Here is a 57671-nt window from a genome sequence, read left to right as displayed (position 1 = left end):
GCAAGCATTAAATGCTCAATTGGTTCGCTAGGCTTAACCGGTAAATATTGGGCTATTAGGATAACTAATCCAAACTGAACTACAATGACTGGAATTAAAATTAGCATATTTCCGAAGAATATAAAGTTTGCCAACGGTAGCAACATTAAGGTCAGAAAATTTGCCAAACGCATTCTTAATGAATATTTGAAGAGATGACCACATCCTATGCATTTCATAACCTGATGAAATGCAAATATTTTCCAATACAACTCTTGTTTTCTACAAGCCGGGCAAGTTCTTTTCATATTACACTCGAGATCAAAACGCTTTCGTCCATGGAGGTGCTTTTTGTTTGTATCCTACTTAAAACTAACTTGATTTTTCCCGTTAGCTTTTGATTGATATAAAGCTTCATCAGCTCTATCTACTAAGCTAATAATTGAATCATTAGGCTGTACTAAAGTCGCCCCTAAACTTATCGTAATAGATTTTTCTAAACCGAGTTTGTTTTCACTAATAATGGTACGAACTTTCTCAGCCAATATTATAAGCGACTTTTTATCGGTATCGGTACAAACAATGATAAATTCCTCCCCTCCCCAGCGACCAAATAAGTCAGCATGGCGTACATGCACTTTGATTAACTGGCTAAGCGAAACTAACACTTTATCGCCTTCGGTATGTCCATATTCGTCATTAATTCTTTTAAAGTTATCGATGTCTAACATGATGATCCCAAAAGGTCTGCCGCTGCGAGAAAAACGTGATAGCTCAACTTCTACAAACTCGGTGATTCGATATCTATTCCAAATATTGGTTAACTGATCAAGTCGAAATAAATTTTCTAACTCAACTTGTTTGTTCTTTAATTGTAACGAGGTCAGTTTTTGACGATAAACAATAATGGCGATTGAAAACATGACTAATGAAAATAATGCGATAAATAACTGTAAATCCAGTAACGCCTTTAAACCACTTGCTTCAGCAAAGGGCCCATGCCCAAGAGAAGTCGCATAAACCGCAAGCGAAGCAACCATTGTTTGAATCGTAAAAACTGCTCTTTGTCCGCTATACATTACGGTAAAAAGTGCTACCGGTATAAGCAATACCATTAAAATTAAGAGCCATTTAGGTAATGACACTAAGCCGAAAATCATCGCTGTGAAGCTCACGCAGTAAATGCTTAGCAATATAACAATGGGAACCTGATAGGCGACTCGGTAAGGCGAACGTACAAGCCAAGCTAATAATAATGGCCCAAAGATCATAGCACCAGTCGCGTCACCGATAAACCAAGTGATAAAAGTTGTAGCAAAGTTACTCAAATCAATAAAATTAAATAGAGTTAAACCACTAACACCGAATACGGCACTAATCAACGGGCCTAAAATAACAGCTAATATAAGATAAACCAAAAAATCATAAATAGTTAAAAAGGGATAATGGCTGCCTATTTTCTTTTGAATTAAATAGGCCATAACGACACAACAAATAACGTCGCCAATACCGTTAAGGGAAGCCGCTAGAACAGCTGCGAGTATAGAATAAAACGAATCAAATTTTAGATAAGCCCAAATATTGCCAATAAACGCGCCTAAAAATACGCCAGGCCAAAGGTAATACCCTTTATAAAGCACCAACGCTATCATCAACCCAGAAGGAATCCAAACTGGCGTGACATTACCAGGCTCGATAGAGAAAAGCTGACCAATCCGCGCTGCAACTACATAGATAATAGCGGTTAATAATATCTCAAATAACTGTTTGGTTTGTGGCATAAATTGATACATTAAACCTTATCTATAGCTATATGCTAATCCCTGAAGTGACAACCTACTCTTTCAGTCTAGACTAACTATTGACGAGTATCACTCACTTTTGGACTTCAATTGGTATTGGCGAACTCGCGCTTTTAAGCGTTGAAAATAATTTTCTCTAATTAGTCGATAAAAATTTACATCGTCAGCAGCAAACGAATCAGCTTGAATAAGTGCGGCTTCTCTTATTATTTTTAATGAATATTCATTTTCAATCAACCCGTACTGATAGGCTATTTTATCTGAGTAGCCTGATAAAACGATTCGAGGATCTAAGTAATATTGCCAAGCGGATAAATTGGTATGTTTCATAATACTGTTAGTACAGTTTGAGGTAAAAGTATTGTAAAATTCTGGCGTCTGGTTAAGCTTGTTAGCCGTTTTAAGCATGTCTAAAAACATCTTTTGGGCGCGTTTTTTAGTTACTTTCAATGGCATAAAGTAAACAGATTCGAGTCTTTTATGAGTCCTAACGCCGATAATATCTTGCTCATCTGCTATGACATAAGCTAAATGATACTGATCGAGAGCGCCTTTTGTCGGACTATATGTCTGTTCCGGTCTCATTCTAGCTTCTATTGATATAACGACAGGGTCTTTATCACCAAAATCAAAAGAAAGAAAGGTATGCGCTAAGCCCGGTGAAGCGAAAACTGAAATGCCAAACCAAACACTTTCTAGCTGGTTGATATCCACACTACGCTGGCTCCAATTGATAGTAGCGGGCTGGCCATTGGTGTCGTATCGCGCTCGTCTAAAATTATGAATTACTGCTGTTGACTCTGCAAACTCTATTTTTGGAATATGTTCATATTGACTCTGCCAAAGCCCAGCGTTGCTCGGCGTGTTAAAATAATAGAAAGCATTTAGCAATGCTAAACACAAAACGAATATTAGCACTATCTTCCAAAGAAGATTTAGTGGTCTCCAATAACTCAACAATTTAGAAAACTTGATTTTTATATTCCACCGATGAAAGTACAGAAAAGTTAATAAAATAACACGCGCAACACTCAACAGTTTATCAGACTAGTCTAAAGTCTTAATAATGCTTTATTCGGTTTTAGCTTAGTTATTTGATTTTTGAAATTTAACTTATGAAATTTAGCATTAAAATCAAATAAAAAATCATTTAGCCCTAAAACCAAACAATTGCTGCTGCATAATTTCATCGGCAACCCCTTCGGGTAACTTAGACGTCCAATCTCCAGGCCCCATATCAATTTCTTTTAATACTTCTCTTGAGTATATTTCAAACAGCTTATGGTCGCTCGAGTCAATCCCTTTAATAAAACCATTCTCTAGTAAATGTAAATACAAATGGTGCAAGTTATCGGGCACTTTTACCTTGGTTATATCATTAAGATCACCATTGGTATCAAGTTCAGGGTAAACAAAGAGCCGGGTGTGATCGGGAAATAGCTTGCCAAAACCTTCTAATATGCCGCCTTCTAGACTTTGGTAAAACTCTTCGTTAAAAATTTGCTTAATATTCAGCATTCCAACCACAATTCCGATTTGTAGTTTAGTAAACTGTCTAAAATAGGCGCGCAATGAGAAGTATCGTGTATAGTCAGAAACCATGACATTATAGCCTAGCAAATTGAGCAGTTTTACTCGCTCTATTAGATCTTCTTCAGTAACGTTGGCATCGTTTCCATGAATATCATTAATTGAAATCTCTGCAATTAACACGGTATTGTCTTTCTGTACGCCATCCATTTTTAAGAAGGATTTCTTACCTTGCTCTATCATATCGACATTAAGCTTAGTTACAGGCTTAAATGACCCTCGAGTGGTCAACACATTCTTTTTGTAAAAAAGCTCAGCGGGAATTGCTACATTGCCGTCAGGTGTAAATATAACGGCTCTGGTTTTCCAACTACGAATTAAATGAATATTCTTTGCTCGGTTGTCTATATCTTCGAAATAAGGCCCGCGAAATTCGATAGAATCAATTTCTATTCTATCAGCCTTTAAATTATCAGTGAGTGAATCAATAATTCGTTTAGGGTTTTCAAAGTAGTAATAGGCGGCGTAAATTAGGTTGACTCCAACCACGCCTAGCGCTTGCTGTTGTGCTTCAGCATTATCATCAAACATGCGCACGTGAATAACAATATCTGATGGTTCTGCGCCAGGATACATTTGCAGCCTTACTCCGCACCAAGCATGACACTCGTTATTGCGGTTAAAGCTTTTAGCGGCAACTGTCGCAGCATAGGTAAAAAAGCGAGACGACTTAGAGCGCACATCGCCGACTCGTTCTAAAACCAAGTCGAACTCTTGTTCCATCATCGCTTTAACCCGAGCTTTACTAACGTAGCGACCGTCTTCTTGAACACCATAAATGGCATTTGAAAACTTCATATCATAAGCAGAAATGGTTTTTGCCACCGTTCCTGCAGCGGCTCCGGCGACAAAGAAATTTCGTGCGACTTCTTGGCCTGCGCCAATTTCTGCAATAGTTCCGTATTTTTTCTCGTCTAAATTAAGTCGTAATGCCTTATCTCTAGTACTTCGAGAGCTCACCTGCTTATCCATTGATTCTCCAACTGTTTGTTATTGCTAACATAATTAGCCCCATTATGTCGCTGTTATTAGTTATAAGCATAGACGGTAATCTCATGATTTCTATAATAATTAAAATTAGTTAGACTACTGTCAATTGGACAACAGGCAGATTTTGCATGCTAGGTTAGGTACTTATAACTCGATCTAGGTCGACAAATCTATGCAAAAAACTAGGTGACGAGATATAAGGATGGATAGAATAAACCCAAAAATAAGATGACCTATTTACTTCAAACCATCTGCACAAAGCCCGCAAGGCTGCTCAATCAGGCATTGAAATAAGGTATTACAGTAAGGCATTAGAATAAGAGATTACAGTAAGGCATAAAAACCTATCCTTATGCCCTCTTTTAGACATTAGACATTAGACATTAGACATTAGACATTAGGCATTAGACATTTAATTGTCGCGATAAGCCTTCACTTTTGCGGTATATAAAACTGATGGTAATTATTTAACATTTGCAAAGTTGCTTAACTTTTCTGCTCTGCAAACGTCTTAAAACTTTGCATAAATTTAAGTGATTCTTTCTTAAACGCAAATGGCATAAAAAACATTAGAAACTTCATCACTAATTTATCGCTTTTAAATTCAGACTCTGCAATCCACTTGGTGGTGTTTTCGTCTACAACAACAAACTGGTTTTTTACCTGATTCCACATACCATCAGTTTCATAAGTGCCTTCAAACCTTTCCGGTAATTCACGTAGTGTTATGGTTTCGATTAATTCACATTGTTTTTTGCCATGACTCACTACAAATTTGGATTTTGCTCCTACCTGACCTGGCTCGCCGCTAATAGGCTGAAAACTTAGGAGGTTAGGCATCCACTTGGTCAAATTATCAGGATCATCAAATAGCTCAATCATTCTATCTCTAGCAACATTGACTTCAATTTCGTTTATGTATTTCATATTATTTCTTCTTATTGTGAGTTTAAGTAAACCTAAATTAAATGACGTGCAGTGTCAATTGCTGCTTAAAACTCATTTTTTTAAATTCAAACCGCGCTAAAAACAGATTTTCTAGTAATTTTTAGTATTTACAATCCTATAGTCATTTTTTAATCGCGAAATCTTAAACCGGTATGTAGAAATTTTTTATGTAGAGTATTATAATTTTTCTTTCACTACTGCCGTGTAGATGAACAAGTCTTGCTGTAATCGGCGCTCAATTGCGCTTTCCATTGCCAATTGAATCACTGGAGATTGGCATGCAGACAAAATCGATTCCTTCTAAAAGCCTTTTGGCTAGCGCTTGTTTAGTTTTTTTAAGCCTAGGCTGTGGAAGTTCAGATACCAAAATAGAAACAATAACCGATATCGTTATTCAAGAACCGCCTCCTCCCATTAGCCATCCGATTACGGTCAATGTTAATGCAAGTCTTGTCTCTGGAGACTTTCTATTTGACGATCAACCGGCACCCAATAGCGTCTATGTGCGAGCTAGCTACAGTTTCAGTCCACCATCCCTCGGAATACAAACAATCTTAGGCGAAACTCATGATTTAAGTTATGAAGCGATGGTAGTTAACGGTATTTATGAACTGTCTTACAATTATATACAAGGCGATACCTTACCTGTTAATAGCAGCGCTTTTATACCCCAAGTTTATTCGATTACAGAGAACCAAGTTAAAAATATTAATGTAGAAACAGCCACCTTACGAAGTACTTTTACGCTTAACGGTTCACCTTTTCCCGCATCTCCCTACGACAAAGGTGTTTTTTATTTACAGTCGGTTGATGGCGGAGAGCTAATTGAGTTAGCGCACAGTAATACTTCTCCCGAAATCATAAATCTATTGCCCGGCACCTACCATGTGTTATGGGACTACTGGCAAGGCGAAATAGTCCCGCGCAATAAAATGACAAGAGTTCAAAGTAATTTAGTCATTTCAGGAGCTAGCGTCTTATCCCTTGACCTTGTAACGCAAAGCATCCGCGTTGGTTATACGCTTAACGGAGCAGCCTTTCCAAATACTCCCTATCAAGTGGGAGAATTTTATTTAACTAAGAGTAGTGGCGCGGAAGTCTTTTTAGGCAAAACTTACGAGTCCGGAAATATCGTGAACCTTATTCCTGGCGTATATGATATAGAATATCGGGTATTCCAATCTGGTCCACAGGTACCGATTAACAAACGAGCAACACTATTTAATGACTTTAATGTTGATGGACCTTTATCTTTTGATGTGGAGACTTCAAACTTAACAATTAACTTAACTTTAAATGGCCAAGCATTTTTTAATAGCGCCTATGAAGATGGCATTATAGAGCTGTATGATAGTCAGTCTGAAAGTTATACTTGGCTCGGCCGTACCCACCAGAGCTTTAATGAAATTCAAGTAATTAATGGGGTTTACGATTTATATTACAGCTATGAAGATGGCAATTTAGTACCTAAAAACTATCGAGCACCAATTGCCAGTGATATTGATATTAACCTAGATAGACAAGTGGACGTTGATGTCTTAGGCCTCAATATTAGCGGAGCTATCACTCTTGATGGTGAAGATTTCCCTAACAACCAATATGACGCTGCTCATATTTTGCTGCGCGGTGAAAATACTCAGCAAGATATATTTTTGTTTGAAACCTTTGCGCAAGACGAAAATGTAGTCGTAATGCCGGGTACTTATGATGTTATTTATTCGTGTCAGACCTGTAACAACATTCCGGCTAATACTGATGCAATCATCATAGAAGATCTTGCTTTATCTGCCGATCAGCAAATTGCAATTGATTTAGAATCGGTTCGCATTGAAGTGTTTAAAACTTTAAACGAGAGTAGCTTTTCTGGTTCAATCTATGCAGCCGGTCAAATATATGGTGGCCTAACAGAACAAGATCGCGTTTTAATGGGCTATACAAATACTTCTCTTGCAGACATTGTAGTATTACCAGGCGATTATAATTTTTGGTACAAAGCAGTCAACACGACTGCGAATTTAGTGCCCATTAATGCTTGGGCTTTGGTCGACCAACAGAGTATTAATAACCCTTAAAATGTCACTTAGGTTGCTCTGTTAAAAACAGAGCTCTTAAGTTAAAGCCGTAACACCAAACTAAAAAAACTAAGACTAATAGAACTGACAACAATGATTAATCGCCTCACGCTGCTCACTAGACACATTGATATAATGCATTCCATATTGAAAATGCCCAGGTAGCTCTTTGTCTGCCTTTACCCACACAACTTTAGCTTGTAATTTAATGGGTAGCTTGTGTAAATATTCGTCTAGCGCATCAGCTGGCGGCTTAATATTTAAAGTTAAAGTTTCATCTTTAGCAAACTGTGAGTTTACAATAAATTTAATCCCCGTTTGACTAATGTCTAAACTCAAGCCTTCCCACTGCTTACCTGATTTAGAAACCACCACTAATAACGAGCCAACTTTGCGCCCATTGTTACGCCGATCGCCAGCAACTTTTTCTTCTATTTTAATCGTATGATGAAATTCTAAACCAGCAAATTGCGCTCGCAAGCGCTCGGTTAAATTAAATAGCGCCCGACTAATGTTCGCCGTATTACTAATTTTTGCGCTATTTTCTTTTAACGTGGTAAATAAGTGTTGCAGGGTATTTTCTAATTCCCCAAATTGTTCTAACTGCTGCGAAACTCCGTCGTAAATTTCATCTGCATGCCCCACAAAGTTACGCGTTCTCGATTCCATTTCACCTAAAATGATTTGGGTTCTTTCAGACTTTTCTTGGTTATCTTGCACGCGGCTAACTAATTGCACCATCATTTCACTGCTTTTAGCCATATTTGTACTTAGGCCATCAATAATCGCTGTAATGTGAGTAGCAGATTCTGAGGTACGTTTAGACAATGAACGCACTTCATCTGCCACCACCGCAAACCCACGCCCTTGCTCTCCCGCTCTTGCGGCTTCAATAGCAGCGTTTAAAGCCAACAAGTTAGTTTGATCGGCAATTCCAGTAATATTTTTTAACGCATCGACAATGCTTTCAACTGACGACTGTAAATCAATCACAATGCTAGAGGCCGATTCAATATCTTCGGTGATAACTCGCATTTCACCAATGGAGTCTTGTACTAACTGAATTCCCTCACTAGAAGCATTTTCTGAGGCTTCAGCTTGTTGCTTTGTGGTTTCACTAAGGGATTTAACTTTTTCAGAGATAGCATGGAGCTGCGCGGTAGCTGCTGAAACGTCATCGGATCGGGTTTGCTCAACGGCGCTAATCGACTCTATATCTTTAGCCACTGCTGCGATTTGATGGGCAGATTGGCTAATATGCGTAGAGCCATCGTGTACACTCGCTATAATTTCATTAAGCCGCATGAGTATTTTATTTAAATGGCGCTCAATGTCACCTAACTCATCCTTGGCATGCTCTTCAATCTTTTGGGTTAAGTCGCCTTCTTCGACCAAAATGAGCGATTCATTTAACTCTAATAGCGGTTTCACATAATACTGCGCTAAGCTCCAATACACAGCACCAGTGCCAGCCAAGATAAGTAGAGACTGCCAAACCGCGCCCCACCAATACTGACTCACCAAGGTAAGTAGTTGCGGTGACGCCTTATCGGGTGCTGCCTTTAAAACCGACACTAAATCCATATAAGCTATGTAGCGATGCACAACAATCATGGCAAACGTCATTAAAAATAACGCCCAAAACATTTTCCAACGCAGGCTTAAATCTCTTAGTTTTTCGAACAATTTTAAATGTCCTTAAAATCAATACTTTACCTAAATAAAGCCTATAAATTCAGATTACGCCAGTATTTCAATTAATATAATGAAAATTATCAGTTTTCTGTGAAAATTTACGCTTCAAGAAAAACCCATAGGCTAAAAAACCTGTTCTATACTTATTTGAACGCTTTCGCTAATAAACTAGATAATTCTTCGTAATATTCAACAGGAGCAATCAATGAGTAAACAAAAATTCCGCCTTATCACTCGGAGCGACTTCGACGGTTTAGTGTGTGCGGTTTTACTGAAGCATCTCGAAATGATTGACGATATTAAGTTTGTTCACCCTAAAGATATGCAAGACGGGAAAATTGAGGTTGATGGTAATGACATTTCAACTAATTTACCTTACGTACCTGGAATTCATATTGCTTTCGACCATCATTTATCTGAAACCATACGTAATGAAAAAGTCGATAACCATATTATTGATCCTACTGCACCTTCTGCTGCTCGAGTAGTTTGGAGCCATTATGGTGGACACAAAGCATTTCCAAAAGAATGGGATGAAATGATGGAAGCGGTTGACCGTGGTGACGCCGCGCAATTTAATAAAGAGCAAGTGCTTAACCCAAAAGACTGGGATCTGCTTAATTTTTTAATGGATGCTCGTACCGGACTAGGCCGCTTTAGAGAGTTTAGGATTTCTAACTACAATTTAATGATGGATTTAATAGACTACTGCCGCAACCACCCGATTGAAGAGATTATGCAGCTGCCCGATGTGGTTGAGCGAGTAGAGCTTTATAACGAACAAGATAAGCTGTTTAAACAGCAACTTAAAGACTGCTCTACCGTATATAAAAACTTAGTAGTGCTCGACTTACGCGACCAAGAAGTGATTCATGCAGGAAACCGATTTGTAATTTATGCCCTGTTCCCCGAGTGTAATATCTCAATTCATGTAATGTGGGGCTTTCAAAAGCAAAATACGGTGTTTGCTACGGGTAAATCAATTTTTGACCGCTCCTCTAAAACCAACGTCGGTGAATTAATGCTTAAATACGGCGGCGGCGGACATCAAGCGGCTGGAACCTGCCAAGTTCCCCACGAACAGTCGGAAGAGACCTTAAAAGCACTGATTGCTCAAATCAATGAAGACGGTTAATTCTTAGATAATTAATAAGACTCAATCGATCATCTAAGTAGGCTGGCGATGCATTTTAGCCAGTCTCCTTTAGTTTTGACTCATATGTTAGTCTTTGCACTTTTTCCGAAAAACTATATTAAACCTATGGCCAGCACAAACCGGCTGCGCATAAGTCTTCAAAGCCGGTTATAAGTAACTTCTCTTAAGGTCTATTTCGTGTTTAAACCAAACTATTTCACTAGATATCGCTGCCCGCTATTTTCAATAGCGCTTTAACTGGGCGTATAGCGTATGGTCGCTTTAAAAATGAAACACCACGAATTAGCAAAGTCGATTTAGCTTCAGTAAGGCAAAAACCCTAATTGTTCATAGACAAACTTGAGATAACCATGCACAATGCGCTCGTTTTTTGCCTGTAGTCTGATCTAAATAATCAATGGGCAACTTCAATAATTAAATATAAAACAGTAAGTTATAGCGTGAAGTTAAGAGAGTTTATAAGCATGTTAAAAGTCATTCGTTTAATATTAGGTAGTTTGATTGCCCTTGGTAATTTGCTTACCCGCGGCAGAAAATTAAAACGCTCGAAAACTGAACAGGCACAGGTAGAAAATAGTTTAACTCAGTATGCGCTCTATCAATTTAAGCTTTGCCCTTTTTGTATCAAAGTGCGCCGTAAGATGCATCAACTTAATTTACCTATCGAATTGCGTGATGCTAAGAACGACCCAGTTTATCGTAAAGAGCTGCTTGAAAAAGGTGGCAAGATTAAAGTTCCTTGCCTTAGAATTGAAAGCAACGGAAAAGTCGAATGGTTATACGAATCTAGTGTAATTAATGCCTATTTGCAAACGCGCTACTCAAGCTAATTCCTAGTATTATTGTCCAAACAAAAACTACCAGCTAAAAACGACATGGCTGGTACGCTCCTTACAGCTCAGTCATTTTGGTTAGAGTTTTCGTCATCTGCATCGTCTTGAGGTTCATCAGGTAATTCAATAACACTTTCGGCTTCTTCATCATAATTAAATGCGCCTACAAAAGTTAGAGTGTCGTCGCTATTAATGTCGGCTAACTTAGCACTAAATTCAAAGTCATACAGTAAAACGACCCAAGTCACTTGCAATAAGTTAAGTTTCTTTGCCTTGCTCATTAAATTTGCAATAAAAGAGCTAGAAAAAGAGCACTCGCCCACGGCATTTTCAATTTCTACCATGCCCTCCATTGCACCATTAGTTTCCATATTTTCTGGATAGAAAAAACGCAGTTTAAAGTTATCAGACCATTGGTTATTGGCGCGGGTTTGGTTTTTAGAAAAACGCTCTTCAAAGTATTCATCGGGAATGCTTGCATAAGGTAGTTGCGATGCCCACACCGACACTTTACCTGATTTAGTAAAGTCGAAACCTTTCGCATTTTGCAGCTCTTTTTTACTCATTATTTATTGATAACCTTTTTGTTATTAACTTCCACAATCGTTACTCAAGTATACGCTGATCAATTTAAAGTCTTGCCTCGATGTTCGCACTAGATTGTCATTCAACTCGCTAAGAATAAGTCGCTAACTCAATTTTAAGGGTAGCACGGCACCAACTCATTGCTTTTTTTAACTCTCGCGGACATTCTGCACTTAAAACAAGCTCACCAACCGATGAGCCAGTACCTGCTCGTGGTTTAACTTTATCGCCAACGTGTAATTTTAACTTAAATGACTGCGTAGAGGGATGGTTTTTTACTGCCCGCTTGCCACTAATGTTGAGTACGGTACCCTCGCCTGGATGGATAATCCAATTAGCCATATACTTTGTTGGTTTTGGTTTTGGTTTTGGCTCAGCATTTGGCTGACTAGCTTGATCCCCCACTTGCGCATTAATTAAAAACTGCCAACTATTAATACCGTAAGCCTGTGAAATCAAATTCATTAACCCCCCACCGGGCGCTCTTGCATTAACTTCGCCAATAAGAATTTGATCGTGCGTATAATAAAATTCAATATGTAAAATTCCGCTATCAAATTCAAACGCTGCTATTACTTTGTTTACTAAATCGCTTAAGCTTTGGCAAAATGCGGGACGAAAATCTGCCGGTAATAAATTAGTATGCCCTGGCTCTAAATAGTCGGTTATATTTTCAAAGACGACTTGTCCGTTTTGAACAATCACTTCTACGCTGCACTCCCTAGCATCAATAAAGGGCTCTAGCGCAACTCCGCCCAGCTCTGGCATTGCTAAGGTTTGTTTTACTGCTTGCTCTAGTGCTGCCATACTGGTGACTTTAAATACGCCACGACTACCCGACGAAGCGAGCCCTTTTACAATTAATGGCCAACCAATTTTGCTAGCAACGGATTTAGCCATTGTTAAACTGCTGATTGGTAAAGTAACAACGCAGGGTAAATTAAATTGTTCAAAGCGCGCTTTCATTTTAGATTTAAACAAAGCGTCGGTTGCGCTGGCAACACTTTGACCACTCAAATGAAATTCATGCCGTAACTTCGCTGCTGGTAAAACGCCTTGTTCAGTTACGGCAATAATTGCAATGGGAGGCACAGTTAAAAGATTGGTTACGGCCGATTTAATTTGCTGATAATCTAATGCTAAATTGGCGTTTATTAGTTCGACTTGTGAATTACGATAAGCGCTTTTCTTGTCGGCAACTACCAACACCTTAAAGCCTAACTCAAGAGCAGCATCAATAGCCGCAGCACGTGCACCAACAATAACAACTAGATTTACGCAATTGCCCAAAGGAGTATTTTTGGAAGACACAGGTATGCCCTCAAACGCAGTCACTAAAACGCCTAAGTTGCCCTAATCTTTACTTAATGTCCATTTATTTTTAACACTGCGATTAGCACGCGGTTGGCTAGGATATTACCCAAATAAAACCTTAATGCTCGTTTAATTTGCTCAATTAAGTAACGCGTTCCAAATAGACTGCAAATCATACCATCACTGGGGCATCAATCTACTGACTTTGGCGTATTGTCTGTAATTTAAATAAATTACCACAAAATCTTGTTTTCAAGCTTATACTATAAGTAGGTATTTTAGTATCAGTAAAATAAAACTAATAATTTAACTTGGGCTGTTACTAAACTCAGAAAATGCGTTTTAAAGCAATAGAATTGTTGTAATAAAACTAACCGCTATATAACTCTAAAGATGCCGCGCTTCATGCAAATACGGGAAAGCAATAAAATTAACAACAGCTTTGGTAAATTATTCTGTATAGCCGCTCTAACGACGTTAGGCCTTGCACCTATGGTCAAAAGCATGGAGGTCCAAGACATTTCTGGACTGTCTTTACGCCAATTACTGAATATTAAAGTAAGTGTTGCCACACTAAAGCCACAAAACTTATCAAAAACGCCCGGTTCGGTAACTTTATTTACGCGTCAACAACTGAATGACTTAGGCGTAGAAACGCTAGCTGACTTGCTGTCAAATGTGCCAGGCTTTTATTCTATGCTAAATGCCGCTGAAGGCAATCAATCATATTTAGTCATGCGCGGACACCCTCAAAAATACGCAAATACGCTGCTGATTTTACATAATGGCAAAAGGCTTAACGATGACTATACCGGTGGTATTAATTACTTAAATCGATATATGAGTTTGCACAACGCAGACCGAGTAGAAATTATTCGCGGTGCAGGTTCGGCATTATATGGCTCTAATGCATTTAGTGGTGTGGTAAATATAGTAACTAAAAACACACCGCACGTAAGATTAAGTGCAGGAGAAAATAGCGGTTTTCAAACTGATGTTGGCGCGACAACGCAAGTGGGTGCCTCAGAACTTGGTTTAAGCTTTACTCACTATAGCGACAAAGGTGAAACTTATTCACCAATATTTGATCGGTTTGGGATCCAGAACGCTACCAATGACCCTAAAGACATGCTGCAACTTGAGCTAAATCTAGACTTAGACAAAACCCAATTATCAGCGTTTCATTTGGAGTCAGATCGACATAACTATTATTTATTCAGACGGGTGCGAGATGGTCAAACTCATATACATTTAAAACAATCCGTTTTTGGCGTATCTCACGATCTTTATAGTACCGACTACTGGCAGATAGATATAGGCGCAGATAGTCAAAACGCTAAACGCCGCACGATCACCGCTCTTATTCCACAAGGACGCGATGGCTTCAACGACGCAGACTTTTTATTTGGTGAACATTTAATTTACCAATCTAATCGCGTGTATGGGAATGCTGTTTACCATTTCGAAGAGCACGGTGATTTGTCTTTTGGTACTGAAATTGTTCAAAGTGAAGTACCGCAAAGTTTTTTACGCTCTAACTACAATTTATTTGGCAACCTTGAATATTTGGGCGAAATAGTAAAATTTGATGATGACGAGCAACGCGTCGTATTAGACAAAAAAAGAAAGATATACAGCATTTATGGGCAATGGCAAAAACCCATTAATAAGCAATGGGAAATAACCTTTGGGCTTCGCTATGATCATTACAATGATATTGACAGCGCATTAATGCCGCGATTGGCCTTGGTATACCAACAAAGCAGTAACCATATTTTTAAATGGATGTATGCCGAAGCTTACCGAGCGCCTTCACTTGGTGACTTATACGATGAAGAAAGCGGATTAACCGTTGGCAATCAAAGCTTAGCGGCAACCGAGTTAACCTCTTTGGAATTTAAGTACCAATGGATCAGTGACCACACCACCATCATTGCAAGCCTGTTTCAAAATGAAATGAGAGACTTAATCGGCTTTAGGAGTGATGCAAATAACAATGTATTTTTAGGGAACATAGCAGAAAACGAATCCTTGGGCATCGAGCTAGAGTGGCGCTGGAACTTTAACCAATCGCTTAACTTTAACTCTTCGTTAACTCATTTATTTGATAATAAAACCGAGCAAACTATGGCTGGTGAGTTTACAAGCTCCAAAATACTGGCCCCTAAAACGATTGCTAAATCCCATATGAATTGGTCTATTAATGAAGAATTGAAATGGAGCTTATTAGCTTCTTGGAGAAGCGAAGTAGAAATTCTCAGTGACTCTTCTAGTTTGTTGTTACTGAATAGCAATTTGGGTTACCAGATCTCAGAAAAGTTAAAACTTAACTTTGCGGTGAAAAACCTACTCGATAAAGAGTATCAAACGGGATCAGCAGTGGCCTTAGGTAATTTTAGTGGAAATACGGTTCAACAATATCCCGCACGTGGAAGAGAAATATGGTTAAGGGCAAGTTATGTTTTTTAATCTAGTTCGCTTTGCAAATTGAAATTAGTCCGCTAAAAAATTATGCTTTAACCAAACCATCATCATTAATCTAAAATCAAAAAGTCAAAAAGTCAAAAAGTCAAAAAGTCAAAAAGTCAAAAAGTCAAAAAGTCAAAAAGTCAAAAACCCAAAAAACAACACTTACGCCCCTTGTCTTTAGAATGATTTTAAAACGCCACTAGACTATTTACTACCTTTGGGCTTAGTTGAAAAACTCAAATAAAGACCCAGTACCGCCAATAATACCACGAGCCCTAATCCCACTATTCCTAAAATGTCATCAAACCATCTTATGCCGGTCCAGCGAAGATAGTGAATATCGTATATTTGATTGATAAAACGGGTATCTGCCCCCTTCTGCCGTAATGATAAATTGTCCCAATTCAATGCGATAGTCACGTTGGTGGAAGTCGTCGCATTAAACTGATTTTCTGCGTTTTCCACTGATTGAATTTTAACAAGGCTGCCATACCTAAGTGGGTTCTGCTTAATTGCATCAACAATGATCTTTTTTGCTTGTTCTAGCTTAGGGCGATTGGTTTCAATTAATTCGCCATTTTGCTCTTGAAATAGCCAGTTGCTCCAGCCGTCTTTAGTTTTGTATAAATGGTGTATACCAAGTAGCGTTTCAACTTGTCGAAACTCGAATACATCTTGCTTAAGTGTTAGCTTGGGTATGTTTTTTAAAGGGTAAAATTTTACGCTTAGACTTTGGTATGCTTCACTATAGCCAGGCTTAATAAAGAAAAATACGCCTGTGACCGCCCATCCTAAAAATGGAAGAAGCATAACAATACCCAAGATTTTATGGTATTTAGAAATGTTTTTTTTCACCTAACGCTCTCTTAAGCTGTTTTACTGATAAGTTTTTAGATTAATAGACTGTTTAATGCATAGCTCATTAACCAGTAATACTGGTGGCTTTCTTTGTAGCTAGGCCTTGCCACTAGAACTTAGCAATCAATTAATTTAACTAATGAAACAGTAATTTATTGGTTATTTTCGTGGTGAGACTTTACACTAGTTTTTAGATCAGTAAAATCCATTCGCATCATAACCAATGTTATTATCACTAAACTCTTGGTTAAAATATCAAAGTGTAGGAATACTATGAGCGAAGAAACGAGTGAGTCTAGCAGTTGCACAAAAATCAACCAAGTACAGTCTTTGTTAGGGGCTGATTGGAACGAATACTTAAGTGCAATTGAGTTACTAGCAGACAGCTATCAAGTCAATGAGTGCCTAAAATTACTTAATCAAGCCGATATCATTCTTAATCAAGACAAAGATGTGGCCACTTCGAGCGAAACTGAAAGGCTACTTATTGGCGGTATTGCGGATAAGGCAGCACAAAAAGCCTATCCCTTTGTTTTCACTATGCTTGGTGATATGACGGGATTGACGAGCTTTAAAAAAGTCTTAAAGAAAGATCCTGCAGGCCTGTCTAAACTACTTAAAATAATTCCAAAAACAGGGCCAATTGATGGTTGGCATTTTATGCAGTTTAGCGATGGCTACAAAGAGTGGCTAAATAACAATGGAATTAAACAAGCATTGCTCTACCCCGCTACTCGACTATTAAGCATGAAACGGCCTGATATTTTTGTTTCACTTAATGACGAATCAAGCCCTTATATTTGCCAAGCACTAGGTATTAAACCGCTTAAAAAGAATGACTTACAAGCTTACTGGGATACCGTACTCAATAAAATCCATCAAGCTAAGTGGTTTAAAATAGACCAACCTATGCAACCAGAACAAATTCCATTTTATCGTGGCAGAGTCGCGCTACTTGAAAGGTTTGCGGTGGCTCCTGCCGCCTCAACCTTAGTTGAGCAAGCCCTTAACTCTACTTCCGTTGCAGCTGAAACAGCTGATGGCTCAATCGACCACGCACACCAAACTACAGCCAACAATAGTCCTTTAACTAATCCGCAAGATGCTGTCTCAAACCTTGGTTATACCTCACCGTTAAAAGAAGTATCACCGCCCAAAAAAGCTGCAGCTAAACAGCCTAAAAAGCTAAAAATCGCCAAGTTAAAAACAGAGAAAGGCAGCATTGCTGCAGCAACTAAGTTAATGTCACAATATTATTTTGCCAACAAAGCGCAGTTTGCCAAAGTCGACGTTAAAAAACACCGTGATGAAATCATTGAACGTATTGCCGCCGGTGAAGCCGCTGATGAGGTGTTTAACTCTTATTGTTAGCAATAAAGCTAAGCCTTAATATCTAGTGCTCAATCACCAATATCAGCCCTGGTGATTGAAGCGCTAGCCAGAATCGCTTAAGATTCAGCTCAAATGGTCTGACTTAACCAATAATACGGTGGCTAAGCGACTTAAACTTTATATAACAGGAATTAAAATGGGTAGAGCATTTCAGAACAGAAAAGAATCTATGGCTAAAACTTCTGACGCAAATGCTAAAGTTTATAGCAAGTACAGCCGTGAGATATATGTTTGTGCCAAATCTGGTGGCCCAGATCCAGATGCAAACCTCGCATTACGAAGCTTACTAGAGCGCGCCAAAAGAGATCAAGTCCCTAGCCATGTTATTGAAAAAGCTATTGATAAGTCACAAGGCGCAGGCGGCGAAGATTTTGATATTGCCCGCTATGAGGGTTTTGGGCCAGGTAACTGTATGGTCATTGTAGATTGCCTTACCGACAATCCTAATAGAACATTTGGCGATGTAAGGCTGTGCTTTACTAAAACTAAATCAAAAATTGGCGCACAAGGTGCCGTAAGCCATATGTTTGATCACAGTGCTATTTTCGTGTTTTCTGGCACCGACGAAGAGGCTATTTTAGAAGCTTTAATGGAAGCCGATGTCGATGTCACCGATATAGAATGTGAAGACGGTAAAATTAGTGTTTTCACGCCCAACACCGAATACTTTAAAGCCAAACAGGCGCTCACCAACGTACTAGGTGAAGTCGAGTTTGAAATTGATGAAATACAGTTTTTACCTCAAACTACCATGCAAATAGCTGAAGAAGATCAAGAAATGTTTGATAAGTTCATCGACATGCTGAATGATTTAGACGATGTGCAAAACATTTACCACAATGTAGAAGGTTAAGATTAATTAGGGGTTGATAAAAGCCTCTAGCAGTTGGCTAGAGGCTTTGTTTGTTACCGACCAGAAACCAGTATTACCGGCTTAACTAGTGCATTCTTGTCTAAAGGAGCTTGCTCGGCCAAATCACGTTTAACCGAAACGCTTCTTTCTAAAAATTGCGACATAAATCGAGAGGTTTCACCCGCTTGGTACATTCTAGAAAAGCGAACAATATTAATATCATTACACTTCTGTTTGTTAGCTACAACGCGATGCGCACGGCTTTCAAGTCGAGTACCCTTTTCAAATTCATTGACTAAACTGCGATATTTGGCCAAGTCATTGGTCACTGCAGCAATACAAAGTTGAGTTCCGTGACTATTGTCGGCAGCGGCAAATTCATAACTACCAGCATTAGCACTAAGTGCAATCGAACTAGCAGCTAGCGCACTGATTACCATTGATAATTTTTTCATGTGAATCTCCTTAAGCATTAATTAAAATTTTGTTCAATGCCCCAAGTTAATAAAAGTGCTTTCAATCACTTTTCTATTATTCACTTTATCGTCATTATTACTTAACTTTAAGTTACAACCCGTTGTCTTTCTCCTAATTCAATTTTAGATTAGCAACTGCATTACTAAATTTCATGTTGAATTTTATTAAATGCTGTATCAGGCTAAAGCCTCTAGGTTTTATGCAAATTTAAGCTAGAAAATTAAAACCTTGTAACAACAATTACGCAAACTTGCTAGACTTTTAACAACTTGAATTATTCGTGACATATGTTTGCGCGCGCAATTTAACAGTATGCTTTACAAGGCTCCGGATGTTCCTTTGCTGTAGTTTTTAATTGACCTTTAACTGATAAAAAACGGCTTCTGAATCGCCTAACGGATCTTTGTGAATCGCTGTTTTAAGATATTTCATACCAAGTTTCTTCATGATATTAATGGAAGCTGCATTATGCTTATCGGCAAGTGCGGTAAAATAGCTTACCTCTTGTTGTTGAGTTAAGCCTTTCAATAAACAGTCAGCTGCTTCGGTGGCATATCCATGCCCCCAAGATTTGCGCATAAAACGCCACCCTATTTCTAAATTATCAAACTGCGGGGTATCACTAAAAAATTCCATAGGGCGGATTAGGATCCATCCAATAAATTGATTATCACTGAGTGTAACGGCTTTCCAAAGCCCCCAGCCTTTATCTGGGTTTCTGTATTGCTCCATTCGGGGCAGCATGACTTGGCTGAACTTTTGGCGTGAAGTAACAACGCCACCAGTGATAAACCGCATAACTTCAGGATCTTGATCTAACTCAAATAAAAGCTCATTGTCGCTTTCATTGTCTTCCATTAACGTTAGCATGAGTCTAGCGCTTCTTAATTGTGGCATGGGCTTGTTTCCTTGGTTAGGCTGTTTATATTGTCTTTTTACAAGCCTGTCTTTTAAATAGTCGGCTTTTAAATCGTTAGCTTTTAAATTGCTGGTATGCGAGAAAACTAAAAGCCTGTTTATTCTCGCAATTATCATTATACCAAATCAACAAGGTATAAACCTCTAGCCCTATATAAGCATTTAGACCTAAGTCAAAACAGCTTCGACTGGCGTCATTTGCGTATCGACTAATAAACAAGACGAAGCCCGACCTCTTTAAAAAGCCTTTAAATCCAATGAAATGCGCGTTAACATGCGCGGTGATTTATAGTAACGGTTTATGTTATTGAAAATAATAACCCAGAGGAATGACTAAATTATGGTTATCAAACCCAAAATTAGAGGTTTTATTTGTACCAACGCACATCCTATCGGATGCCAAGCTGGGGTAAATGAGCAAATTGATTTCGTTAAACAGCAAGGCAAATTAGCTAACGCACCTAAAAACGTCTTGGTCATAGGTTGCTCTACAGGCTATGGTCTAGCTTCACGAATTACATCGGCTTTTGCTGGCGGCGCAAAGACTTTAGGAATTTGTTTCGAAAAAGAGCCTAGTGAGCGCAAAACAGGCACAGCAGGCTGGTACAATACTGCGGCTTTTCATCAGGCGGCAAAAGATGAAGGCTTATATTGCAAAACCATTAATGGCGACGCTTTTTCCCATGAGATTAAAAATCAAACAATTAAAACTATTCAAGAAGACTTAGGCAAAATCGATTTAGTCATCTATAGTTTAGCCTCACCACGACGCACAGATCCAGACAGCGGTGAAACCTACAACTCAACGCTTAAGCCAGTTGGCGAACGCTATACCACTAAAACTTTTGACACCAACAAACACCTTGTTCACGAAATAGAGTTGGAACCCGCTAACCAAGAAGAAATTGATAACACCATTAAAGTTATGGGCGGCGAAGATTGGGAACTTTGGATTAAGGCGCTAAATGACGCAGGTGTACTTGCAGACAATTGTAAAACTACCGCTTATACCTACATTGGTAAGGAGCTCACTTGGCCAATTTATGGTCATGCAACCATTGGTAAAGCTAAAGAAGACTTAGATCGTGCTTCTAGTGCGCTCAACCAAACTTACTCAAATTTAAACTTAAAAGCTTACGTGACTTCACTAAAAGCAGTAGTTACCCAAGCAAGTTCTGCGATACCGGTTATGCCACTTTACATTTCCTTAATGTATCAAGTAATGAAAGATGAAGGCTGTCATGAAGGCGTTATTCAACAAATTTACGGACTGTTTAACCAACTATTGCTAGCCGATAATCCGCAAACTGACGAGATGAATCGTTTGCGTATGGATACAGTTGAAACTAACGACGAAATCCAAGCTAAAATTAAAGCGATTTGGCCTAAAGTTACCACTGAAAACTTCCCTGAACTAGGCGACTACGCAGGTTATCACCAAGACTTTTTAAAACTGTTTGGTTTTGGTTTTAGTGGCGTAGACTATGATGCAGATATTAGCCCTCAAGCTGATTGGGTATAGTTAAATAGAAGCATACGCAAAACTAAAAAAGGCTGTTAATACAGCCTTTTTTAATTGGTTTAATGATTGCGCAGATTAATATCAATAACTCAATTTGCGTTGCAATATTAAAAGCTTGTTAAGTTAATTGTAAAACCTTTTTTAGCCAAGTAGCGATTGCTTGAATCTGCTGTGGACATACCGCATGCTCCATAGGGTAGCGCAAAAATTCAACCCTGTAGTTTTTCGCTTTTAAAGTCTCGGCAATCCCTGCGCCTAGTTGCACCGGTACCACAGGATCGTAATCCCCATGACACACTAAAATGGGAGTATCTTGATTTTCGTTAGTTAGCTCAATACTGTCTTGTGTTGCAAAATAAGTAGACAAAGCCATTAGCCCTGCTAGACGTTGCGGGTAACTTAGAGCAACTTCTAGTGCCACAGCGCCACCTTGTGAAAAACCCGCAATCAGTATTTTGTTTGCAGGTATGCCACGTTCAATTTCATGATTGATAAACTTTACGATTTGCTGTGCAGATTGGCGTAGTTGGGTAGCGTCAACTTTTCTATCAATTGACATATCTAAAATATCATACCAAGCAGGCATCACGTAGCCGTTATTTATGGTAACCGGAATCGATGGCGCATGTGGGAATATAAAACGCACCCCTGGGCTATTTTCTAGGCCTAACTCTTTTACAATAGGCTCAAAATCATGTCCATTAGCGCCTAGCCCATGCAGCCAAATAACCGAAGCAGTTGGCTCTGGTTTGGTTTCAATTTCTATATGCGGTAGTAAATTCATTTAATCTTAAGGTCCTAAAGAATGGTTTTAATAATTGTCAATTTTTTCGTCAAATTCAAAAATAAAGGGAGCTATAGCTCCCCTTATTACTGTGCCTTTTGGTGTGTATTTATTTAACCAACAAACGATTAAGTCGCTGTGAAAAAGTCGCTGGATCATCAAGTTGGCCGCTATCTGATAATACCGCTTGATCAAACAGCACTGAAACCCAATCTTCAAAATCTTGCTCTGACATTTCAGTTTCTAGTTGCTTAACTAATTGATGGCTAGGGTTAATTTCGAAAATGGGTTTTGCGTCTGGCGCAAATTGCCCTGCCGCTTTCATCATTCTCGCCATTTGCAAACTCATTCCCCCATCGCTGGCCACAACACAAGCTGGCGACTGGTCTAAACGTCCTGAAATTTTAACATCTGAAACCTTGTTATCCAGAACCTTTTTAATTTTATCGATTAAGTCAGACTTCTCTTTAGTTGCCTCTTCTACTGCTTTCTTATCTGCTTCGTCTTCAAGACCACCTAAATCTAACTCTCCATGGGTAACTGCTTGTAGTTTTTTACCGTCGAACTCAGTCAAGTGCCCCATTGCCCACTCATCGATGCGATCAGTTAGTAACAGCACCTCTACCCCTTTCTTACGGTAGATTTCTAAATGAGGGCTATTTTTTGCTGTCGCGTAGTTATCTGCCACCAAGAAGTAAATCTTATCTTGCTCTGGCTTCATGCGCTCAGTATAGTCTTTTAAAGAAACGCTTTGTGCTTCGCTATCTTGAGTGGTTGATGCAAACCGTAACAACCCAGCAACAGTTTCTCTATTAGCATGATCTTCTGCTAAGCCTTCTTTTAATACACTGCCAAATTCATCCCAGAAACCTTGATAATCTTCTTTATTAGATTTAGCAAGTTTTTCAAGCATATTTAAAACGCGTTTTACACAAGCATTTTTCAAAGATTGAGTTGCAGCACTATCTTGTAGAATTTCTCGTGAAACGTTGAGTGGCAAATCGTTAGAATCTAAAACACCACGCACCATTCTTAAATAAACGGGTAAAAACTGCTCAGCATCGTCCATAATGAAAACCCGCTGTACGTATAGTTTTACGCCGCGTGGCTTTTCTCTGTTCCAAAGATCGAAAGGTGCTTTTTTGGGTAGATAAAGTAAGCTAGTGTATTCTTGCTTACCTTCTACTTTATTGTGTGACCATACCAATGGCTCATTAAAGTCATGAGAAATGTGCTTATAAAACTCTTTGTACTCTTCTTCTTTAACATCAGATTTAGGACGAGTCCAAAGGGCAGTTGCTTTGTTGACCACTTCAAATTCAGGCACCACCACTTCATCGTCTTCTTTGTCCTCGGCCTTTTCACCCATATCAATTTTTTCCATTTCCACTGGTAATGAAATATGATCGGAGTACTTGCTAATCACAGAACGTAATCGCCATGGCTCTAAAAACTCTTTCTCGTCATCTTTTAGATGTAAAATAATATCTGTACCGCGGCTATCTTTTTGGATTGACTCAACACTAAACTCGCCCTCACCTCTAGAAACCCAGCTAACGGCTTCTTCAGCTGAAGCGCCAGCGTGGCGAGTTCTCACTTCTACTTCATCAGCGACAATAAACGCTGAATAGAACCCAACCCCAAATTGGCCAATTAAGTTGCTGTCTTCCTTTTGCTCTTTGCTTAAGTTCTTCAAAAACTCTGAAGTGCCAGAACGCGCAATGGTACCTAAGTTGTTCATTACATCGTCTTTGGTCATACCAATGCCGTTGTCACTAATCGTTAAGGTACCTGCGTCTTTATCTGTAGTAATTCGAATTTTAAGATCAGAATCGTTACCAAAGTAATCGTCATGGCTTAATGCTTCAAACCTAAGTTTATCTGCGGCATCTGCTGCATTTGAGACAAGTTCCCGCAAGAAGATTTCTTTATTACTGTATAAAGAATGAATCATAAGATTCAAAAGCTGTTTAACTTCTGTTTGAAAACTATGTGTTTCTTTTGCAATTGTTTCAGACATTTAACTATACCTTTAGAAAGTAATTTTATTAGTAAATAATAGATGGATAAACAATTGGGTTACATGTTTTGCTTTTCAAGAGTAGAATTAGAAAAAATGCTATTTTTTTAAGATTAAACACTTATTTTTTATAATTTACGCCGCATTTACTACAATAGTGAATATAATTCGTACATTTCCTTGGTAGCCTTGTATTAAAAGGCACTAAAAAATTATTCGCTTAGTTATATAGAAAATAAATGACATCAGCATTTCAACTAGCCCATTAGACCAATAAAATTAAGGCAAAGCCGCAACAGGCTTTTAACGGAGCAAACATTGATACGTAGAACCAAAATAGTCACTACCTTAGGGCCTTCAACTGACAATGAAGAATCATTGACCGCACTTTTTAAAGCCGGCGCCAACGTTGTCAGAATGAACTTCTCTCACGGTAGTGCAGAGGATCATATAAGAAGAAGTAAACTAGTACGAAAAATAGCCAAAGAACTTGACCTTAATATTGCCATTTTAGGCGACTTACAAGGCCCTAAAATTAGAATCGCAAAATTTAAGAACCAGAAAGTCACTATTAAAGCTGGCGACGAGTTTACCTTAGATGCAGACTTAGCGACTAACGATGGTAACCAAGAAGCCGTAGGCATTGACTACAAAGAACTCCCTAAAGACTGCAAAATTGGCGACACATTGCTACTTGACGATGGCCGCATAGAGCTTGAAGTCACGAATATTCAGGGGAATAAGGTAGCTACTAAAGTGGTGATTGGTGGACAGCTATCAAATAATAAAGGCATAAACTTAAAAGGCGGTGGTCTCTCAGCGACAGCCTTAACCAATAAAGATATGCAAGATATTAAAACCGCAGCGGATATGCAAGTTGACTATTTAGCGGTTTCTTTCCCTAGAACAGCGGAAGATATTCGTTTTGCCGAAAAGCTTGCCCGCGCAGCCGGCTCGCAAGCAGGCATAGTGGCCAAAATAGAGCGTGCTGAAACGGTCGCTAACGATGAAACGTTAGACGAAATTATAAAAGCATCTGCTGCCGTAATGGTAGCTCGTGGTGATTTAGGCGTAGAAATTGGCGATGCTGAGTTAATCGGTGTGCAAAAGAAAATCATTCAAAGGGCAAGAAGTTTAGACCGCGCGGTAATAACCGCGACTCAAATGATGGAGTCGATGATTACCAACGCAATCCCCACTAGAGCTGAAGTGTTTGATGTTGCCAATGCAGTCTTAGATGGCACCGATGCAGTGATGCTATCTGGCGAAACCGCTATGGGTGAGCACCCTATTCGTGTGGTAGAAGCAATGTCACGGGTTTGTATTGGCGCAGAGAAAGAAAAATCGACTCAAGTTTCTGGTCATAGGGTTGAATTACAATGGAAAAACATCGACGAAGCGATTGCTATGGCGACTATGTATATGGCTAACCACTTAAAAGATATAAAAGCAATTTTATGTCTAACCGAGTCAGGCTCAACCCCATTGTTAATGTCGAGAATACGTAGCGGAATGCCAATTTTCGCCCTGACTCGATTGGAAACAACCAAACGTAAAATGGCACTATACCGCGGCGTAGAAGCAATATCATTTGATCCAACGGTATTGGCGCGCCACGATGTAAACCGCTTAGCCGCTGATGAATTAGTTAAGCGCGGTTATGTTAAAGAAGGCGACCTAATTGCACTAACGAAAGGCGATCATATGGGGATCCTTGGTGGCACCAACGCCGTTAAAATTTTAAAGATAGGCGAAATCGTTTAAATTTTAACCGCCCAGTTAGTTTCTTTAGCTAAAAAAGTTTAGTCTAAAAAAGTTTAGATAGTTAAACCACTCAAACTTTCTGCAACTAGCTGGGTATTCCCTTCCTAAATCAGGCACAGGCTGCGATGCTTGAATTGCAACCTCAGATTCACTAACTAAACTTATCTAAACAAACAGCTTACCAAGCAAAGCAAGGTAATAAAGCTTTAGCAATATTAAGTAAACAACAAGGTTACGATTTAAAAGTCTAATGGGTTTATTCTAAGTAAAAATAGTCATATACTAAAACCCTAGTTTACTTTGCGATAGTCAATTTAAACTGCTAACCGCTCATAATAATTTAATCGATAACAGCACATTATTAAGGCGTTTCAACCCAAATTTAATCAATAGCATTAGTTCAGCCAGACGTTTAAAGGAAACCTATGCAAAACTATTTAGTCATTTCTGCCATAGCCCCAAACCGGCCAGGTATCGCGAATGACATTACCTCAATCGTTACTTATTGCGGCTGCAATATTGTAGAAAGCAAAATGAAAGCCATGGGAAGCACTTTTAGCTTAGTCTTAATGGCTGCTGGAGAGTGGAATTCCATTGCAAAGTTAGAGCATGTTTTACCCACTAAAGCACCCGGTTTACAAATGACCACCATGCTACAAAGAACTGAGCTTGAAAAACCCAGTTCAGAACTGCCCTATCGAGTAAAAATTATCGCTTTAGATAATCCTGGTCTCTCAGAACAAATTACCACCTTTTTTACGGACATCGATATAAATATTAAAGAAATGAGCTGTAATACTTACCCAGCCCAACATACTGGTGCAATGATAGGAGCGTTAAGAATTACCATAGGCATACCGACTCATTTGTCAGTCTCAAAAATTCGCGAAAGCTTTAATGAGTTTTGTGCCAAAACCAATCTAGATGGCGAAATGAAGCCAATTGGTCAATAATACAAAAGTAGAAATAAAGATTTACTCACTAACTAAGGAAATCTCTCTATGAAAATTGGTGATAAAGCACCGAAAATTGAACTATCTGCAACAAACGATCAAACTATCGACTTTTCAAAGATAAAAAATAAAAACTTTGTGGTTTATTTTTACCCTAAAGATAATACCCCAGGATGCACCACAGAAGGCCAAAACTTTAGAGACTTAATGCCAGAATTTGACAAGCACAACTGTTTAGTTTTTGGTGTATCACGAGACTCACTCCGCACACATGAAAACTTTAAGAAAAAGCAGTCCTTTAATTTTGAGTTGATCTCGGATCCAGAGGAAGCACTGTGTAAAGCATTTGATGTGATTAAGCTAAAAAAAATGTACGGTAAAGAGTATTTAGGTATTGAACGTAGCACCTTTTTATTTAATGCTAAAGGCGTTTTAGTCCATGAATGGCGTAAGGTAAAGGTGAAAGGACACGTTGACGAAGTCTTAGAAAAACTCAGTTCAATTTAAGCATTAATGCCCATACTAAAAGCCAATATCTCTTCATGCTACCGGATCTTTCCGGTAGTTAGTCCCTCCGCTAATTTAGGATACGTTTATGCCTAGACTCAAGTTTACTGGTTCACGGTTATTTGTTTTAGATACTAATGTGTTAATGCATGATCCCACTTCGATCTTTCGCTTTGCCGAACATAACGTTTTTATTCCATTAGTTGTATTAGAAGAGCTCGACAATGGGAAAAAAGGCTTATCTGAGGTCGCCAGAAATGTGCGTCAGGTGAGTCGCTATTTTGATGAATTAATGCAAGATGCGACTGATAAAGACATTAAACAAGGGCTTCCATTAGGAAACTCACCCTACTTACCGGCTGAAGAGCGCACTAACGGCTTGTTATTTTTTCAAACCACAGAAATAAGCGACAATATGCCAACCGCTCTCGCTAGCAATAAAGTAGACAACACCATTGTTAACATTGCATTAGATTTACAAAATGAAAATCAAGATAAATTAGTGACGCTAGTTTCTAAAGACATTAATTTAAGAATCAAGGCAAAGATTTTAGGCGTTCATGCCGAAGACTATTTTAACGACCAAATTGTCGGAGATATTGAGTCACTTTATACAGGCCATTCTATTTTGCCCAATGATTTTTGGGCTACTCATGATAAAGAAATGAAGTCTTGGCAAGAAGATGGCCGTACGTTTTACGAGCTTTCTGGGCCGTTAGTCTCTTCCTGGGTGGTTAACCAATTTATTCACTTGAAAGACGGTTCTAACTTTAGTGCCATTGTAAGAAAAATAGAAGGTCCACTTGCCACTATTGAGTTATGCATTGATCACACCTCGCCGGCTCATGATATATGGGGCATAACCGCACGCAATTTAGAGCAAAGTTTTGCACTAAACCTACTACTTGATCCTGACATTGATTTTGTTACTTTGCAGGGCCAAGCGGGAACTGGTAAAACTTTACTGGCGTTGGCTGCTGCCTTAGAGCAAACCGTAGAGCTAAAGCGCTATAACGAAATTATTGTTACTCGAGTGACTGTACCCGTAGGCGAAGATATCGGATTTTTACCTGGAACTGAAGAAGAAAAAATGAATCCTTGGATGGGCGCTTTCACTGATAACTTAGAAGTTCTGTCGCCTTCACAATCAAATGACGACTGGGGTAGACAAGCGACTCAAGATATTTTACAAAAGTGGTTAAAAATTCGCTCACTTAACTTTATGCGTGGACGAACATTTATCAATAAATTTGTGATTGTTGATGAAGCGCAAAACCTAACGCCAAAGCAAATGAAAACCTTAATCACACGCGCAGGCCCGGGAACTAAAATGGTTTGCTTAGGGAATGTAGCGCAAATAGATACCCCTTATTTAACCGAAGCAAGTTCGGGATTGACTTATGTGGTTGATCATTTTAAAAATTGGCAATTCGGTGGCCATATGAAACTACAACGTGGAGAACGCTCAAGGCTGGCAGACTTTGCTTCTGACAACCTTTAGCTAAAAACCCCTCTAACAAAAAAGGAGCATTAACTTGCTCCTTTTTTATTTCATTTAAATAAACTTACCCAGTCACCTAGTTTAAGTTATATCTGAATCAACTTCTAAAAGCGTGCTAGATTTTGCTTCATCTAATGCACTAATTACTGCGACTACTAAAGTGGCTAAGGGTATCGCAAAAAACACTCCCCAAAAGCCCCAGATGCCGCCAAAAAATAATACCGCAGCAATGATTGCCACAGGGTGAAGGTTGTTTGCTTCAGAAAACAACAAAGGTACCAGTAGATTGCCGTCAATGGCTTGAATAACCAAGTAAGTCAGCATTAAATAAGCAAATGTTTCACTAAACCCGAATTGAATAACCCCGACCAAAGCAACCGGTATTGTCACTAAAGTAGCGCCAACATAAGGCACTAAAACGGAAAAGCCCACTAGCACCCCAAGTAACAACGCATAGTTAAGCCCAAAAATCATAAAACTAATGTAACTAGCAACACCAACGATAATTATTTCTAGCACCTTGCCGCGAGCATAGGCACCAATTTGTGCATCAACTTCTACCCATACACGGGTAGAAAGCTCTCTTTCTTGAGGCAACCAGCGTAAGAACCAATCGAGTATTTTTTGCTTATCTTTTAGGAAGAAAAAAACTAATAGCGGCACCAAAATCATATAGATTAAAACCGAAACAATGTTTTTAAACGAAGCCAGTGAAAATGACAATAAAACATCACCAATATTAGAAAACCCTCCCCCTAACTGATGCAAAAAGTCATCTAAACGTTGCTTAGTAATTAACTCCGGATATTGTTCTGGTAGCGAAACTAGTAAACTTTTAAATTGGTTAGTCATTTGCGGTAGGTCTTTAAATAATGTTTCTAGCTGTTTACCCGCTAAAGGAAAGATTCCAATAATCACGGTTAAGCTTAATGCTAAGAAGCCTAAAAACACCAACACAACCGCAATGAGTCGAGCCATGCCTTTACGTTGCAGCGCAGACACGGCCCACTCTAACAAATAGGCAATCACTACCGCGACTAACACCGGCATAATAATTGGCCCAATTAACCATAAACCAATAAATATAAATGAGAGCAATAATGTTAAAATAACTGCCTGTGGGTTTGAGAAGTTTCGTCTAAACCAACGTACGAACAATTTGGTCATTAATTAGCCTATTAAGTTAATTTTTGGTAATCCAATAAATAAAATAGTTTGCTTGTTTAGCTATTTTCAATTGATGTGACGTTTGCCCAATATAGGCTTTAAAGTCTCTTAAAGAAGCCGGATCTGAGACTTCAACTCTCAGTGTTTGCCCCTGCGCTAACGGCTTTAACGCTTGCTTCATTTTAAGTAACGGCATGGGACATTGATAGCTTTTTAAGTCAACAGCTAAGTCATACGGAGCCTCACCACTAATCTCTTCAACTTGTGAATTTCGCTGGTTTTCTGAGCCTTGCATAAGTGTTAAACTAAATTTTGCAAATTAATAAGAACTAATCATACTGAAAGGTTTCTTATAAGCAATATAAAACTGTTAAAGAATGGTGAGAAATTATTTTGTACCGATTATTAATCGTGAGTTTAGTTGCTTTTTTAGCCTATTCAAGCGCTAACTTTGCCGTTGAACTACCCAATATGGGCAGTAGCTCATCCAAAGTGTTTGGCCTAGCCGAAGAACAAGCGGTTGGAGACGACTATATGCGTCAGTTGCGCGCCTTTGCGCCAATTATGCACGATGCAGAAGTGAACGACTATATTCAAGACTTAGGCTTTAAACTGGTTGAGCAAAATATTAATGCACAAGATCGGCAGTTTTCATTTTTTGTAATTCGAAATAAAGCTTTAAATGCCTTTGCCTTACCTGGCGGATACATTGGGGTTCATTCTGGTCTTATTGTTCAGTCTGATACCGAAAGTGAGCTTGCGTCTGTACTTGGTCATGAGGTTGCTCACGTAACTCAACGACACTTAGCGAGACGCCTTGAACTGCAAAGCCAATTAGCTATTCCAACATTAGCTGCTTTTGCTGCGGCTATTCTTATTGGGGTAGCGTCTGACAACGCAGATATAGGGCAAGCCGGATTGATCGGTGGACAAAGCATGGCTCAACAAGCAATGATTAATCATACACGCTCTAATGAAGCAGAAGCCGATAGAATCGGCATTGAAAGCTTATATCAAGCCGGTTTTGATCCAATGGGAGCCATTACTTTTTTTGAAAAAATGCAGGCTAAAACTCAGTATTATGCAGCGATACCGGAATTTTTAAGAACTCATCCACTGTCTCGCTCAAGGATTACAGATGCCCGCTTACGTGCGCGTCAGTACCCTTCAAGATCAGTCGAAAGCTCGCCGAGGTATTGGCTTATTAAAGAAAAGATCAACGCAATTACCATGTCGTTAACACCAGAGACTTTAAATTCGGCTCGGGTTAACTATGAAAGCGGCAAGTTAAAGCTTCCGGCCCAACAATATGGATATGCCATTTTATTAACTCGCGCCAAAAAATTTGATCAAGCCAACAGTATCCTAAGCGAACTCGCTAAAAATGATCCTAAACAAGCTTCATATGCCATTGCTTTGGCTCAGTTAAATTTACAAACAGAAACACCACACAAATCTATTCCAACGATAAAATCGTTACTTAGCCACACACCTACAAGCCATGCCCTTGTAGAAACGCTTGCTCAACTTTATATGGCAAACGACGAACACGATAAAGCACGTAAATTGCTACTTGAAAATATTCATATGGCGAGCAATGCCCCACACTTACTTAAGCATTTATCCGAAGCCCAATTAGGCAGCGGCCACCATTCTGAAGTTTATGAAACCGAGGGCAATTATTTATTGGCTATGGGAGATCTCGGCGGCGCCAGAATTCAGTTTGAGCAAGCACTGAATATTCATACCAATGACCCTTACGCTAGAGCTAGAATAAACGCTCAAATTAATAAAATTAGAGAATATCTAAGACAACGATCACTGCGCCGTTAAAAGTCATAATAAGAGAAACCTCAATGCCTTTAATGCAATGCCCTATTTGGCATAAACTTTACCAGCAAGAAGCTGAAAAAGCCTATTTTAAAACGCTTCAAGCTGAGTTAAAGGATTTACAAGATGCCGGACAAACCATCTATCCCCCAGCAGAACTACGCTTTAACGCGCTACAAAAAACGGCCTTTAAAGACACTAAGGTAGTGATTATTGGCCAAGATCCTTATCACGGCCCAAACCAAGCTCATGGTTTAAGTTTTTCAGTCAATTTTGGCGTAAAAGTTCCCCCTAGTTTAAAAAACATTTATAAAGAGCTACTTCATAGTTTAACCATTCAACCTGCAGAACACGGTAATTTAACCCATTGGGCAGAACAAGGAGTGCTTTTATTAAATAGCGTCTTGACGGTTACCCAAGGTAAGCCTCAGTCTCACCAAAAATTAGGCTGGGAAAATTTTACTAATTCAATTATTGAAACTTTAAATCAAAAAACACAAAGTATTGTGTACTTATTATGGGGCAAGTCTGCGCAACAAAAACAACGCTACATTGATGCCAAAAAACACAAAGTATTAACCGCGGTGCACCCTTCTCCACTGTCTGCTCACCGAGGCTTTATAGGTTGTGAGCATTTTAAGTTAGCTAATCAACATCTTGAAGCGCAAAATATTAAGCCTATCGACTGGCAACTTCCGCTAGCACCAGCTAATAAGCAGCAACAAATCAAACTGTTTAATTAATCTTAGGCAAGAATATCAATGCCAACTAATTGTGAGACTTCTTGGCGCTGTAAAATAGCGGCTGTTGCTTGATAAGACTGGATTGAGCTCGGGAGCCTTGCATTCAAGGTAATGGTAGCCGAGCGATCAAAATTAGCATTACGACTAATGTTGCTATTTTCTTGGCCAGCTAGTGTAAAGCTATCTTGTTTAGCATTGAAGCCTGTTTGGCTTGGCGAGCTATTTAAGCGATTAACTTGTACCTGCAAGTCATCGGTATTTGTGGTGGGTCGATCGTTAAGCCGAGTTATTGGCTTAGATTTTGGCCGTTCATAAACTAAGTTGCTTTGCAGTTGACGACTTTTTATAAAGTCTTGCTGACTTATTGGACTAGCAATTGATCTTGAAATTGTGTCACTAACAGAGGTGGGTTGGGTAGTCTCCTTAACTAGATCAGCTTTAACCGGTTTAACCGCGGCAACGTTTCGATTAACGCTACTTTGTTGGGTAATGTTTAACGTTGGCGGATTAATAATGTTCATTGCATAATTGATCTAGATTTTATTAACAGCTCTTGATTAGTTGGTCGTGATTAATGGTTGTTTTTTATTACTTTTAGTACATTAAGCGTTAAATATAAGTTTATATCGCCCTTAGCGAAAATCTGTTTTAAAGCTAAACACTCACTATTATAGTCTATTTTTTAACCGTTTTCTTATGCGCGACATTATTTCGCAAATAAACCGGTTGTAGTGCTTCTGGCTCGCTCACTAACCCGGAATTAAAGGCTTCTTGGGCTAAAGCTAAAGAGTACTTAGCATTTGGAAATTGGTCGCAGACTAACGCAGTTTCCCAATCAATACCCAAGGCGTGAGTTTGTTGTTTAAGCGCTTCTGGATACGCCTGCCACCCACTGCCGACTAACTTGGCCGAGCCTAGATTGAAATCGAGATCAGCCAATTTTGCTTCTAAGTCTAATTGATTTGGCGCTACCACTATTTCATCGCCCAATAATGTCGCTAAACCATGATTAGATTGCAGATAAATACCAAAATATATTTCACCCATGCGAGCATCGATTGCGGCTAGCACCAGTTGACACTCGCCGCTTTGCGCCATAACTGAATTAGCCATGCTTGCCAAACTAGAGATAGCGATAGTTGGAATATTAGCGCCAAACGCAAGCCCTTGAGCAACTGAAACCCCTATTCGTATTCCGGTAAATGCGCCAGGCCCCACATGACAGGCTATTGCATCTAACTGCTTTAGTGTTAAACCAGCTTGCGTTAAAACGTCATCGACAAACGGCAATAATAATTGGGCGTGTTGGCGTGGTACAACTTGATAGCGTGAAAATTGCTCATTGTCGGTCAATAATGCTGCTGAGCAAGCCTCTGTTGAAGCATCAATACAAAGTATATTCGGCATTTTTATCTTCTTTTAATTTGCGTCGTTAGCGGTCGGGTCGATCTCAGAATCACTTTTAGCCATTATATCAGTCAAAAATTTAACCACCAATGATTCTTCTCTGGTTCTACGCATATCGGGTAACGAATTGATAAAGACTTCAGCGTAAGGCTTGCTAACCAGCCTAGGATCGCCAATGCAGACCACTCCCCTGTCGGTAACACTTCTAATTAATCGTCCGCAGCCTTGCTTTAAAGTTAAAACGGCTTCTGGAATTTGTAACTGCATAAACGGATTACCCCCATTATGTTTACATAAATTCATTTTGGCATTTAAAATGGGATCGTCTGGCGGGGCAAAAGGCAGCTTGTCGATAATCACTAAAATCAAATTATCGCCACTCACATCTACGCCCTCCCAAAAGGAGCCTGTTGCCAATAATACACTGCCTGGGTTTGCTTCAAACTGATTTAACAGTTCTAATTTGCTTGCCTCACCTTGAACCAAGCAGTCAAATAGCTGTTGCTCTTTAAACCACTCAGCGGCAACTTTAAGGGCTCTGTGGCTGGTAAATAGTAAAAATGTTCTCCCTTGCGCCGCGCAGATTAGTGGCAAAGCGGCCTGAATAACTGCGGTGGTATGGCGCGGATCTCGTGGCGACGGTAAATCTCTTGGCACATAGAGAAGGCTTTGTTGTTGATAATCAAAAGAAGACGGCAAACATAAAGTTTCTGCCGACTGCCAACCTAACGCCTGTTGATAATGAGAGAACGACTCACCAACGGTTAAAGTAGCTGAAGTTAATATCCAGCTAGAATTATCATATCGCTGTTTACTTGCTTGAAATAAACTCGCAATATCAAGTGGCGTAGTATTTAACCGAAATCCACTTTTCATTGTTTCGTACCATTTAACATTGGCTAATGCTTTCGCTCTGTCTTCACTGCTAGGATTACTCGACTGTGCCTGCCCAGTTAAAAAACGCTCGACCGTGCTACGCATACCAATTAACCGCTCAAAGCAAGATTCTAGCACTTTAGTTCTAGTAGAATTAACTTTAACTAGATTGAATAAAGTATTGATATTGTTAGATAATTCAATTAATGCTTTCTCTCTGATCGAATTTGGCCGCCAGTCTTCTTTAATGTCAAACTCGGGCAGTGCCAACCTAAAGTCCTTTGCGCTTTTTGCTAAGCGTTGCGCTTGCAGCATTAAATCTCGACAGTCAGTCACTTGAGTGCGGTACTCGAGTTCTAGCTCTTGGCACAACTCCGTTATTTGGCGGCTAGAGATTGAATCACCGTAAAATTGATAGGCCGTTTGAACAATATGGTGCGCCTCATCAATGACAAAAACATCTGTGTCGGGCAATAATTCGCCAAACCCGTCTTCTTTGAGCACTAAATCAGCCAATAATAAATGGTGGTTTACGACTAAAATCTTAGCTTTCTTAGCTCTTTCTCTTGCGCTAGCAACAAAACACTTTTCAATAAATGGACAATCTTGGCCTAAACAGTTTTCTGCGGTGCTTGTAATGTAAGGCAATATGGTGGCATTTTCTGGCAGTGGTGAAAGCTCGCCTAAATCGCCACTGGTGGTCTTATCACGCCAATGATTAACTAAGTTAAGATGCTTAACCGCTGCAGGATCAGGCAGTCGCCCCGAGGCCATGGTTGATTCTAAACGGTAATCACATAAATAATTATTTCTACCTTTTAACAGAGCAGTTAAAGGCTGTTTATTCAATATTTTTAAGATGCTTGGTAGGTCGCGCTTAAATAATTGTTCTTGAAGATTTTTAGTACCAGTAGAAATGACAACTTGTTTATCGGATAAAATAGCGGGTAATAAATAAGCAAAGGTCTTACCTACCCCTGTCCCGGCTTCAACAATTAAGTCATTTCCGTCATTAATCGCTTTGTTAACGGCCATTGACATGGTTTGTTGCTCTTTTCGCGGCTTAAAATTAGCTTTACCTTGCGCAAAAGGCCCTTCACTGCCAAGCAGTTCAAATACTTCCTGTTGACTGATACTCAAACTTCATTCGTCCATACCAGTTGACCAATGGCTTTATATTTTGCCACGGTCATTGAGCCACGTTTGTCTTTGGGCATTTTATCGAGCTCTTGTTCAATCACTTTTCTATCTATTTTAAAAATTTGAATGGGCTGATAGACGGCATCATAAGTCACCATTAACAAATGTTCCCAATCTCCATCTAAGCTTAGCTGACCTAATTTTTGACGCGCTTTACCGCCTTTAAAAATAACTCGACCTTTAATTAGGTATTTTTCTTGGGTGTCGTCACTATCTACTGCGTCGACACCGGCAACTCCGTCTAATTTGGTTAAATTTAACTTATCTATTGCATCAAACCGAGCTAACTCTGCAGTCACTGGCAGCGCATGACCCGTAGACTGTCGATAGTCTGCAGCTAACATGCGAGTTTGCTCCATTAATAGAGCAATATCGTAGGTTGAATTAGAAACGGTTGAAGTCACTTAGCTTTACTAATTTTGATAATAATTAGTTAATTATAGCGACTCGTTTGTTTTATTAATAGTCTCACGCCTAGCTATGGATCTGCGGCGGTGAAAGTTAGTTAATTAACTAAACCTTAATGTCGATGTGATTAGCGCGCTTTTTATGACCACTTTCATCATATGTGTCATCGGGAGGTATAGCGGTTTCTAAAGCTGAGTCAACTTTAGCGTTCTTTTTGCTGAGTGTTTTGTCTTGCTTTGGCTCATCTTGCTTAGAAGTCACCGGCTGTTTAGGAGGCTTTTTTTGCTGCTGTGCTTCATTTTGCTGAGATTGAGAGTTTTTTTGATTATCTTTGTTAGACGCGATTACATGTTCAGGCGCATCGACACTATTCACTGAGCGTGAATTAGATTTAGTCTTCAGTGGAGTAACACCACCACTGGGTTTGCTGACTTCTCCTATGTTTACCAAGTTTAACGCCCTATTTTCAGTTGATGAAATTAGCAGTCTTATAATCTATCTATCGGCTAAAGAATGGCCAATTTTAATCTAGTTTAGAGATTGTCACAAATTCCTCGTTAATTGCGCCGATTCCTCGCTTTCTATGTTGCTAGTAATTGCTATACTTAAGCCATATTTAGCTTATAAACATTTAACTCAATCTCAATTCAATTATTCGATTGATTAAGAGCAGAAGGAATATTGTCCCAATGGATAACACTGAAAATAGAATTGAAAAGATTAAAAATTCTGCAAAAGACGTTAAGTACTTACCACAAGAAATTTGTTTATTGCCCATAAGCGAACGGCCTTTTTTTCCGCCGCAAACTCTACCTATTTTAATGAACGAAGATAGCTGGCGAGACACCATTGAGTTTATCAACGAAGAGCAAGACAATATTACAGGGCTGGTCTTAGTTAAAAATCCTTTGCCAGAAGACGCTAAGCCGGAAGAATTTTATGAAGTAGGCACTTTAGTAAAAATCCATCATCCCGTACTCTCAAGCGGAAAAGTGCAGTTTATCGCTGAAGGACTGCAACGCTTTAGAATTAAAAAATGGGTAAGTAAAACGCCTCCTTATATTGTTCAAGTAGAATACCCTAACGAACCTAAGTATCGCGGTACAGATGAACTAAAAGCCTATGCAGTGGCAATTATTAATACCTTAAAAGAGCTTGTACCTCTCAACCCGCTTTATTCAGAAGAATTACGCTTTTTCCTAAACCGCTTTGATCCTAATGAGCCATCTCAGTTAACTGACTTTGCCGCGAGTGTAACCACCTCTACCCGCGAGGCATTACAAGAAGTTTTAGAAACCGTTCACCTAAAGCGTCGCATGGAGAAAGTGTTAGTTCTAATTAAAAAAGAGTTAGAAGTCGCCCAGCTGCAAAAGAATATTCAAGATCAGGTAGAGGAAACGTTAAGTGAACATCAACGTCGATTCTTTTTACGCGAGCAATTAAAAGCAATTCAAAAGGAATTAGGAATTGCCAAAGATGACAAAACCGCCGACATGGAGCGTTTTGAAAAAAATATTCGCGATAAAATCTTACCCGAAGCAGCGAAAACAAAATTTTATGAAGAGTTAGACAAGCTCGCTATTTTAGAATCTGGTTCGCCAGAATATGCAGTAACACGAAACTACCTAGAAGTCTTTTCAAAGCTTCCGTGGGGTATTTATACAGAAGACAATCTAAAACTGCGCTCGGCGCGCAAATCACTGGATAAAGAACATGCTGGTTTAAATGACGTAAAAGAACGAATTATTGAGTTTTTAGCGCTTGCCTCGATAAAAAATGAACTCTCTGGCTCAATTTTATTATTGGTAGGCCCTCCTGGGGTAGGTAAAACCTCAATTGGTCGTTCTATTGCAGGTGCGTTAAAACGAAAGTTTTTCCGATTCTCTGTCGGCGGCATGCGGGACGAAGCCGAAATAAAAGGTCACAGACGAACCTATATCGGAGCTATGCCAGGCAAAATTATTCAAGCTTTAAATGAGACTGAGTCTTCTAATCCGGTAATTATGCTAGATGAAATTGATAAAATTGGGAACAGTTACCAAGGAGATCCCTCCTCTGCTCTACTCGAGGTGCTAGATCCAGAACAAAATTCGCAATTTTTAGATCATTATTTAGATGCCCGCTGCGATTTATCGAAAGTGTTATTTATTTGTACTGCAAACCAGCTGGACACGATTCCGCGCCCCTTAGTCGATCGCATGGAAATCATTCGTCTTAGCGGGTACATTTTAGAAGAAAAGCTACAAATAGCGCAAAACCACTTATGGCCTAAACAATTAGAACGCGCCGGTATAGCCAAATCAAGAATTAAGCTAACGCTTTCTGCTCTCAAGCTATTAATAGACGGCTATGCACGCGAAGCTGGCGTGAGAAACCTTGATAAGTTATTAGCCAAAATAATACGTAAATGTGCGGTAGATATTGTTACCAATAAAACCAAACGATTAAGTATTAACAAAGATAATTTGGCTAAATATATTGGTATGCCTATATTCACCAGAGAGTCTTTATTATCCGGCGTTGGCATATGTACTGGCTTAGCTTGGACTTCCTTAGGCGGCGTCACGCTAAGTATTGAAGCAGCAAAAATTCATAGTAGTTCGCGTGGTTTCAAATTGACGGGGCAACTAGGCGCAGTCATGAAAGAGTCTGCTGATATCGCCTATAGCTACATCGCCGCCCACCTTGAACAATATGGCGCCGACAAAGAAGCGATGGATAAGCAATATTTGCATCTTCATGTACCCGAAGGTGCTACCCCTAAAGACGGACCAAGCGCGGGGATCACAATGGCAAGCGCAATATTAAGCTTAGTTTTAAATAAAAATGTAAAGGCTAAATTTGCAATGACAGGCGAGCTTACTTTGAGCGGCAGCGTGCTTCCAGTAGGCGGAATAAGAGAGAAAGTCATTGCCGCTAAACGCGAAGGAATTAATAATATAATCTTACCTAAAGCTGTTGAAAGCCGTTATTTAAAACTACCCAAACATATTAAACAAGGCTTAAAAGTTCATTTTGTTGCTCACTATAATGAAGTGTATAAACTACTATTTTAACCGCTAACAAAGAGCTAAAAAGCCGACTTTATTCAGGGCGAAGCCACTGCAAACAAAAAAGCCGCGAATCTACGCGGCTTTTTTTATACTTAACTTTCTTTAAAATCGATTTAAAGTTAATTAAATAATTAGCTTAAACTGTCTAAAATTTGTTGCTTAATATCGTCTAAACTACCAACGCCAGCTACAGTTACATATTTAGGCGCTTTGGCTTCACCAGTTTTTGCCCAATCAGAGTAATAGGCAATTAATGGCTTGGTTTGACTATGATATATTTTTAATCGATCTTTCACTGTCTCTTCAGTGTCGTCTGGGCGCTGCACTAAGTCTTCGCCAGTTTCATCATCAACCCCTTCTTTTGCAGGAGGGTTATACACTAGATGGTAAGTTCGCCCTGAGCCAGGATGCACTCTGCGCCCGCTCAGGCGTTTAATAATTTCTTCGTCAGCCACATCAATTTCAACAACGTAATCAACGTCTATTCCATTTTCTTTCATTGCATCTGCTTGAGGAATTGTTCGTGGAAAGCCGTCAAGCAAATAACCGTTTTCACAGTCAGACTCGGCAACTCGCTCTTTAACTAAGCCAATAATGATTTCATCGGAAATAAGTTTGCCTTCATCCATGACCTTTTTAGCTTGTTGGCCTAATGGCGTGCCTGCCTTAACAGCGGCTCTTAACATGTCGCCGGTTGAAATTTGAGGAATGTTGTATTTCTCCTTTATAAACTGGGCTTGTGTGCCTTTACCTGCACCAGGAGCGCCAAGAAGGATGATACGCATTATGATCTCCAAAAATATTGATTGCTTTGTGATTGAATACTCATTATAGACAGCTCTTGGAAGAGTGAAAACCTAAATCCACTGGAATCTAAGGTTTTATTCATTTTTCTCACTTAATTTTGTTCGTTTGTATAAAAATTAAGCAGTTAGATTGGGTTTACGTGTCTAATTCAAGTAATCAAGACTCATTTCTAACTAAAGTACGAAAAAGTTGCTTGGTGTTAACACTAAATTGTACAAAGAGCTTGACCTAACCGTACAATTCTCTATTTTCAGAGTGCTATAATCGGGCATAACCAATTTTCATTCGACCAGCAAAAGCTGTCATAAAGGAGACATTGAAGATTTGTGAATAATGCTGCTAATTTGCTTCCCAAAATCGGACGCTCAACGCCGTTTTAAGCGGCAAATTACAGTTGGCTAAAATAAGTGGGGCACGAACAAAGAGCCAACTGTTATTTTTCCGACTTGAAAACCCTTGTTATAAGGCGACTGTCACTCTTTTTTACTGATATACACAGCCGCTAATTTAGTATTACCATCTGCTACTATAAGATCGCTTTTACCATCTTTATTTAGATCAGCTAATGCAACTCCCCAAGGGTTTGGAATACTTGGCAATTTGAAACTAAAAGCTTCAATTTTAGTCTTTCCACCAAAAACAGCATATAATTCTCCAGACCAATTACTAACCAATGCGTCTTTAAGACCGTCGCCATCAATATCTCCAATGGCTATTTGTTTTGCCCCTGTTGCCGTTTTGATTTCTGTTTTATTTTTTTCTAGGAAATTTCCATCCCCATCACCGGGAATTATAGTGATTAAGCGACCACTAGAAGCAACGATTAAATCTATCTTACCATCACCATTCATTTCAGCTAGTTCAACAGCAAACGGAGCATCATATGGTGCAAGCGTTTTCAAATTAAATGACAGCTTATTTGAACTAGTGTTAGTAGCTATCCCTATTTCACGTTGGTTCGGTGTCACTATATCTAATAACTCGTCCGCGTTTATATCGTTAATTGCAAATCCTCTGTAAGGGTCTCCACCAGTGTCAATAAGCGTACTTACTGATTCGAACCGTCCGTTATTCTGCCCTTTATAAAAACGTAATCCATTATGAGTACGGCTGTCCACAATGAGATCAACTTTACTATCACCATCGAGGTCTTCTAATCGAACGAGATGTGGATGCGGTGATAAATCAGTTTTAAAAACAGAATGAGACTTTGTTTTAAAGTCACCCTTTCCATCACCAAAAAGCAAGGTAACATACGATGTTTCATGATTAGCTATGGCGACATCGACATTTCCATCATCATTGATATCCGACACAGCTATGCCGGTAGGGTTTTCACCAACAGGGAAACGACCTACCTCAAGTAAATCACCATTTCCATTCCCTTTAAAAGTGATAATATTATTGTCAGAGTAATTTGCAACAATAACATCTAAATTGCCATCTGAATCAAAATCACAAACTGATATAGAGGGTTGGCCTGACCCAACGTTTAGCAATGAGTGCGAATAAGTTGTGACGTCTATTGCGTTCGCTCTAGGTTGGTAAAAACAACTTAATGAATTGATAAGAAAAAATAGCGCAATCTTAGATTTATTCATGCATCACCTGAGTTTGATTAGCCTTATAACGCCAAGCGCAGTCGCAAATTGCGTAGCGCAGTTTTTTGTCGAATGCCGCGATTGGTTAGGTTTTTTCCTCGTAGTACAGTCGAGGCTCCAATTTTCCCTTACATTCGCAGCGCGATTTTCTTGAGTCGTGGCATGGAAGTTTGCACTTCGAACAAACTCGATAGTCAAAACCGCTGGACTCATCGAGCAGATTTGAACCCATGTAATTTCGCCCAAGTAACTGATAAACCTGAATGACAATAAAACCAATCACAAAGATTTTAAATGCCACAAAAGACCAATCACTTACGAGCGATCCCGGCGGATGAAACTTAGTTCCGAATATAAGCACCATTGGAGTAACCACCAATGCAGCAAGGAAACCGAAAGTAACAGGCCACTTTGGGTTAAAGGCTTTGCTCCACCGTTCTCTCTTAATGTTACGAATTTCTTCCGCAGATCTCCGGATATACATTTGCAAACCTAACTATTTAGCATTTATGTTGAACATCAGTCCGTTCAATATAAATGCCTGTTGGACTGTGCCGCGCTGGCACAGAAGTTAATACTTTATTAATGGGTTTTGTTAGCTAAGTGAGAAGGCCGATTGAACCGTGTGAGGCGGGCTATTCGTTTTTGCATCCTTTCTTGGCGAATTTATTCCATCAATAATGTCTATTTATGCTGCCTAAGATGCCATGTTTTTTGTGTGAGCGCAAGCGAGCCCCCACAGAAGTTAACTGCGTCTAAAAACGCGTGCGCCCTGCTGTTAATCCGTCAACCTGGCTGCCAGAACCATCGGACCATCGTCCCTATAAAGCACCAATGATGCTCACCGCATTGGGGACAAGCCGTCGGCTCGGTGATTTTTGTCTTTTCTGTGACCAGCGCTGGGAAAAAGTTGTGGGTGTCCCCGTTTTTGTTATGAATTGTAACGAAAGAGTCAGTCATACTTTATGAACCATAACGCATCGTTAAGAAGCGCCGTTGTTTGCGTCTTTTTTCAACGACTTGTTAAGGTTTTCTCTAGCACGTACAAAGTTAAATACTAGAGCTGCTATAAATCCAATTAATATTCCTACTGGATTCAAGGCGATTGGAATACCTCCCAATAAACCTCCCAAAAGTAAATACACTACAGGTTTGTCCCAATTCAGGCCTACTAATGCGAGGTGCATTGGTACTGCAATAATAGCAACGAATGTCAGGACAAAAGCCAACACTAAAACCAAGAAACCAATTGGGCTAGATAGAGGAGTTCCAACCCTAAAATAGTATTCAATTGTAAAGTACAACACATACGTCACTGAAGCAGTTATCGCTGAAAACAAAAAAGCTATAGCTGTGTGCTTATTCATTTCTACCTTAACGCCAAGCTGAGTCGAATGCGTCTTTCTGCATTTCGATTTCCTGCGTATGGTTACATGTTCTGTTCATAATACTCACAAACTGCCTGCTCAATCTTCTCTTTACCTTCACCATAAAATGAACACTCTATTTCGTCAATGAAAGGTAGGTAGTCTTCATTCGTATTTCCCTCTTCGTCTTCCATTTCGAAATACTTAGACAAGAATGCTTCTCTCTCATCTGTATTCTTGTGCGGGGTCGATTCAGGAAATAAGGAAACTACTCGCTTTATTCCACCTGAATGCTCAGTTAGTCCTACTCGTTCATATGCATCAGCCAGCATGTCGGCTCTAACACCGCATACCATATCCATCTCGAATAGAAAGCGAAAACCACCATTAAGAATTGGATAAAACGCAGCCAATACACTTATTATTGTTCGCTCAGGTTCAGGCACCTCAACGATTGGAGTTTCGGCTTGTTCGTACCTCTGTGTTCTCTCTAATAGCTCATCTAAATTCATGGAATGGTATAGCCGACTCTATTGACATGTAACGCTTGTTTAATTTGTGAGTTGAGCTTGCGAAACGATTCAAATTCAAACCCTGGTTATGTCTATCCAATTTCATGATTTTGTTTGATGTAGTTTGCAATATCATAAGCAGATGAACGCAAGCGAGCTAATTTGTCATTGCTCTTGGCGGCGCCATCCTTCCATTTAAACTTCCCATCAATCATTTGCTGACCGATAATCAGATCATTGAATGATCCCATGCCCCCATAAGCATTAAGTAAATGCTCTACCCCTGAGTAGTCCGAGTTTTGCAATCTACGTTTGGATGATTCCATCCATGCGGACCAATGACTCTCTTGGTCCTGCTTTAGAAGAGTAACCATCTTATCCAATATATCGATCAGTTCTTTAGTTTTTGAGGCCATAATTTTGTGACATAAGGCTCAATTCAAAAATTCAGGCGTTTTCTGCCTTAATATTTTGCAATTTCTGGTTAGGTTTTTATCTTCCATAAAAAACAGGAAGTACTTTAACTTCATAGCTCTTCGCATAAACATGCCACTCTATATCTACATCGTCTGTAATGATATAGAGGTTATATTCATCATCCTGATAGTTCGTCTCTATTTTGTCATTCAAAACTGCAGGATCTGCAAGCTTCACTTGAACAGGAGCCATTAACCAAGAAAGAGGTAGATTCAAAATATCGACACATTCAAATGTTAACTCAATTTCGCCATCATCTAAAGATCCAGTATCACCACAGAATTTGATTCCTAGAGACCCTCCCTCGCTGTGCTCGGTGACAGTTAAACGCTCGATAACACCAGGGCCTTCCAACTTGCTCAAATATTTGTTTAGTTCTGTGAGTTCCATTCGTAAACCTAACGCCAAGCGCAGTCGCAAAATTGCGTAGCGCTGTTTTTTGTCGAATGCCGCAACTGGTTAGTTGCCATACGCATCCATCCTAGAAATAGTAAAAGCTATGTTTTCGCCCACGACTCTTTCGTCACTAGTGTCTATAGGTGCTTCAAACTCTGTAAATCCAACGTCAACCATTACTTCAGGAGTAATTCGATTTACAACACCGTACACTCTATAGCTCCAACCGCCTTGATGCTCCAGTTCTTTCTTCCCGTCCGGATTTCCAGAAAACATGGACTCCCATGTTTCTTCTTCAAAGTGCAAGCCTGCAGTCAGCTCAACATCAACCTCTTCACCAGAACTGTATCGTTCTCCACCGAATTCATCCATGGCGCAAATCTTCATACCAGCTATCTCTAGCTCTGCCTGAAGATATTCGCCTTCTGTTTTTATAAATGTGGCTTTCATAATTTAGGACAACTAACGCCAAAATAAATTGAGCGTTTTTGTCGCTTCAATTTTCATTGTCTTGTTATGTGATTGACTAATCATCATTGTTTGCCGATTGCTCCAATTCTAGGATGTTCTTAATCACACCTTTACCTACCGTACGACTTCCTTCACGAATTAAGAACTCCATCCCAACATGCACTTTCCCGAAATGCTCCTTAGGACTCAAAAAACCAAGATATGCACGAACAGTATCTCCGGGATTAACTTGCTCTACATCAGGATAAATATGTGCCGCATCCCAATCTTGGTCCTCGTAGTAAAATTGAGGGCGATAGTTACTATAAGCTGGAGTTGTTCTTCCACCTTCTTCTGAAGTTAGAAAATATATCTCTGCTTCGATGTCTCTAGGTATCGGCATAGCCCTTAACTCACATAACGCCTCAATAACCGGCGCGCTTTTTGCGCGTCCGGCGCCGAAGGCGCGTAGTTAATTGACTTGTTATGTACCATTTACTACCGCCATGGCACGTTTATAATTTTCTTTGTCCACTTCTGTTGCATCCGGCCAAGGCTGCTCTAGCAACCACGCTGGGACAGGAATTTTAAGCTCAACCGATGTCAGAACAATGTAATACATTACATGCGTATCGGAAGGGTCCATTGCATTTAGCTCGAGAGCCAGCTTCCGAGCCTTTTTGAGCTCGCCATCTACCAGAGCAGACTCACACTCACTCAATAGTTGGTTCCATTTTCTCGCTACATCCTCTGCTGTCGAAGCCAAAGGAATGAATAACAACATTAAGGTAACAAGTAGCTTGTTCATATTTGTACATAACGCTGGGTTGTGCGGCAGTGAACGAGTGCGCGAGTGAGCTGTCGCGACACCAACCGCTTGTTAGGTTGCGACATACCAGGAATCAAATAGTTTGCTTGCACTTTCGTCGATCTCCTTCCAGTTATGCAGGTGCTTCATGTGATAAAAATAAAACATACTATTTCCATTTGAGTGATATGTATATATTTTACAGATATCGTTTACAACCCCATGTTGACAGTTTATTGATATAGGGTGGCCACTCGAATCTTTACCATACAAAGTAAAACCTTCTGAGTTATTGTCCATGTACCCACTAAGGCCGTACTTATTTATTGGTTTTGAATTATCTAAAACCTCGTACTTCAACGCATTATTAAATCGATGTTTTGGCGAAGAACCTGTTCCTCCCCTCGTCGAGTAGAGTGTGATTTCAAGTTCGTCATCGTTGATTTGTAGTGAGCTCCTTTCAGCTTCATATGTCGGTATTAAAGCCGATATTGTAAGGTGTTCTAGAACCAAAGTACTTCTATTCGGTTGGCCGCCATAAAAATATTCAACTGGTATGATATATGTGTCTTTCCCAAGACTTACTTTCACTTCACGAAAATCAGCTTCAGATAAGATGGGCTTAGAGAAAGTATAAAGAACAATTGCTAATAGAATTAAAGCAATATTAATCAGAGTTGAATTTAACTTGAAAGTTCTCATAGCCACCTAACGCCGAGCAGAGTCGAATGCGCTTTCCTGCATTTCGATCTCCTGCGTATTGTTAAGTGCTGATAATTGCACCGTACTATAACCACTCATCATTCATGGCCTCCAGAAGTTCCTTGTTTAGTTCGTAATACTCACTTTCAGGTAGAACTGTATCTATATCGCATTTCGGACACATAGCTGTTTTACCAGGCCCACGAGGACAACTTTCTGGCTCTTCGATCCATTCTACAATTTCTGAAGGCGGAAATATTTCTAAGCAATTGAAGCAGCCACACATATTGCTGTTCATGATAGCTTTTTCGTGCCACCCACACTCTCCATGTATTTGCTTAAGGTCAAACTTCATGCTTTCCACTATATGCACTTAACGCCTCAAGCAGTTTTGCGTATTTCGCATATACTGCCTTGATTGGTTATACGACTTGCTCATGTTTAGCTCCACAATTAACGCACATTTTGGCTCTTGGCGTTCTTAGCAACTCGTTACACTGATTGCACTCAATGCCCCATTCACTGAGACGATGGTGATAAATCGTTTCGAAATGAACTCCAGGCATACCTGTGAGCTCCTCAAATTTTTCCATAGCTTCAGGTTTACAGTTTACCCTAGCAGTTTCCAAGTCGCACTGATGTTTCTCTCGATAATCTTTTATTGCCTGCATTGCATCACCCAACAACGGAGATACTTCATTCCATTCAGTCTCTTCTAAGAAAGGCATTATCCGATCACAGCGCCAACAAAAATATTCTTTCATTTGATTCTACGTATAACAGCTTATTCTATTCAGTAAATGTCAATAATACGCAAAAACACTTTGGTGTAGAAATATTTTTTTAAATTAAATCAAGAAGATAGAGCGATCACTTTGAAATCGCGTCGTTTTTATTTAACTTTTATTCGAATAATGTTCCATAGCATAAATAGGATATTCATTTTATATCAGTAACTTAGATAGCTTTCCTAGCGTAGTAAGAAAATAACCTTGACCGAAAGGTACTTGTGCAAGTAGTGCTTTTAGATATTCATTAATACAAGGAAGTAAAAATGAGTCAATCACAAAAACCAAGATTCATGTGGTTAGTTCGAACTAAAATTCGCGCTTGACACTATTTCTATCAAACTGAAAAAACTTATGTTCAATGGATTAAGCGGTTTATCCATTTTTACAACCTCAAACATCCGAAAGATATGGGAGCGGAGGAAGTTACAAATTTCCTGAGTCATAAAGTGACAACATTCTATCACTTATCGAAAATCAGAATTCAGTGTACACTTGTACACTGAACAAGTATAATCAAGTCCGACCAGTAGTAACCCAGCTAACGACTCAGATAAAATGCCCGCAAAGATTCCACCAACTTTAACGAGTTACTCGCCAATTGAAGAATCAATCAACGCTATTACCCACTTACTGGGCGCTATTTTAGCCATAATTGGCTTAATTGCCCTGCTAAGTAAAGCCGACTCAGTGGCTGCCTATGTTTCAGTTACAGTCTATAGCAGTTCTTTAATACTCATGTTTACAAGCTCTAGCTTGTACCATGGCATTCAAAACGAACACCTTAAAAAGCACTTAAAACTACTCGATCACATTGCAATTTATCTCTTAATAGCAGGTACTTATACACCAATCTTAATGTTAAAACTAACGGGTACAATTCAGCTAGTTTCGATGTTATTGATTTGGTTACTCGCTTTATTTGGGGTTGGCTTTAAACTGCTGGCGCGTCACAAATATCCCAGAGCTTCGCTACTCACCTATTTAGGTATGGGTTGGTTTGTGGTGGTTATCATTTACCCACTATTCCAGGTTCTGCACATTAATGGACTATGGTGGCTGTTAAGTGGTGGCGTTATGTTTAGCGTTGGAGCGGCTTTTTATGCCGCTAAATCAGTTCAATATACGCATGCTATTTGGCACTTATTTGTAATCGCCGGCTGTGCTTGTCATTACATTGCGGTCTACTTTTACGTTGTCACCTAAATTGTGTTTTGCGAAAAATGATTTAATTTACACCAAGGAACTTATCTTTAATTAAATCGACCTTGCAGCGAATAATAAATTGAGCGCCCTGCGCCAACAAAATAGCGATGATTTGAAAATGCATAGTCTGCTCTTTCAGCATAATTTTCATCGCTAGCATTCATGATTCTAATAACCGACTCCCAATGACGATTGTGTTGATACGCAGCTCTTAAATTAAATAATTTATGTCCTGCATATTTTTGTGTATTTTCGGGATTAGTGTAATAAGAGCTAAGCGAAATCAGCTCCAACTCAAGCGCGAGTTTAGGCTTGACCTGCCAACTCACTTGACTACTCGTTAACAGCCTTGGCGCTGTATCAATATCATTATGCTTTATTAAAACATTGTTACTTCCTTGTAAATTGGGGCTATTTTCATATAAGTGTTTTGCGTAACTTAAGTTCTGAGTAATTGACCATTGCTGATTAATGTTTAATCGCCATAAAGTCTCAAGGCCTTTGTGTGAAGTCTTGGCACCGCTGACAAACTCTCTATCCGAATTTTGGAATATCGAGTCACTTTTTCGCATATGAAAAATATTAACCTCGTAAAATAACCGAGGCGTAGACTTTCGATACCCGATTTCAACTGCGTCTGCCTTTACTGAGTTGGCAGCAGATATAGTCTGGTTATTTTGCAATCGATAAAGCTCTGTCGCTTGTGGGGCTCTAAATGCTCTATCAATTTTCACATAGGCTAAGCTATCTTTATTAGCTAAGTAACTAATGGCTGCACTTTGTGAAAAATTACTAAAACTGTCGGACCGGCTATCGGGTCGATTGTAGCGGCAGCCGCCAAAGCCACACAAAGTAGCGTCGTCACGAGTATTTCCGCTGAGCATGTTATTGCTATAATCGTAATCGATAAAGTCAAAACGCGCATTCAGATCAAGCTTCCAGTTTAAAGCCAATTGTTTTTCCCAGCGGCCATAAAGCGCCAAGTTAGACCCAAGCACCTTATAGTCATAGTGCTTTCCAACTGGCAAAGTTGCGTTTAAAAAAGCCGAGCCTGTGTTAGTTGGGCTAGATTGTGACTGGCGCAGTTTGGCATCGGTAAACTCAGTGTCAATCCCCCACCGAAGCTCACTAGAGTCAAAATATTGTTGCGCCTGCCACATCAAACCAAGACTCTGCTGTGAATTATTTTCTATGGGCTGCCCAGGAAGAAAGTGCATTAAAAATTCCATTTCGTTACTTCTAAAATAAGGCGTTAACTGCCACTGCACTCCATTATGAAAATAACCAGAAGCCTTACTTTGTAAATGAATTGAATGGGCTTTTCTATAGGCTTCAGGAAAATCATTACGAGTACGCATAGAGTCAAGTAAATAGGCATCTTTGCCCGCTTGCAAATATCCCGCAGTATTTTGATTTAAGTGAGTAAGATTTAATATGGAATCGAAACTAACTTGATCAGACTTAGTTAAATGGCGCAGCGTCGCTTTGTGTTGTTTATAGCCAGAATGGTCTTTCAAACCTCCGTCGTGCGTTAGGTTTAAATTAAACAGCAACCCGGCGTCGTCATTCATTTTAACAAAGGAAGTTTTAGCACGATAAAAGTGGTGTGGCCCAACCTCTAAATTGATTGAACGCCTATTTTTCTCTGGCTTTTGACTAATTATATTCATCACTGCATGAATCGCATTTGAGCCGTACAGAGCAGAATTAGCCCCCCTAACAACTTCAATCGCCTGCGCTTGTTCGGTATTCGCGTCAAATAATTGATTAACATTACAAAACCCTGGAGCTCTTAATGGCACACCATCTTGCAACATTAAAAACTCGCCACAGGAGCCTGGCCCAGTTAATACTGGAGAGCGAATTGCAGTTAAATGCTCTTGACCATTGCCTCGACTGATCCAAGCGCCAGGAATACGAACCAGTGCCTCATTAATATGCGAGTGATTTATTTTTTCGAGCAATTTTGCATCAAGTGCCGCGGTATTATTGGCGAGCTCAAGTAAACTTACCGCTCCTCTTTGCGCTGTAATGACCATCGTCGGCTCTGTTGTTTCTTGCGCCTCAAGTTGCGCTGAGTTAACCGCTTGGAGTTCATTTTGTTGTTCAGGTGAATGCGCTTTATTGAATGATTTAGATTTAACTTTTGGGGTTATTTCGGCTTTTTCTGCTTTTAATTGGACACTTAAACTCAGTAAAGAAAGTAATAAAAGAGATTGAAGTCTGACCGGATTTAACCGCTTATTAGCAATTTTAAACCAGTTACACGACTTTAAAATTAAGTGCCAAACAAGCTTTGGTGTGTGCGCCATATTGATTATATTTATCTGTCAATTAAGTTGAGCTGATTATAATAGTAATATGAGCCCAAACACCAGAGTCTTGCGAAGTAACCTAGATTAGCTCGACTTTAACCAGCGCGCATTCTTATTTAAATACTGCTCTAAGAAATATTCTAATTTTATCCCGTAGGCATTGTTTGGCAGTACTCTTACAACCTGCTGTGGTTTGCTACTGCTTTGAGCTTCATACTGTGCTAAATCAATAATTTCTTGAAAACATTGTTGTTTATTTTTATCTGTAATAATCATAAGCTTTGGTTTTAACTTATGCTTTTCATGGTTTTCTAAAACAATCCCAACCTCACCGCTATCTAGCTCAACTAATGAACCCACAGGCATTACCCCTATCCATTTCACGAACTTTGCAACGAGTTGACTATCAAATTTTTTGTCTCGGTTTTTATTAATTAATGCCAGAGCCTGACTCGCAGGAAATGCTGGCTTATGTGGTCGTTTGCTGGTTATTGCATCGTAAGCATCGGTAATAGCCACAATTTTTGCAAAAATGGAGACGCGGTCTTTGTGAATGTGTCTTGGGTAACCTTTTCCATCTTCTCTTTCATGATGTGACAAAGCCACCTCTTTGACAACATCACTCACCCCTTCAATGCGCTCTAGCAATTTATAACTTTCAACTGGATGCTGTCTAATTAATTTGACTTCCTGAGCATTTAGCTTATCTGTTTTATTTAATAAAGTTTCTGGAAGTAGTAATTGACCTATGTCGTGTAAAATAGCACTTGTTGCTAGCAGCCTTTGTTGTTTTTCATTTAAACCAATTGCTTTAGCAAAAGCAATTGACAATATGGCCACTCGAATAGGATGTTCTTCAATATAATAGCCACTATTTTTAATACCGCACAAAATCGGTAATGCCCATTCATTACGAGTTAAACTGGCAACCAGTTTGACACTAAGTGACTCAACGTTTTTTATACTGAATAATTGGCTACTTTTAATTTGGCTAACTAGCTGCCTATTTTCTTCACACGCTAATTTAAATAGGCTTAAAGCTTCAGGTAATTCCTGCTCAAATGTTAGTTTCTCGGTAACTTTTTCGACTTCTGGCTCAAGCTTCATATCTAATAAAAAATTCTCATAAGACTCTTTATCTTTGAAGTAGACGTACACAGAGTCACAAAAATTTTGAACTTGAGTTAATCGTTGTTTATCTTCAATAGTAAAGCCTTGAAATAAAAAAGGACTCCCTTCCCATGGCTGATCAAGCTCTCCTACAAACATACCTACTTTAAGATGTTCAACATCAACTTTTAATTGATATAAGCAATCATAATGATTCATACTTGCTGTCCTCCGTTACCACTCAACAAGCTAATTTAAATTGATGGGTTATATTTTATGAGCTAGATTGCGAAATATCATTTAAAGACTAACAGCAAGTTTAAATCTATTATGCAAAACTTAATCACTAGCTAAACTATGAACTAGCGCAAGTTTTTAAACAGAAAATACTGTATGCTAGTGTCGTTATTGCTCGCCAAACAAACCCTAGACATTAGCTAATCATTTTACAACGCGCTAATCAATCAGGGTAAACCACTAGTCGCTACAGCTTTTCACACCTATATTTAATTTGTCGCTTTTAACGCCTAAATTCAAAATTAAAAATTCAACATTCAAAGCAACCTAAATAAACTCAAATAGCGCCCACAAGCAAGCACACCAAACTAGTGAGAATTGGATTATTTAACATTTAAAAGCGTTGACTTAATTAAAGAATAAATGGCTGTTCTAAAGCTCAATGGTTCTAAAGCTCAATGGTTCTAAAGCTCAATGGTTCTAAAGTTCAATGGTTCTAAAACTCAATTTAGCGGCGCCACAGATTTAAAGCTTTACCCCAGAGCCGCCCTATATTAAACAAAGTGCTTTTTATTTTACCGCTAATTAATTGAGTCTAAAGTTGTTTTTAATTGTTTGAGTGCGTCAACACTAAAGCCTTGATCATAAAAGTAGCGTACGGTACCCGACTTATCTAATAAAATCACGCGCGCATTATTTGGGTTAGTGTTGCCTGTAAATTGCTGAAGTTGATCGCCATCTTCATAAACCGTAATGACACCTTTCCATAACGCTTTGGGAATTCCTTTACGCATACCATTATTGATCTGGGTTTTAAAAAATTGCGGGAACATACCTTGCAATGTTGGCAACTCATAAACGGGCAAGTCTGTATTGGTCATATCAAGCCCAATTAACCAGCGATCAATATCAAATTGCGAATTTTGCACAAAACCTAAAAGTAACAGCGTGTTTTCCTGTGCGAATAGGCTAGGAATTTGTTGATTTTCTCCTTCTAAAGAAACACCGCTAACCTCTGGAAAACTCTTCCCAACAACATTTTGATTAGGATATTTGCTAGTACACCCAGCAACTAGCATTAATAGTCCACTTACAATCGTTAGGTAGGGTAATAGGCTTTTTTTCATGTTTTGTTTTCTCTTTTATTTGCGTATATTTAAAGTTTATACGTTCTATTGGCAAAAATAGAGCAGCTAGTTAAATTGTCGAGTAAGTCCTTTAATGAAAAGAGAAAGCTGTAATCGATGCGAGCGGCCACTTATTTCCTGCTATTGCAGTGCCATTGTAGCTATTAAAGCCCCAATAAAGGTACTAATCTTACAGCATAGGCTTGAGTCCTCGCACCCATTCAATACGGCTAAAATGGCACAGTTATCTCTGACTAATTGCCAACTAGTTATCGAAAATGAAGTTAGCGTTCAAACACAGCATAGTTTATCAAACAATCATTCTGTCTTACTTTACCCAAATTTGACCTGGCTACCCGAAACGCCAATTATCACCAATAAGCATGATTTGAGTCATTATCAGAAAGATCACGGGAATATAAAGCAATTGGTCGTACTAGACGCGAACTGGCGTAAATCAAAAAGAATGCTGCATCAAAATGCTTGTTTACAAAACTTAACTCGGTTGAGCTTTAGCCACAATTTAGTCTCCAACTATCAAATTAGACGGAGCAAAATGGAAAACTCTCTGTCTACTATTGAAAGTATTGCTTTGGCGCTTCAATTATTTTCGCCTAATTTTTCTGCAGAGAGTCTTTTGGCGCCTTTTAACTTTATGGTAGAACAGCAAAAAGCGTTACAGCGTTTTAATCGTTAATTTTCAGCTTTAAGCATTGCCAGAACTTCGTCACTTTCGTCTGTTTGCGCAAGCACTTCTCGTATACGATTAAATGCTTCAGCGGCAATTTCGGCATGTGCGCCATAAGAGGTTAACTCTTTATATTTCCATCCAGCAGCAGCCAACACTTGCCATTTATACTCAATCCCTTTTTTACCCCCACCGCCAATCTCAATAATTGCAGTCTCAATTTGGATATGGGAAGGAGTTCCAGGGGTAAAGGTTAAAAAGTCATTGGGCTCAACAGGCTTAAACTTTAATTCCATAGTCATTTTTACTCTATATGCAAGATAGTGATTTTTTTAGGCTTTATTTAATACTAGCTTAAAATGGGTAATTCGACTGAATTTTTAAACTCCGAAGCGAAAAATCTCCGACGCGAAAAATGAAATGCCTCTTTGACGGCATATCTCAAAGTTACTAGGCGATAAAGAGTGAGAATATTTAATATGGCGCTCGACAGAATTAGTCACGGATCCTCTGATCCTCTGAACCACTGAATCACAGCAACACTTAATTAGGGGTTTATAAAATAGATCTTAAATCTCATGATTTAAATACAACAAATGTGATGGTGACAATCGTAACGCTGCTTATTGATCAGCAGCGTCACTCAGCAGCCAGTTGCCCTCGACTCGCTCTGCTCTTTTTATCCACTGTTTGCGAGCATAATTTTGCATATCTTCAATTGTGTCTACTTCATCCATAATTTCATACCCTAATATGGTTTCTATTATATCTTCCATAGTCACAATCCCGGAAACACCACCATATTCATCAACCAATAAGGCCAAATGTTCGCGCCGCTGGTTAAGCTGATCAAAGCAGTCTTTTAAAGAGACACTTTTTTCTACCACAAAAATGGTACGCTTAATATCATCAAGCTGTTGATCGCCGTTACCTTTAGCAACGGCTAAAAAGATGTCTGTTTTTAAAACATACCCACAAATGTCTTCACTGTGTTTGTTATAAATTGGAAACCTTGAAAATGGCATTCTTTCAACTTGATTCATCACTTTATTGATGGTTAGTTGCGAGTCTAGCGACTGAATAACTGGCCGAGGTGTCATCACGTCCGCGGCTCGTAACGATTCAAAAAACACAAAGTTTTTCAAAGCACTAACATCACTTTCTTGAAATACACCTTGCTCAACGCCACGATCGGCCATTGCAGCAAACTCTTCTCGCGAAAACTCATCTAACACCGACTCTCGGTTAGAAATTAAACCGGTGATTTTTTCGCAAAACCAAACCAAAGGTCTGAGTAAAATCACTAACACGCGCAGTATTTTATAGGTAATGTGGCTCAATTGCCGCCAGTAGCGAGCCCCCAAAGTTTTCGGTATTATTTCTGAGAATACTAAAATTAATAACGTGAGTACCGCCGATATCAGCCCCAAATAAGCCTCACCAAAAACGCTTGCGGCTTGCGCTCCGACACCAGCAGCACCAACCGTATGGGCAATAGTGTTCAGGCTTAAAATAGTCGCTAAGGGTTTGTCGATATTACTTTTTAATTCACGTAAAGCCTTACCATGAGATTCTCCGTCTGACTCTAACATAGCAATATAGGAGTCATTTAAAGAAAGCAAAACCGCTTCTAAAATAGAACATAAAAATGAAACACCAATCGCTAACAGTAAATAAAATATCAGTAAACTCAATTCGTATCCTAGTGTGAAAGGTTTAGTCTTTTAAAAGTGATTTTCTAATCTTGTCTAATTTTAAGTTTAACTTAAATCGAATCCTTGGGTAAACAAAGTGAGCTGCCTATAGGGATTTATTTGTAACAGCTTGCAATGAGTCTTTTAAACCAATAAAAAGCGATTTAAACGTTTTTAACGCCCTATCGATAAAAATCATGAACCAACTCTAACTACAAACATACATTTGCTAAGGTGTCATTGCTAAGGCCTGTTTGCTAAAGTCTAATATCAAACTAATATGAGATTTTATGTATCTGCAAAGGTAAAGCTCAAGTGTAATTTATACGCTTTCTAACGACCTAATGTGTCAATACTCTATTATTTGTTCTCCCCCGCCTTTAACTTCGAGGCTTAATCATCCATTTGTGCGCCGCAGCATGTGCGACATTAAGACGCTAATTGTGCATTTTCACATTTCAGTGAAGGCTTTCGGATGAATGCTGCAAAATATCATTAAATGAAATGAAATTGCCGCTTTTTGTCGCCATCTTCGTAAAACGAGATTATCTCATTAGTACAGAATGTATAATCTCAATAAATGATCCTTCTATTTTGGCCTCTATTAAACTCTCACCACAACATATTGATGGTTTCACATTGCTTTTTATCATATATAGCGCCTGCACCTTAACCATTTAGTCAGGATGTTCTGAAGGAGTTTGGTTAACGTCACACCTATTTAATATTTGCTAATGAGAATATCTCACATAAATATCTCATGACTAAAATTGGATAAATCAAAAAAGGAACCAACTATGAACAAGCAAACGCTGATTAAAAAGTTACATTTGAGCTTTTTCAGTATTGTTGCGGGTTTTAGCTTACTAGCTAATGCAGCACCTCCTCCTGGATACTACGATACTGTTAACACCACATCACCAGAATCACTTCATGCAACACTACATTCTATAATTGATGATCACACTCGATTTCCTTATACCGACGCAACTACAGATACTTGGGATATTTTAGAGTCAGCAGATCAAGACCCTAGCAACCCTAACAATGTATTAGATATCTATAAAAACGCTAGTTACCCAAAACAAGGTGGTGGTAACTCTTTTTACAACAGAGAGCATAGCTGGCCTAAATCTTATGGCTTTCCAAGTGACGGTAGCAGCAACTACCCCTATACAGATGCGCACCATTTGTTTATTTCAGATAGTAGCTACAACTCTAGCCGCAGCAATAAGCCATTCGACAATTGTGCTACCAACTGCACCCAAAAACCGACCGACTTTAACGATAATCGTGGCGGAACTGACTCGCAGTCTAACTGGACAGCAGGATCTTATACTGAAGGAAAATGGGAAACTTGGTTAGGTCGACGAGGTGAAGTCGCTCGCGCTTTAATGTACATGGCGGTACGTTACGAAGGCGGTTCTCATGGTACAACCGGTGTAAATGAGCCAGATTTACGACTAACTGACGACCGAACCTTAATTAGTCAATCTAATGCAGGCTCAAATATAGATGTTGCCTACATGGGTTTAAAATCAGTCTTGTTGCAATGGCATTTAGATGATCCTGTTGATGATATGGAAAGACGCAGAAATGACATTATTTTCGCGCATCAAGGAAATCGTAACCCATTTATTGATCATCCAGAATATGTTGTTTGTGTTTTTGCCAATGACTGCTCTGGTTTAGGCGATGGCACCGGCGACACGACTCCACC

53 protein-coding genes and 1 pseudogene (2 of these 54 running past the window's edge) are annotated in these 57671 nt (G+C 39.2%); 18 read left to right on the top strand and 36 right to left on the bottom strand.

All coding sequences use genetic code 11. From position 1 onward, the window contains the following. The 5 genes from ACUR5C_RS08140 to ACUR5C_RS08120 form a co-directional block, all read right to left on the bottom strand. Positions 1 to 287 carry the 5' portion of a hypothetical protein gene (locus tag ACUR5C_RS08140; protein ID WP_454467859.1) on the bottom strand. It extends 100 nt beyond the left edge of the window, so 287 of the gene's 387 nt are visible here — the first part of the coding sequence; the start codon lies at positions 285 to 287; its stop codon lies off the left edge, out of view. A gap of 54 nt (positions 288 to 341) precedes the next feature. Further along, positions 342 to 1772, bottom strand: coding sequence for an MASE1 domain-containing protein (locus tag ACUR5C_RS08135; RefSeq protein WP_454467858.1), 1431 nt, complete (start codon positions 1770 to 1772; stop codon positions 342 to 344). A gap of 78 nt (positions 1773 to 1850) precedes the next feature. Next, the gene (locus ACUR5C_RS08130; protein WP_454467857.1) at positions 1851 to 2699 is read right to left on the bottom strand and encodes an Lnb N-terminal periplasmic domain-containing protein; all 849 of its coding nucleotides are present in this window, start codon (positions 2697 to 2699) and stop codon (positions 1851 to 1853) included. Positions 2700 to 2927: 228 nt separating this feature from the next. Continuing rightward, the gene (locus tag ACUR5C_RS08125; protein ID WP_454467856.1) at positions 2928 to 4343 is read right to left on the bottom strand and encodes a hypothetical protein; all 1416 of its coding nucleotides are present in this window, start codon (positions 4341 to 4343) and stop codon (positions 2928 to 2930) included. Positions 4344 to 4847: 504 nt separating this feature from the next. After that, on the bottom strand, positions 4848 to 5288 hold the full coding sequence (locus ACUR5C_RS08120; protein WP_454467855.1) for an SRPBCC family protein: 441 nt from the start codon (positions 5286 to 5288) through the stop codon (positions 4848 to 4850). Between the two features lie 299 nt (positions 5289 to 5587). Between ACUR5C_RS08120 and ACUR5C_RS08115 the strand changes: the two genes are divergently transcribed. Next, the gene (locus tag ACUR5C_RS08115; RefSeq protein WP_454467854.1) at positions 5588 to 7381 is read left to right on the top strand and encodes a hypothetical protein; all 1794 of its coding nucleotides are present in this window, start codon (positions 5588 to 5590) and stop codon (positions 7379 to 7381) included. A gap of 75 nt (positions 7382 to 7456) precedes the next feature. Here the strand turns inward: ACUR5C_RS08115 and ACUR5C_RS08110 are convergent, their stop codons facing one another. Next, positions 7457 to 9067 carry a methyl-accepting chemotaxis protein gene (locus tag ACUR5C_RS08110; protein ID WP_454467853.1) on the bottom strand — a complete coding sequence of 537 codons (1611 nt, stop codon included), beginning with the start codon at positions 9065 to 9067 and terminating at the stop codon, positions 7457 to 7459. Between the two features lie 214 nt (positions 9068 to 9281). Here ACUR5C_RS08110 and ACUR5C_RS08105 point away from each other — a divergent pair, with 214 nt between their 5' ends. After that, positions 9282 to 10211, top strand: coding sequence for an exopolyphosphatase (locus ACUR5C_RS08105; RefSeq protein WP_454467852.1), 930 nt, complete (start codon positions 9282 to 9284; stop codon positions 10209 to 10211). Positions 10212 to 10696: 485 nt separating this feature from the next. Further along, positions 10697 to 11062: a glutathione S-transferase N-terminal domain-containing protein gene (locus ACUR5C_RS08100; RefSeq protein ID WP_454467851.1), complete on the top strand. Its 366-nt coding sequence runs from the start codon at positions 10697 to 10699 to the stop codon at positions 11060 to 11062. A 68-nt stretch (positions 11063 to 11130) separates the two neighbouring features. Here the strand turns inward: ACUR5C_RS08100 and ACUR5C_RS08095 are convergent, their stop codons facing one another. Then, positions 11131 to 11631, bottom strand: a complete 501-nt coding sequence (locus ACUR5C_RS08095) for an immunity 22 family protein (RefSeq protein WP_454467850.1) — start codon at positions 11629 to 11631, stop codon at positions 11131 to 11133. Positions 11632 to 11740: 109 nt separating this feature from the next. After that, positions 11741 to 12985: an ATP-grasp domain-containing protein gene (locus tag ACUR5C_RS08090; RefSeq protein ID WP_454467849.1), complete on the bottom strand. Its 1245-nt coding sequence runs from the start codon at positions 12983 to 12985 to the stop codon at positions 11741 to 11743. Positions 12986 to 13468: 483 nt separating this feature from the next. Here ACUR5C_RS08090 and ACUR5C_RS08085 point away from each other — a divergent pair, with 483 nt between their 5' ends. After that, positions 13469 to 15433 carry a TonB-dependent receptor plug domain-containing protein gene (locus ACUR5C_RS08085; protein ID WP_454467847.1) on the top strand — a complete coding sequence of 655 codons (1965 nt, stop codon included), beginning with the start codon at positions 13469 to 13471 and terminating at the stop codon, positions 15431 to 15433. 204 nt (positions 15434 to 15637) lie between these two features. On the opposite strand, the gene ACUR5C_RS08080 is transcribed toward ACUR5C_RS08085, so the two are convergent. Continuing rightward, positions 15638 to 16288: a PepSY domain-containing protein gene (locus tag ACUR5C_RS08080; protein WP_454467846.1), complete on the bottom strand. Its 651-nt coding sequence runs from the start codon at positions 16286 to 16288 to the stop codon at positions 15638 to 15640. Between the two features lie 276 nt (positions 16289 to 16564). Here ACUR5C_RS08080 and ACUR5C_RS08075 point away from each other — a divergent pair, with 276 nt between their 5' ends. Next, the gene (locus ACUR5C_RS08075) at positions 16565 to 17662 is read left to right on the top strand and encodes a hypothetical protein (protein ID WP_454467845.1); all 1098 of its coding nucleotides are present in this window, start codon (positions 16565 to 16567) and stop codon (positions 17660 to 17662) included. Positions 17663 to 17819: 157 nt separating this feature from the next. After that, complete coding sequence (locus tag ACUR5C_RS08070; protein WP_454467844.1) at positions 17820 to 18536, top strand: YebC/PmpR family DNA-binding transcriptional regulator; 717 nt, start codon at positions 17820 to 17822, stop codon at positions 18534 to 18536. Positions 18537 to 18589: 53 nt separating this feature from the next. Here the strand turns inward: ACUR5C_RS08070 and ACUR5C_RS08065 are convergent, their stop codons facing one another. After that, positions 18590 to 18991, bottom strand: a complete 402-nt coding sequence (locus ACUR5C_RS08065; protein WP_454467843.1) for a hypothetical protein — start codon at positions 18989 to 18991, stop codon at positions 18590 to 18592. Between the two features lie 373 nt (positions 18992 to 19364). After that, on the bottom strand, positions 19365 to 19910 hold the full coding sequence (locus ACUR5C_RS08060) for a GNAT family N-acetyltransferase (protein WP_454467842.1): 546 nt from the start codon (positions 19908 to 19910) through the stop codon (positions 19365 to 19367). Between the two features lie 361 nt (positions 19911 to 20271). Between ACUR5C_RS08060 and fabV the strand changes: the two genes are divergently transcribed. After that, entirely contained in the window at positions 20272 to 21453 is a 1182-nt protein-coding gene (gene fabV / locus ACUR5C_RS08055) for an enoyl-ACP reductase FabV (RefSeq protein WP_454467841.1), read from the top strand. A 118-nt stretch (positions 21454 to 21571) separates the two neighbouring features. Here fabV and ACUR5C_RS08050 read toward each other — a convergent pair whose 3' ends face one another. Together ACUR5C_RS08050 and htpG are read right to left on the bottom strand one after the other, a co-directional pair. Beyond that, positions 21572 to 22237, bottom strand: a complete 666-nt coding sequence (locus tag ACUR5C_RS08050) for an alpha/beta hydrolase (protein ID WP_454467840.1) — start codon at positions 22235 to 22237, stop codon at positions 21572 to 21574. A gap of 109 nt (positions 22238 to 22346) precedes the next feature. Next, positions 22347 to 24257 (bottom strand): molecular chaperone HtpG, encoded by a 1911-nt coding sequence (gene htpG, locus ACUR5C_RS08045; protein WP_454467839.1) that lies wholly within the window; start codon positions 24255 to 24257, stop codon positions 22347 to 22349. A gap of 318 nt (positions 24258 to 24575) precedes the next feature. Between htpG and pyk the strand changes: the two genes are divergently transcribed. From pyk to ACUR5C_RS08025, 4 genes are all read left to right on the top strand, one after another. Continuing rightward, positions 24576 to 26021 (top strand): pyruvate kinase, encoded by a 1446-nt coding sequence (gene pyk / locus ACUR5C_RS08040; protein WP_454467838.1) that lies wholly within the window; start codon positions 24576 to 24578, stop codon positions 26019 to 26021. A gap of 425 nt (positions 26022 to 26446) precedes the next feature. Further along, the gene (locus tag ACUR5C_RS08035; protein WP_454467837.1) at positions 26447 to 26974 is read left to right on the top strand and encodes a glycine cleavage system transcriptional repressor; all 528 of its coding nucleotides are present in this window, start codon (positions 26447 to 26449) and stop codon (positions 26972 to 26974) included. A gap of 48 nt (positions 26975 to 27022) precedes the next feature. Next, positions 27023 to 27481, top strand: coding sequence for a peroxiredoxin (locus ACUR5C_RS08030; RefSeq protein WP_454467836.1), 459 nt, complete (start codon positions 27023 to 27025; stop codon positions 27479 to 27481). An 88-nt stretch (positions 27482 to 27569) separates the two neighbouring features. After that, positions 27570 to 28982: a PhoH family protein gene (locus ACUR5C_RS08025; protein WP_454467835.1), complete on the top strand. Its 1413-nt coding sequence runs from the start codon at positions 27570 to 27572 to the stop codon at positions 28980 to 28982. Between the two features lie 81 nt (positions 28983 to 29063). Here the strand turns inward: ACUR5C_RS08025 and ACUR5C_RS08020 are convergent, their stop codons facing one another. Continuing rightward, entirely contained in the window at positions 29064 to 30149 is a 1086-nt protein-coding gene (locus ACUR5C_RS08020; RefSeq protein ID WP_454467834.1) for an AI-2E family transporter, read from the bottom strand. 16 nt (positions 30150 to 30165) lie between these two features. After that, positions 30166 to 30444: a sulfurtransferase TusA family protein gene (locus tag ACUR5C_RS08015; protein ID WP_454467833.1), complete on the bottom strand. Its 279-nt coding sequence runs from the start codon at positions 30442 to 30444 to the stop codon at positions 30166 to 30168. 98 nt (positions 30445 to 30542) lie between these two features. On the opposite strand from ACUR5C_RS08015, the gene ACUR5C_RS08010 reads away from it, so the two are divergent. Then, complete coding sequence (locus ACUR5C_RS08010) at positions 30543 to 31982, top strand: beta-barrel assembly-enhancing protease (RefSeq protein WP_454467832.1); 1440 nt, start codon at positions 30543 to 30545, stop codon at positions 31980 to 31982. A 23-nt stretch (positions 31983 to 32005) separates the two neighbouring features. Continuing rightward, on the top strand, positions 32006 to 32722 hold the full coding sequence (gene ung / locus ACUR5C_RS08005; protein WP_454467831.1) for a uracil-DNA glycosylase: 717 nt from the start codon (positions 32006 to 32008) through the stop codon (positions 32720 to 32722). A 2-nt stretch (positions 32723 to 32724) separates the two neighbouring features. On the opposite strand, the gene ACUR5C_RS08000 is transcribed toward ung, so the two are convergent. The 5 genes from ACUR5C_RS08000 to ACUR5C_RS07980 all read right to left on the bottom strand — a co-directional run bounded on the left by ACUR5C_RS08000 (position 32725) and on the right by ACUR5C_RS07980 (position 37063). Further along, positions 32725 to 33243 (bottom strand): hypothetical protein, encoded by a 519-nt coding sequence (locus ACUR5C_RS08000; protein WP_454467830.1) that lies wholly within the window; start codon positions 33241 to 33243, stop codon positions 32725 to 32727. A gap of 154 nt (positions 33244 to 33397) precedes the next feature. Next, complete coding sequence (gene tsaB, locus ACUR5C_RS07995; RefSeq protein WP_454467829.1) at positions 33398 to 34129, bottom strand: tRNA (adenosine(37)-N6)-threonylcarbamoyltransferase complex dimerization subunit type 1 TsaB; 732 nt, start codon at positions 34127 to 34129, stop codon at positions 33398 to 33400. A gap of 12 nt (positions 34130 to 34141) precedes the next feature. Then, the gene (yoaA, locus tag ACUR5C_RS07990; protein WP_454467828.1) at positions 34142 to 36145 is read right to left on the bottom strand and encodes a DNA repair helicase YoaA; all 2004 of its coding nucleotides are present in this window, start codon (positions 36143 to 36145) and stop codon (positions 34142 to 34144) included. Then, positions 36142 to 36609, bottom strand: coding sequence for a hypothetical protein (locus ACUR5C_RS07985; RefSeq protein WP_454467827.1), 468 nt, complete (start codon positions 36607 to 36609; stop codon positions 36142 to 36144). Before ACUR5C_RS07985 ends, yoaA begins: the two co-directional genes overlap by 4 nt. Positions 36610 to 36718: 109 nt before the next feature. Continuing rightward, positions 36719 to 37063: a hypothetical protein gene (locus ACUR5C_RS07980; protein ID WP_454467826.1), complete on the bottom strand. Its 345-nt coding sequence runs from the start codon at positions 37061 to 37063 to the stop codon at positions 36719 to 36721. Positions 37064 to 37302: 239 nt separating this feature from the next. Here ACUR5C_RS07980 and lon point away from each other — a divergent pair, with 239 nt between their 5' ends. Then, on the top strand, positions 37303 to 39669 hold the full coding sequence (gene lon / locus ACUR5C_RS07975; protein WP_454467825.1) for an endopeptidase La: 2367 nt from the start codon (positions 37303 to 37305) through the stop codon (positions 39667 to 39669). A gap of 128 nt (positions 39670 to 39797) precedes the next feature. Here lon and adk read toward each other — a convergent pair whose 3' ends face one another. The 11 genes from adk to ACUR5C_RS07920 form a co-directional block, all read right to left on the bottom strand. Continuing rightward, entirely contained in the window at positions 39798 to 40451 is a 654-nt protein-coding gene (gene adk / locus ACUR5C_RS07970) for an adenylate kinase (protein ID WP_454467824.1), read from the bottom strand. Positions 40452 to 40946: 495 nt separating this feature from the next. After that, positions 40947 to 42074 (bottom strand): FG-GAP repeat domain-containing protein, encoded by a 1128-nt coding sequence (locus ACUR5C_RS07965; protein ID WP_454467823.1) that lies wholly within the window; start codon positions 42072 to 42074, stop codon positions 40947 to 40949. A 983-nt stretch (positions 42075 to 43057) separates the two neighbouring features. Continuing rightward, positions 43058 to 43441 (bottom strand): hypothetical protein, encoded by a 384-nt coding sequence (locus ACUR5C_RS07960; protein ID WP_454467822.1) that lies wholly within the window; start codon positions 43439 to 43441, stop codon positions 43058 to 43060. A 62-nt stretch (positions 43442 to 43503) separates the two neighbouring features. Then, entirely contained in the window at positions 43504 to 43953 is a 450-nt protein-coding gene (locus ACUR5C_RS07955) for a DMP19 family protein (protein WP_454467821.1), read from the bottom strand. A gap of 92 nt (positions 43954 to 44045) precedes the next feature. Continuing rightward, positions 44046 to 44369, bottom strand: a complete 324-nt coding sequence (locus ACUR5C_RS07950; protein ID WP_454467820.1) for a DUF6966 domain-containing protein — start codon at positions 44367 to 44369, stop codon at positions 44046 to 44048. A 76-nt stretch (positions 44370 to 44445) separates the two neighbouring features. Beyond that, entirely contained in the window at positions 44446 to 44820 is a 375-nt protein-coding gene (locus ACUR5C_RS07945; protein ID WP_454466298.1) for a hypothetical protein, read from the bottom strand. Positions 44821 to 44889: 69 nt separating this feature from the next. Further along, positions 44890 to 45276, bottom strand: coding sequence for a hypothetical protein (locus ACUR5C_RS07940; RefSeq protein ID WP_454467819.1), 387 nt, complete (start codon positions 45274 to 45276; stop codon positions 44890 to 44892). Between the two features lie 76 nt (positions 45277 to 45352). After that, a complete protein-coding gene (locus ACUR5C_RS07935; RefSeq protein WP_454467818.1) occupies positions 45353 to 45679 on the bottom strand; it encodes an EF-Tu C-terminal domain-related protein in 327 nt (108 codons plus the stop codon). 81 nt (positions 45680 to 45760) lie between these two features. Then, entirely contained in the window at positions 45761 to 46084 is a 324-nt protein-coding gene (locus tag ACUR5C_RS07930; protein WP_454467817.1) for a hypothetical protein, read from the bottom strand. A 72-nt stretch (positions 46085 to 46156) separates the two neighbouring features. Next, complete coding sequence (locus ACUR5C_RS07925; protein ID WP_454467816.1) at positions 46157 to 46384, bottom strand: hypothetical protein; 228 nt, start codon at positions 46382 to 46384, stop codon at positions 46157 to 46159. A gap of 824 nt (positions 46385 to 47208) precedes the next feature. Then, on the bottom strand, positions 47209 to 47550 hold the full coding sequence (locus ACUR5C_RS07920) for a hypothetical protein (protein WP_454466302.1): 342 nt from the start codon (positions 47548 to 47550) through the stop codon (positions 47209 to 47211). A gap of 362 nt (positions 47551 to 47912) precedes the next feature. Between ACUR5C_RS07920 and ACUR5C_RS07915 the strand changes: the two are divergent. Together ACUR5C_RS07915 and trhA are read left to right on the top strand one after the other, a co-directional pair. Then, positions 47913 to 48080, top strand: a pseudogene (locus ACUR5C_RS07915) (phage integrase N-terminal SAM-like domain-containing protein); the annotation flags it as partial. A 52-nt stretch (positions 48081 to 48132) separates the two neighbouring features. Next, positions 48133 to 48780 carry a PAQR family membrane homeostasis protein TrhA gene (gene trhA, locus ACUR5C_RS07910; RefSeq protein WP_454467815.1) on the top strand — a complete coding sequence of 216 codons (648 nt, stop codon included), beginning with the start codon at positions 48133 to 48135 and terminating at the stop codon, positions 48778 to 48780. 47 nt (positions 48781 to 48827) lie between these two features. Here the strand turns inward: trhA and ACUR5C_RS07905 are convergent, their stop codons facing one another. From ACUR5C_RS07905 to ACUR5C_RS07895, 3 genes are all read right to left on the bottom strand, one after another. Then, complete coding sequence (locus ACUR5C_RS07905; RefSeq protein WP_454467814.1) at positions 48828 to 51092, bottom strand: TonB-dependent receptor; 2265 nt, start codon at positions 51090 to 51092, stop codon at positions 48828 to 48830. An 87-nt stretch (positions 51093 to 51179) separates the two neighbouring features. Then, on the bottom strand, positions 51180 to 52424 hold the full coding sequence (locus tag ACUR5C_RS07900) for a cyclic di-GMP phosphodiesterase (RefSeq protein ID WP_454467813.1): 1245 nt from the start codon (positions 52422 to 52424) through the stop codon (positions 51180 to 51182). Between the two features lie 599 nt (positions 52425 to 53023). Beyond that, positions 53024 to 53569, bottom strand: coding sequence for a hypothetical protein (locus ACUR5C_RS07895; protein WP_454467812.1), 546 nt, complete (start codon positions 53567 to 53569; stop codon positions 53024 to 53026). A 94-nt stretch (positions 53570 to 53663) separates the two neighbouring features. Here ACUR5C_RS07895 and ACUR5C_RS07890 point away from each other — a divergent pair, with 94 nt between their 5' ends. Continuing rightward, entirely contained in the window at positions 53664 to 54266 is a 603-nt protein-coding gene (locus ACUR5C_RS07890; RefSeq protein ID WP_454467811.1) for a tRNA-uridine aminocarboxypropyltransferase, read from the top strand. On the opposite strand, the gene ACUR5C_RS07885 is transcribed toward ACUR5C_RS07890, so the two are convergent. Both ACUR5C_RS07885 and ACUR5C_RS07880 read right to left on the bottom strand, forming a co-directional pair. Then, complete coding sequence (locus ACUR5C_RS07885; RefSeq protein WP_454467810.1) at positions 54263 to 54559, bottom strand: hypothetical protein; 297 nt, start codon at positions 54557 to 54559, stop codon at positions 54263 to 54265. The genes ACUR5C_RS07890 and ACUR5C_RS07885 overlap by 4 nt on opposite strands. 321 nt (positions 54560 to 54880) lie before the next feature. Further along, positions 54881 to 55951, bottom strand: coding sequence for a CNNM domain-containing protein (locus tag ACUR5C_RS07880; protein ID WP_454467809.1), 1071 nt, complete (start codon positions 55949 to 55951; stop codon positions 54881 to 54883). A gap of 797 nt (positions 55952 to 56748) precedes the next feature. Here ACUR5C_RS07880 and ACUR5C_RS07875 point away from each other — a divergent pair. Further along, a protein-coding gene (locus tag ACUR5C_RS07875; protein ID WP_454467808.1) for an endonuclease crosses the window boundary here: on the top strand, positions 56749 to 57671 show its beginning. The gene runs 1381 nt beyond the window's last position; 923 of the gene's 2304 nt are visible here — the first part of the coding sequence; it begins with the start codon at positions 56749 to 56751; its stop codon lies beyond the right edge, outside the window.

The organism is Aliikangiella aequoris (assembly GCF_053709105.1).
The sequence above is the reverse complement of the archived record's forward strand: the minus strand, read 5'-3'. Positions and strand labels throughout refer to the sequence as shown.

Bases quoted from the DNA above. Each gene is read 5' to 3' on its own strand.
- ACUR5C_RS08070 (WP_454467844.1), top strand. From the start codon at position 17,820: ATGGGTAGAGCATTTCAGAACAGAAAAGAATCTATGGCTAAAACTTCT.
- ACUR5C_RS08100 (WP_454467851.1), top strand. From the start codon at position 10,697: ATGTTAAAAGTCATTCGTTTAATATTAGGTAGTTTGATTGCCCTTGGT.
- ACUR5C_RS07905 (WP_454467814.1), bottom strand. From the start codon at position 51,092: ATGGCGCACACACCAAAGCTTGTTTGGCACTTAATTTTAAAGTCGTGT.
- ACUR5C_RS07945 (WP_454466298.1), bottom strand. From the start codon at position 44,820: ATGGAACTCACAGAACTAAACAAATATTTGAGCAAGTTGGAAGGCCCT.
- ACUR5C_RS08035 (WP_454467837.1), top strand. From the start codon at position 26,447: ATGCAAAACTATTTAGTCATTTCTGCCATAGCCCCAAACCGGCCAGGT.
- lon (WP_454467825.1), top strand. From the start codon at position 37,303: ATGGATAACACTGAAAATAGAATTGAAAAGATTAAAAATTCTGCAAAA.
- trhA (WP_454467815.1), top strand. From the start codon at position 48,133: ATGCCCGCAAAGATTCCACCAACTTTAACGAGTTACTCGCCAATTGAA.
- ACUR5C_RS07925 (WP_454467816.1), bottom strand. From the start codon at position 46,384: ATGGACAATAACTCAGAAGGTTTTACTTTGTATGGTAAAGATTCGAGT.
- ACUR5C_RS07900 (WP_454467813.1), bottom strand. From the start codon at position 52,424: ATGAATCATTATGATTGCTTATATCAATTAAAAGTTGATGTTGAACAT.
- ACUR5C_RS08135 (WP_454467858.1), bottom strand. From the start codon at position 1,772: ATGTATCAATTTATGCCACAAACCAAACAGTTATTTGAGATATTATTA.
- ACUR5C_RS07920 (WP_454466302.1), bottom strand. From the start codon at position 47,550: ATGAAAGAATATTTTTGTTGGCGCTGTGATCGGATAATGCCTTTCTTA.
- ACUR5C_RS08050 (WP_454467840.1), bottom strand. From the start codon at position 22,237: ATGAATTTACTACCGCATATAGAAATTGAAACCAAACCAGAGCCAACT.
- ACUR5C_RS08095 (WP_454467850.1), bottom strand. From the start codon at position 11,631: ATGAGTAAAAAAGAGCTGCAAAATGCGAAAGGTTTCGACTTTACTAAA.
- ACUR5C_RS08115 (WP_454467854.1), top strand. From the start codon at position 5,588: ATGCAGACAAAATCGATTCCTTCTAAAAGCCTTTTGGCTAGCGCTTGT.
- htpG (WP_454467839.1), bottom strand. From the start codon at position 24,257: ATGTCTGAAACAATTGCAAAAGAAACACATAGTTTTCAAACAGAAGTT.
- ACUR5C_RS07955 (WP_454467821.1), bottom strand. From the start codon at position 43,953: ATGAATTTAGATGAGCTATTAGAGAGAACACAGAGGTACGAACAAGCC.
- adk (WP_454467824.1), bottom strand. From the start codon at position 40,451: ATGCGTATCATCCTTCTTGGCGCTCCTGGTGCAGGTAAAGGCACACAA.
- ACUR5C_RS07885 (WP_454467810.1), bottom strand. From the start codon at position 54,559: ATGACTATGGAATTAAAGTTTAAGCCTGTTGAGCCCAATGACTTTTTA.
- ACUR5C_RS08085 (WP_454467847.1), top strand. From the start codon at position 13,469: ATGGAGGTCCAAGACATTTCTGGACTGTCTTTACGCCAATTACTGAAT.
- tsaB (WP_454467829.1), bottom strand. From the start codon at position 34,129: ATGCCGAATATACTTTGTATTGATGCTTCAACAGAGGCTTGCTCAGCA.
- fabV (WP_454467841.1), top strand. From the start codon at position 20,272: ATGGTTATCAAACCCAAAATTAGAGGTTTTATTTGTACCAACGCACAT.
- ACUR5C_RS08125 (WP_454467856.1), bottom strand. From the start codon at position 4,343: ATGGATAAGCAGGTGAGCTCTCGAAGTACTAGAGATAAGGCATTACGA.
- ACUR5C_RS08120 (WP_454467855.1), bottom strand. From the start codon at position 5,288: ATGAAATACATAAACGAAATTGAAGTCAATGTTGCTAGAGATAGAATG.
- ACUR5C_RS08065 (WP_454467843.1), bottom strand. From the start codon at position 18,991: ATGAAAAAATTATCAATGGTAATCAGTGCGCTAGCTGCTAGTTCGATT.
- ung (WP_454467831.1), top strand. From the start codon at position 32,006: ATGCCTTTAATGCAATGCCCTATTTGGCATAAACTTTACCAGCAAGAA.
- ACUR5C_RS08060 (WP_454467842.1), bottom strand. From the start codon at position 19,910: ATGCCACAATTAAGAAGCGCTAGACTCATGCTAACGTTAATGGAAGAC.
- ACUR5C_RS07940 (WP_454467819.1), bottom strand. From the start codon at position 45,276: ATGAAAGCCACATTTATAAAAACAGAAGGCGAATATCTTCAGGCAGAG.
- ACUR5C_RS07890 (WP_454467811.1), top strand. From the start codon at position 53,664: ATGAAAAGAGAAAGCTGTAATCGATGCGAGCGGCCACTTATTTCCTGC.
- ACUR5C_RS08020 (WP_454467834.1), bottom strand. From the start codon at position 30,149: ATGACCAAATTGTTCGTACGTTGGTTTAGACGAAACTTCTCAAACCCA.
- ACUR5C_RS08000 (WP_454467830.1), bottom strand. From the start codon at position 33,243: ATGAACATTATTAATCCGCCAACGTTAAACATTACCCAACAAAGTAGC.
- ACUR5C_RS07930 (WP_454467817.1), bottom strand. From the start codon at position 46,084: ATGAACAAGCTACTTGTTACCTTAATGTTGTTATTCATTCCTTTGGCT.
- ACUR5C_RS08015 (WP_454467833.1), bottom strand. From the start codon at position 30,444: ATGCAAGGCTCAGAAAACCAGCGAAATTCACAAGTTGAAGAGATTAGT.
- ACUR5C_RS07950 (WP_454467820.1), bottom strand. From the start codon at position 44,369: ATGGCCTCAAAAACTAAAGAACTGATCGATATATTGGATAAGATGGTT.
- ACUR5C_RS08025 (WP_454467835.1), top strand. From the start codon at position 27,570: ATGCCTAGACTCAAGTTTACTGGTTCACGGTTATTTGTTTTAGATACT.
- ACUR5C_RS07965 (WP_454467823.1), bottom strand. From the start codon at position 42,074: ATGAATAAATCTAAGATTGCGCTATTTTTTCTTATCAATTCATTAAGT.
- ACUR5C_RS08075 (WP_454467845.1), top strand. From the start codon at position 16,565: ATGAGCGAAGAAACGAGTGAGTCTAGCAGTTGCACAAAAATCAACCAA.
- ACUR5C_RS08105 (WP_454467852.1), top strand. From the start codon at position 9,282: ATGAGTAAACAAAAATTCCGCCTTATCACTCGGAGCGACTTCGACGGT.
- ACUR5C_RS07895 (WP_454467812.1), bottom strand. From the start codon at position 53,569: ATGAAAAAAAGCCTATTACCCTACCTAACGATTGTAAGTGGACTATTA.
- ACUR5C_RS07960 (WP_454467822.1), bottom strand. From the start codon at position 43,441: ATGAATAAGCACACAGCTATAGCTTTTTTGTTTTCAGCGATAACTGCT.
- ACUR5C_RS08030 (WP_454467836.1), top strand. From the start codon at position 27,023: ATGAAAATTGGTGATAAAGCACCGAAAATTGAACTATCTGCAACAAAC.
- ACUR5C_RS07935 (WP_454467818.1), bottom strand. From the start codon at position 45,679: ATGCCGATACCTAGAGACATCGAAGCAGAGATATATTTTCTAACTTCA.